At 65.7% G+C, this 50,995-nt stretch carries 55 protein-coding genes and 2 tRNA genes (1 of these 57 running past the window's edge); 46 read left to right on the top strand and 11 right to left on the bottom strand.

Features of this window, described 5'->3' with window-relative positions; all coding sequences use genetic code 11:
- Both VGQ44_05770 and VGQ44_05775 read left to right on the top strand, forming a co-directional pair.
- Positions 1-706 carry the 3' portion of a cytochrome c gene (locus VGQ44_05770; GenBank protein HEV8446304.1) on the top strand. Its footprint begins 23 nt before the window's first position, so the window shows 706 of its 729 coding nt (coding positions 24-729); the start codon falls outside the window, past its left edge; its stop codon occupies positions 704-706.
- Complete coding sequence (locus VGQ44_05775; protein ID HEV8446305.1) at positions 703-2,034, top strand: hypothetical protein; 1,332 nt, start codon at positions 703-705, stop codon at positions 2,032-2,034. The genes VGQ44_05770 and VGQ44_05775 overlap by 4 nt, the downstream gene beginning before the upstream one ends.
- Positions 2,035-2,183: 149 nt before the next feature.
- Here VGQ44_05775 and trxA read toward each other — a convergent pair whose 3' ends face one another.
- Positions 2,184-2,648: a thioredoxin gene (gene trxA / locus VGQ44_05780; protein HEV8446306.1), complete on the bottom strand. Its 465-nt coding sequence runs from the start codon at positions 2,646-2,648 to the stop codon at positions 2,184-2,186.
- 67 nt (positions 2,649-2,715) lie between these two features.
- Here trxA and VGQ44_05785 point away from each other — a divergent pair.
- Positions 2,716-2,788, top strand: a tRNA-Ala gene (locus tag VGQ44_05785).
- Between the two features lie 74 nt (positions 2,789-2,862).
- Positions 2,863-3,126 carry a hypothetical protein gene (locus tag VGQ44_05790; protein HEV8446307.1) on the top strand — a complete coding sequence of 88 codons (264 nt, stop codon included), beginning with the start codon at positions 2,863-2,865 and terminating at the stop codon, positions 3,124-3,126.
- Positions 3,127-3,211: 85 nt separating this feature from the next.
- Here VGQ44_05790 and VGQ44_05795 read toward each other — a convergent pair whose 3' ends face one another.
- Entirely contained in the window at positions 3,212-3,508 is a 297-nt protein-coding gene (locus tag VGQ44_05795; GenBank protein ID HEV8446308.1) for a hypothetical protein, read from the bottom strand.
- 13 nt (positions 3,509-3,521) lie between these two features.
- Here VGQ44_05795 and VGQ44_05800 point away from each other — a divergent pair, with 13 nt between their 5' ends.
- Both VGQ44_05800 and VGQ44_05805 read left to right on the top strand, forming a co-directional pair.
- Positions 3,522-3,707, top strand: a complete 186-nt coding sequence (locus tag VGQ44_05800) for a hypothetical protein (protein HEV8446309.1) — start codon at positions 3,522-3,524, stop codon at positions 3,705-3,707.
- Positions 3,708-4,065: 358 nt separating this feature from the next.
- Positions 4,066-4,572, top strand: coding sequence for a hypothetical protein (locus tag VGQ44_05805; protein ID HEV8446310.1), 507 nt, complete (start codon positions 4,066-4,068; stop codon positions 4,570-4,572).
- A gap of 13 nt (positions 4,573-4,585) precedes the next feature.
- On the opposite strand, the gene VGQ44_05810 is transcribed toward VGQ44_05805, so the two are convergent.
- Positions 4,586-5,074, bottom strand: a complete 489-nt coding sequence (locus tag VGQ44_05810; protein ID HEV8446311.1) for an FKBP-type peptidyl-prolyl cis-trans isomerase — start codon at positions 5,072-5,074, stop codon at positions 4,586-4,588.
- 74 nt (positions 5,075-5,148) lie between these two features.
- Here VGQ44_05810 and VGQ44_05815 point away from each other — a divergent pair, with 74 nt between their 5' ends.
- The 15 genes from VGQ44_05815 to VGQ44_05885 all read left to right on the top strand — a co-directional run bounded on the left by VGQ44_05815 (position 5,149) and on the right by VGQ44_05885 (position 23,735).
- Entirely contained in the window at positions 5,149-5,634 is a 486-nt protein-coding gene (locus VGQ44_05815; GenBank protein HEV8446312.1) for a redoxin domain-containing protein, read from the top strand.
- A gap of 330 nt (positions 5,635-5,964) precedes the next feature.
- Complete coding sequence (locus VGQ44_05820; protein ID HEV8446313.1) at positions 5,965-7,398, top strand: ATP-binding protein; 1,434 nt, start codon at positions 5,965-5,967, stop codon at positions 7,396-7,398.
- On the top strand, positions 7,395-8,816 hold the full coding sequence (locus VGQ44_05825) for a sigma-54 dependent transcriptional regulator (protein HEV8446314.1): 1,422 nt from the start codon (positions 7,395-7,397) through the stop codon (positions 8,814-8,816). The genes VGQ44_05820 and VGQ44_05825 overlap by 4 nt, the downstream gene beginning before the upstream one ends.
- Positions 8,817-9,015: 199 nt before the next feature.
- Positions 9,016-9,804 (top strand): response regulator transcription factor, encoded by a 789-nt coding sequence (locus tag VGQ44_05830; GenBank protein HEV8446315.1) that lies wholly within the window; start codon positions 9,016-9,018, stop codon positions 9,802-9,804.
- Between the two features lie 3 nt (positions 9,805-9,807).
- On the top strand, positions 9,808-11,334 hold the full coding sequence (locus tag VGQ44_05835; protein HEV8446316.1) for a HAMP domain-containing sensor histidine kinase: 1,527 nt from the start codon (positions 9,808-9,810) through the stop codon (positions 11,332-11,334).
- A 150-nt stretch (positions 11,335-11,484) separates the two neighbouring features.
- Positions 11,485-12,198 carry an energy transducer TonB gene (locus VGQ44_05840; protein HEV8446317.1) on the top strand — a complete coding sequence of 238 codons (714 nt, stop codon included), beginning with the start codon at positions 11,485-11,487 and terminating at the stop codon, positions 12,196-12,198.
- 37 nt (positions 12,199-12,235) lie between these two features.
- Positions 12,236-12,970 carry a MotA/TolQ/ExbB proton channel family protein gene (locus VGQ44_05845; protein ID HEV8446318.1) on the top strand — a complete coding sequence of 245 codons (735 nt, stop codon included), beginning with the start codon at positions 12,236-12,238 and terminating at the stop codon, positions 12,968-12,970.
- A gap of 27 nt (positions 12,971-12,997) precedes the next feature.
- Positions 12,998-13,510 carry a biopolymer transporter ExbD gene (locus VGQ44_05850; protein HEV8446319.1) on the top strand — a complete coding sequence of 171 codons (513 nt, stop codon included), beginning with the start codon at positions 12,998-13,000 and terminating at the stop codon, positions 13,508-13,510.
- Complete coding sequence (locus tag VGQ44_05855; GenBank protein HEV8446320.1) at positions 13,510-13,980, top strand: biopolymer transporter ExbD; 471 nt, start codon at positions 13,510-13,512, stop codon at positions 13,978-13,980. The genes VGQ44_05850 and VGQ44_05855 overlap by 1 nt, the downstream gene beginning before the upstream one ends.
- A 179-nt stretch (positions 13,981-14,159) precedes the next feature.
- Entirely contained in the window at positions 14,160-15,011 is an 852-nt protein-coding gene (locus VGQ44_05860) for a hypothetical protein (protein ID HEV8446321.1), read from the top strand.
- Positions 15,012-15,248: 237 nt separating this feature from the next.
- Positions 15,249-17,654 (top strand): sodium-translocating pyrophosphatase, encoded by a 2,406-nt coding sequence (locus tag VGQ44_05865; GenBank protein HEV8446322.1) that lies wholly within the window; start codon positions 15,249-15,251, stop codon positions 17,652-17,654.
- A 10-nt stretch (positions 17,655-17,664) separates the two neighbouring features.
- Complete coding sequence (locus VGQ44_05870) at positions 17,665-19,179, top strand: amino acid permease (protein HEV8446323.1); 1,515 nt, start codon at positions 17,665-17,667, stop codon at positions 19,177-19,179.
- 299 nt (positions 19,180-19,478) lie between these two features.
- A complete protein-coding gene (locus VGQ44_05875; GenBank protein ID HEV8446324.1) occupies positions 19,479-20,852 on the top strand; it encodes a dicarboxylate/amino acid:cation symporter in 1,374 nt (457 codons plus the stop codon).
- 106 nt (positions 20,853-20,958) lie between these two features.
- The gene (locus tag VGQ44_05880) at positions 20,959-21,450 is read left to right on the top strand and encodes a (2Fe-2S)-binding protein (protein HEV8446325.1); all 492 of its coding nucleotides are present in this window, start codon (positions 20,959-20,961) and stop codon (positions 21,448-21,450) included.
- Between the two features lie 17 nt (positions 21,451-21,467).
- Positions 21,468-23,735 (top strand): molybdopterin cofactor-binding domain-containing protein, encoded by a 2,268-nt coding sequence (locus tag VGQ44_05885; protein ID HEV8446326.1) that lies wholly within the window; start codon positions 21,468-21,470, stop codon positions 23,733-23,735.
- A gap of 223 nt (positions 23,736-23,958) precedes the next feature.
- On the opposite strand, the gene pheA is transcribed toward VGQ44_05885, so the two are convergent.
- The 7 genes from pheA to VGQ44_05920 all read right to left on the bottom strand — a co-directional run bounded on the left by pheA (position 23,959) and on the right by VGQ44_05920 (position 32,964).
- Complete coding sequence (gene pheA, locus VGQ44_05890) at positions 23,959-24,783, bottom strand: prephenate dehydratase (protein HEV8446327.1); 825 nt, start codon at positions 24,781-24,783, stop codon at positions 23,959-23,961.
- 8 nt (positions 24,784-24,791) lie between these two features.
- Positions 24,792-25,724: a BadF/BadG/BcrA/BcrD ATPase family protein gene (locus tag VGQ44_05895; protein ID HEV8446328.1), complete on the bottom strand. Its 933-nt coding sequence runs from the start codon at positions 25,722-25,724 to the stop codon at positions 24,792-24,794.
- Positions 25,721-27,262, bottom strand: coding sequence for a sodium:solute symporter (locus VGQ44_05900; GenBank protein HEV8446329.1), 1,542 nt, complete (start codon positions 27,260-27,262; stop codon positions 25,721-25,723). The genes VGQ44_05895 and VGQ44_05900 overlap by 4 nt, the downstream gene beginning before the upstream one ends.
- A 7-nt stretch (positions 27,263-27,269) precedes the next feature.
- The gene (gene nagB / locus VGQ44_05905) at positions 27,270-29,147 is read right to left on the bottom strand and encodes a glucosamine-6-phosphate deaminase (protein ID HEV8446330.1); all 1,878 of its coding nucleotides are present in this window, start codon (positions 29,145-29,147) and stop codon (positions 27,270-27,272) included.
- Between the two features lie 46 nt (positions 29,148-29,193).
- On the bottom strand, positions 29,194-29,550 hold the full coding sequence (locus tag VGQ44_05910) for an iron-sulfur cluster assembly accessory protein (protein HEV8446331.1): 357 nt from the start codon (positions 29,548-29,550) through the stop codon (positions 29,194-29,196).
- Positions 29,551-29,885: 335 nt separating this feature from the next.
- Positions 29,886-31,745 carry a sodium:solute symporter family protein gene (locus VGQ44_05915; protein ID HEV8446332.1) on the bottom strand — a complete coding sequence of 620 codons (1,860 nt, stop codon included), beginning with the start codon at positions 31,743-31,745 and terminating at the stop codon, positions 29,886-29,888.
- A 7-nt stretch (positions 31,746-31,752) separates the two neighbouring features.
- Positions 31,753-32,964: a serine hydrolase domain-containing protein gene (locus tag VGQ44_05920; protein HEV8446333.1), complete on the bottom strand. Its 1,212-nt coding sequence runs from the start codon at positions 32,962-32,964 to the stop codon at positions 31,753-31,755.
- Here VGQ44_05920 and VGQ44_05925 point away from each other — a divergent pair.
- The 18 genes from VGQ44_05925 to VGQ44_06010 all read left to right on the top strand — a co-directional run bounded on the left by VGQ44_05925 (position 32,959) and on the right by VGQ44_06010 (position 46,242).
- Positions 32,959-34,251: a DUF1343 domain-containing protein gene (locus VGQ44_05925; protein HEV8446334.1), complete on the top strand. Its 1,293-nt coding sequence runs from the start codon at positions 32,959-32,961 to the stop codon at positions 34,249-34,251. The genes VGQ44_05920 and VGQ44_05925 overlap by 6 nt on opposite strands.
- A 52-nt stretch (positions 34,252-34,303) precedes the next feature.
- A complete protein-coding gene (locus VGQ44_05930; GenBank protein ID HEV8446335.1) occupies positions 34,304-34,651 on the top strand; it encodes a hypothetical protein in 348 nt (115 codons plus the stop codon).
- A gap of 77 nt (positions 34,652-34,728) precedes the next feature.
- Positions 34,729-35,424: a CDP-alcohol phosphatidyltransferase family protein gene (locus VGQ44_05935; protein HEV8446336.1), complete on the top strand. Its 696-nt coding sequence runs from the start codon at positions 34,729-34,731 to the stop codon at positions 35,422-35,424.
- Between the two features lie 20 nt (positions 35,425-35,444).
- Entirely contained in the window at positions 35,445-36,758 is a 1,314-nt protein-coding gene (locus tag VGQ44_05940; GenBank protein HEV8446337.1) for an inositol-3-phosphate synthase, read from the top strand.
- Positions 36,759-36,775: 17 nt separating this feature from the next.
- Positions 36,776-37,237: a hypothetical protein gene (locus VGQ44_05945; protein ID HEV8446338.1), complete on the top strand. Its 462-nt coding sequence runs from the start codon at positions 36,776-36,778 to the stop codon at positions 37,235-37,237.
- Positions 37,237-37,530 (top strand): hypothetical protein, encoded by a 294-nt coding sequence (locus tag VGQ44_05950; protein HEV8446339.1) that lies wholly within the window; start codon positions 37,237-37,239, stop codon positions 37,528-37,530. Before VGQ44_05945 ends, VGQ44_05950 begins: the two co-directional genes overlap by 1 nt.
- Positions 37,531-37,673: 143 nt before the next feature.
- Positions 37,674-37,868 carry a hypothetical protein gene (locus VGQ44_05955; GenBank protein ID HEV8446340.1) on the top strand — a complete coding sequence of 65 codons (195 nt, stop codon included), beginning with the start codon at positions 37,674-37,676 and terminating at the stop codon, positions 37,866-37,868.
- A gap of 4 nt (positions 37,869-37,872) precedes the next feature.
- Positions 37,873-39,201 carry a dihydrolipoamide acetyltransferase family protein gene (locus VGQ44_05960; protein ID HEV8446341.1) on the top strand — a complete coding sequence of 443 codons (1,329 nt, stop codon included), beginning with the start codon at positions 37,873-37,875 and terminating at the stop codon, positions 39,199-39,201.
- Positions 39,202-39,203: 2 nt separating this feature from the next.
- A complete protein-coding gene (locus VGQ44_05965) occupies positions 39,204-39,464 on the top strand; it encodes a hypothetical protein (protein ID HEV8446342.1) in 261 nt (86 codons plus the stop codon).
- A complete protein-coding gene (locus VGQ44_05970) occupies positions 39,464-39,730 on the top strand; it encodes a hypothetical protein (protein HEV8446343.1) in 267 nt (88 codons plus the stop codon). The genes VGQ44_05965 and VGQ44_05970 overlap by 1 nt, the downstream gene beginning before the upstream one ends.
- Positions 39,727-40,590: a PHP domain-containing protein gene (locus VGQ44_05975; GenBank protein ID HEV8446344.1), complete on the top strand. Its 864-nt coding sequence runs from the start codon at positions 39,727-39,729 to the stop codon at positions 40,588-40,590. Before VGQ44_05970 ends, VGQ44_05975 begins: the two co-directional genes overlap by 4 nt.
- A gap of 40 nt (positions 40,591-40,630) precedes the next feature.
- A complete protein-coding gene (locus VGQ44_05980; protein HEV8446345.1) occupies positions 40,631-41,362 on the top strand; it encodes an SDR family oxidoreductase in 732 nt (243 codons plus the stop codon).
- A 98-nt stretch (positions 41,363-41,460) separates the two neighbouring features.
- Positions 41,461-42,450 carry a thioredoxin-disulfide reductase gene (gene trxB / locus VGQ44_05985; protein HEV8446346.1) on the top strand — a complete coding sequence of 330 codons (990 nt, stop codon included), beginning with the start codon at positions 41,461-41,463 and terminating at the stop codon, positions 42,448-42,450.
- Complete coding sequence (locus VGQ44_05990; GenBank protein ID HEV8446347.1) at positions 42,447-43,088, top strand: MBL fold metallo-hydrolase; 642 nt, start codon at positions 42,447-42,449, stop codon at positions 43,086-43,088. The genes trxB and VGQ44_05990 overlap by 4 nt, the downstream gene beginning before the upstream one ends.
- Positions 43,089-43,091: 3 nt before the next feature.
- Positions 43,092-43,697, top strand: coding sequence for a DUF4149 domain-containing protein (locus VGQ44_05995; protein ID HEV8446348.1), 606 nt, complete (start codon positions 43,092-43,094; stop codon positions 43,695-43,697).
- Entirely contained in the window at positions 43,690-45,114 is a 1,425-nt protein-coding gene (locus tag VGQ44_06000; GenBank protein HEV8446349.1) for an aspartate ammonia-lyase, read from the top strand. Before VGQ44_05995 ends, VGQ44_06000 begins: the two co-directional genes overlap by 8 nt.
- Positions 45,115-45,180: 66 nt before the next feature.
- Positions 45,181-45,672, top strand: a complete 492-nt coding sequence (locus VGQ44_06005) for an Rrf2 family transcriptional regulator (GenBank protein ID HEV8446350.1) — start codon at positions 45,181-45,183, stop codon at positions 45,670-45,672.
- 3 nt (positions 45,673-45,675) lie between these two features.
- On the top strand, positions 45,676-46,242 hold the full coding sequence (locus VGQ44_06010) for a hypothetical protein (protein ID HEV8446351.1): 567 nt from the start codon (positions 45,676-45,678) through the stop codon (positions 46,240-46,242).
- Between the two features lie 11 nt (positions 46,243-46,253).
- Here VGQ44_06010 and VGQ44_06015 read toward each other — a convergent pair.
- Positions 46,254-46,337, bottom strand: a tRNA-Leu gene (locus tag VGQ44_06015).
- A 132-nt stretch (positions 46,338-46,469) separates the two neighbouring features.
- Between VGQ44_06015 and smpB the strand changes: the two genes are divergently transcribed.
- From smpB to rpsK, 7 genes are all read left to right on the top strand, one after another.
- The gene (smpB, locus tag VGQ44_06020) at positions 46,470-46,991 is read left to right on the top strand and encodes an SsrA-binding protein SmpB (GenBank protein ID HEV8446352.1); all 522 of its coding nucleotides are present in this window, start codon (positions 46,470-46,472) and stop codon (positions 46,989-46,991) included.
- On the top strand, positions 46,988-48,274 hold the full coding sequence (locus VGQ44_06025) for an N-acetylmuramoyl-L-alanine amidase (protein ID HEV8446353.1): 1,287 nt from the start codon (positions 46,988-46,990) through the stop codon (positions 48,272-48,274). Before smpB ends, VGQ44_06025 begins: the two co-directional genes overlap by 4 nt.
- Entirely contained in the window at positions 48,271-49,221 is a 951-nt protein-coding gene (locus tag VGQ44_06030) for a dihydroorotate dehydrogenase (GenBank protein ID HEV8446354.1), read from the top strand. Before VGQ44_06025 ends, VGQ44_06030 begins: the two co-directional genes overlap by 4 nt.
- A 23-nt stretch (positions 49,222-49,244) precedes the next feature.
- Entirely contained in the window at positions 49,245-49,946 is a 702-nt protein-coding gene (pyrF, locus tag VGQ44_06035; GenBank protein ID HEV8446355.1) for an orotidine-5'-phosphate decarboxylase, read from the top strand.
- Between the two features lie 166 nt (positions 49,947-50,112).
- Positions 50,113-50,229, top strand: a complete 117-nt coding sequence (rpmJ, locus tag VGQ44_06040) for a 50S ribosomal protein L36 (GenBank protein HEV8446356.1) — start codon at positions 50,113-50,115, stop codon at positions 50,227-50,229.
- 2 nt (positions 50,230-50,231) lie between these two features.
- The gene (gene rpsM / locus VGQ44_06045; protein ID HEV8446357.1) at positions 50,232-50,609 is read left to right on the top strand and encodes a 30S ribosomal protein S13; all 378 of its coding nucleotides are present in this window, start codon (positions 50,232-50,234) and stop codon (positions 50,607-50,609) included.
- Between the two features lie 42 nt (positions 50,610-50,651).
- The coding region (rpsK, locus tag VGQ44_06050) for a 30S ribosomal protein S11 (GenBank protein ID HEV8446358.1) at positions 50,652-50,995 on the top strand (344 nt) is incomplete at its 3' end.

The raw sequence follows: 50,995 nt of genomic DNA on the forward strand, positions 1-50,995 counted from the left end.
TCGGCGCGCCGGCACGGTGGTTCTCGCGGTCGCCCTCACGGGTTGCTCGTGGTTCACCGATTTCCGACAGCAGCCCAAGATCGACCCGTGGGAGTCGTCGAACGACTCGATCCCTCCGCGCGGCAATCCGCAGTACTCGGTGTCCATCTATGGAAGCTCGGCGCCGGGCTTCCAGTACGCCCGCGAGAATCTGCCGGCGGACATCACGGCGATGGCGGGGATTCCAAATCCGACGCGGCCCGACTCGGCGTCGGTGAATCGCGGACGCATCCAGTTCCAGATCAACTGCGCGCCGTGCCACGGTCCGCTCGGCATGGGCAACGGACCGGCGACGAAGTACGGCATGCCGCCGATTCCAATCGGCGCGGGAACCGCCGCGGCCGACAAGTACACCGACGGCTACATCTTCGGCATGATCCGCAACGGTCGCGGTATGATGCCGACGTACAACCGCATCGAAGAGATGGACCGCTGGGACATCGTCAACTATCTGCGCTCGATTCAGAACAAGTTGCCAGGGTTCGCCCCGGACACGATGCACGGACGCCCCGGCGAGACCGGACCTCTCGTGCCCGGCGCTTCGCGGATGGGACCGACGCGTCCCGTTCCGTTCTGGAAGGCGACGAACGCGGCGAGGCCCGTGACCGACACCGCGCGCGCCGCGGCGCCGGCGGATTCGACGAAGAAGCCGGAGGGTTCGCGATGAGCGCCATTCATCCGCCGCGCGAGTGGTCCGGCTCCGAGGTCCTCGCGGCGACGAATCGCGAGCTGCCGTCGTGGATCAATACGGCGGTCAAAGTGCTCTTCGGCGTCGGGCTCATCGTGTTCATCGTGGGCCTGTTCATGGCGCCCGATCGCGTGTGGCGCGCCTGGCACACGAACTGGCTGTTCTTCGCCGGTTTGACGAGCGGTGGGATGACGATCGTCGCCGTCCAGCGGATCACGACGGCTCGCTGGTCGCGCCACGTGATTCGATTCATGGAGGCGTACGTGGCCTTCATGCCCGTCGCGTTCCTCTTTCTGCTGATCACGTTCATCGGCGGGAAGAACTACGTCTTCCCCTGGACGCACGAGGCGTATCCGGGACCGGAAAAGGCGCTCTACTTCAATCCGGGTTTCCTCATTTCGCGCGACCTCGTGATCTTCGCGATCATGACGCTGCTCGGCCTTTGGTACGTCTACACGTCGGTGCGCCTCGACGTGGGGCGCGTGCCGGAGTGGGGCGCGAAGTGGGCGGCCAACCTGCGCGCGCGCATGCGCAACGGGTTCGGCAACGAGCGGCGCGAGATCCACTCGACCCACTCGCTGCAGGGCAAGCTCGCCGTCTTCTCGGTGCTCGCGTTCGCGCTCGGCTGGTCCGTGCTGTCGTGGGATCTGTCGATGGGTCTCTCGCTCCACTTCCAGAGCACCCTCTACAGCTGGTGGTTCTTCATGGGCGCGTGGCTGTGCGCGCTCACGATGTTCGCGCTGCTCGTGATGGCGTGGGACAAGCGCCTGGGCACCGCCGATGGACTCATCCAGGAGGTCCACTACCACGACATCGGTAAGCTCTGTTTCGCGTTCACCGCGTTCTGGGGCTACCTGACGTTCGGCCAGTACCTGGTGATTTGGTACGGCAACATGGGAGAGGAGACTTTCTTCCCACACTTGCGGCTCATTCAGCCGTGGAAGTGGGTGACGGTGTCGTCGGTGCTGCTCGTCTTTTTCGCGCCGTTCTTCGGGTTGCTCTCGCGCGCGGCGAAGGTCTACAAGCCCACGCTCGCGCTGTTCGCGGTGTGCAGTCTCGTCGGCATGTGGCTGATGCGATACATCGAGGTGTACCCATCGGGCTACGGCGTCGTCCCCACGGTTCCGTTCAGCATCTGGGAGATCGGCGTGCTGGCGCTCTACCTCGGCGCGTGGGGCTGGTGCTACACGACGTTCGTGAGCGGCTTCCCGCGCATTCGCGTCACGCTCTCGACGTCGCCGTATCGCGACGAAGTCCAGGTCCCGGTCGACCCCGAAACGATGGAGCCGCTGCCGGCGCACGAGTGACAGAGCGGGTTTGAGTCCTCGATAGGAACGGCAGCCTCGAGCGGCAGCTTGGAGCGTCAGCAATGAGCAACAACGGCGCGATTCGCCTCGCGCCGTTTTGCTTTAGCTCGAGGCTCTCGTTCGGGGCTCGTCCTCGAGGCTCGGGTTAGTCACGCCCGATCGACGAGTTCTTCCAATCCGCGCTTTTGCATCGCGCCGGTGTGCCGCGCCGCTTCTTTGCCGCCGCGAAAGACGATCGACGTCGGGATGCCGCGGATGTTGAACGCCATCGACGTCTGCTGCGCGCGATCGGTGTCGAGCTTCGCGACGAGTACCGACCCTTGTCGCTCGCGCGCGATCTCGTCGATGAAGGGCGCCATCATTTTGCACGGGCCGCACCAGTCGGCGTAGAAGTCGACCAGCACCGGCACCTCGCTCTCGGCGATCGTGCGCGCGAACGTGTCGTCGTTGAGCGCGATCGGCCGGTCGAGGAGAATCGGCTTGCCGCACTTGCCACACTTCGGTCGGTCCGGCGCGCGCGCCGCGTCGACGCGGTTCCACGTCTCGCAGAACTGGCAACGGACGGTCATGTGCCGCGCCGTCTCGGTCTGCGCGTTATGAGCGGTATCAGTCACTGGAGCGTTTCCTCGGTCGTCTAGATTTGCTGCTAGATTCAAATCTACGAATCATATGCAAGGCCGAGGGGCGTTAGCTCAGCTGGGAGAGCGCCTGGTTTGCAACCAGGAGGTCACCGGTTCGATCCCGGTACGCTCCATGTAGTTACGAGATCGGCTGTAACGTCAATGCGACGTGGAATGGCCGAAACTCCTCTAAAAAAGTGCCGGAGCCATGAGCGACACGCGCGAACTCCGCCCCCTCTCGTGGAGCCAGGCTTCGCACACACCGACCGCGCCGCGGGCACTCGGCGGGCCGCTTAGGGTCACGCACGAGGCGTTTGTTGGGACGACGGACTACCTCTGCCCGTCGTGCAAAGTGGTGCTCGTCGAACAGAGCAACGCGCGCGGCGTCGCGACCATCAAGCGGCTGGACTGCTACAAGTGCGGCCAGCCAGCGACCGGTTCCGGGGCCGATGTTCTGGCTGAGACGGATTGAAGCCGAATTTCCGCCTGCCAGCTTCACGTCGTGGACGTCAAGCTCCCTAGACGTTCACCGCCTTCATGTCGCGCAGTTGGTTGGCTCACTCATGACGGGCTCGCGTCGTCGCATCCGCCTCGGCATCGTCGTCCTCCTCGATGCGACCGGCCTGCCGCGTTCGCATTCCGCGCAAGCCGAACAGGCCGAGCAAGCCGACCAGCCCCACCCAGTTCCAGTTGTAGCTGTACGCGCCCGAGTATTCGCTTTGCGCGTATGTGCCGCCCGCCGTTCCCACGCGGCTGCTGTCGCTCGTGCGACGAGCGCTGTCACCGACGTCAGTGAAACCGCGGCCAGTGTCCGGTATGAACCGAATCGGAGGCGTCCGCTGAGCCGCCGACACCGATTCTCCGGGCGTGTCCGAGGCAGTGATCGGAGCAACGCCAGCGTTAGGCGACACCGATTGGGGTGAGTTCATCGGCACGGGATTGCTCGGCGCAGGAATTTGCGGCGGCGGCGAAACGGTCGGCCCTGGTGACGGCATCGTTCTCGGCGTCGGATTGAGCGGCGTCGGGATACTTGGCGAAGAGTTGCGGGGCTGAGGCTGTGGCGACGTTGCCGGTGCGCTGAACGTCGTCGGTTGCGCCCCAGGCGGTCGCGGACCCATTGGCCCGATGGTCGCGCCGGGGAGCGGCGGCGCGCCGGGGCCTCCGGGCTGACCCGACGAGCCGCGCTGCGCCCGAGCAGTAGCCGACAAGAAAACCATCAACACCGAGAACGCGGCGGCCGCGTTCGCCATTTTCATCTTCTTCATGAGCATGCTCGTCGCGATTCCATCGCGGGCTGCGCGCGCACGGAGTCTCACGCGGGCAGCCAGTGTGCCATCTGATTCGGCGCGAGTCTATTTCGCGCGGGCTCGACCGCTCGTCATTCGTGATGACCAACTTCGGGAAACCGGCAATGCCCGCTCAGACTCAACTCACTCGACGAAGCGCCCTCACGATCGGCGTCGTGTGCCTGGCGTGCGGGATCGGCCCCGTCCTCGGCTCGGTGGGCGTCGGCCCCTTTCACCGCTCCGACGGTGTTCCCGTTTGGATGGGAGTCGCCGCGGGTTCGACCTTCCTGCTTGCCGCCGTGCTGCTGTTCGCCGACGCCGCCGCCGGCGGTACGAACCCCGACGGCTCGCTGCCGGCGAGCGCGTCGCCGATCGCTCGATTCATTCAATCCGCGGCCGGGCTGGGCATCGTCGTCACGATGGCCGCGATGGCGACGTGGATTGCGTTCGGCAGGGGAGAGCGGCACTTCACCACGACGATTGCGCTGCCGTTCACCGCCTATCGTTCGGCGAATACTGAGCTGCCCGGCCGAATCGCCTTCGGAATCGCGGCGTTCATGATCTGGGTCGTCGCGATCGCCGCCACCGTAGCCGCGCTCAAGAAGCACCTGGCTCGGCTTCGCGCGACTTGACGCGAAGGCTCGTTCAATAAATCGACGTCAGCGTCATGTCGAACACGAGCACCGTGTTCGGGGGAATATCGTTGCCAGCACCGCGCGCGCCGTAGCCGAGGTTCGGCGGTACGACGAGTCGCCGTTTTCCCCCGACGCGCATCCCGAGCACTCCTTCTTCCCACGCGGCGATCGTCTGCGCCTTACCGAGCGTCATCGTGATCTCGCCGTCGTCGAACTGCTTGCCGTCGGCGCGCCATCCGGTGTAGCGCAAAACCGCCGTCCGTCCGCGCGAGGCGAACGTGCCGGTGCCCATCGTGAGATCCTGTACGTAGAGCCCGGACGCGCGCTTGACCATCTGGTCGAGGTGCACGTTGAGCGCGGGCGCGAACGTCGTGCGCTCCACATCGCCCGCGATCGGCTGGGGCACCGTCGTCGCAGAGGCCGCGGGACTCGATCCGCCGCCGCACGCCGCGAGGGTTCCGGCGAGCAACAGCGAACAAAGCGTCGGCGCACGACGCATGGGGTTCGACCCGGGGCTCATAGATTTCGCTCGATCCAAAGGCGTCACATCAACGCTCCCACATTCTTCGATCCATGACTGCTGTCGAATCTCGCGCCGTTCCCGCCGTCGGCCAAGAAGCGCCCGACTTCACGCTGACCTCCACGACCGGGGACAAGGTCACACTCTCGGCGCTTCGCGGCACGCCAGTTCTCATCGCGTTCTTCCCCCTCGCGTTCACCAGCACGTGCACGGCCGAGTTCTGTGAAATGCGCGACGATCACGACCAGTTCGCGCTCCGCGGCGTGACCGTTCTTCCGATCAGCGTCGACTCGACGCCGACGCTCAAGGAATACCGCCACAAGCACGGCTTTCAGGTCCACATGTTGAGCGACTTCCGCCGCGACGTGTCGCGTCTCTATGGAGTGCTGCTCGAGGAGAAGTACTTCTCGAACCGCGCCTACTTTCTGCTCGACGCGAGCGGGACCATTCGCTGGGAGCACGTCGAGCACAACCCGAGCGACCGCCGGATGGACGCGGAGCTACTGGAGCACATCGACAAGCTAACTGCTGTCAAATAGTGTGTTAGGCTCGATCGTTTGAGACGCGGTCGAGCCTCTTTTTCGAGGGTCGCCGCGGGGTAGTGAATCAAGTTTTCGACGTGCGTTGCGCGTCGGATGGGTGCGCGTCTAACCAGTGCGATCGGTCATCTTGTCCCTGCATCCCGAGACCGCTGCGACGCTGTGTCCCCATCGTCATCCTCTCCGACTCCGAGTTCGTCGGCTCCCAGTGCGCGTTCGCGCGCCAAGCGCCGACTCTCAGTTCCTGTTCCCCGCACACTTACCGCCCTCGCCGAAATCGCGACCGCCATCGCGACCGGCGATAGCGTCGGCGCGGTAGTCCCGGGGGTCTTGTCGTCCGTCGCGACGCAACTCGACGGCACCCACGCGACGCTTTGGCTGCGAGGACTCGATGGGCTTCGCCGCGCGTGGTCGGTCGCGCAGGATCCGACGACCGCCGAGGCCGTCGCGGAACAGCTCGAGCGCGGGGGCGAGCACGCCGACGACGGCTTCGTCTCAGCGCGCCTCATCGCCGGACGGCAGGAGCTCGGAGCGCTCACGGTGCGGCCCGGGCGCGAGCTCTCGGGCGAAGACGCGATCTTCGTTTCGGCGATAGCGGACCTTCTCGCACCGGCCCTTCGCGACGCGGAGTACGCGCACCGACTGGAGTCGGAGGTCGCGGCCCGCACGCGCGAGATCGAGGACCAACGCCGGTTCACCGAGAAGATCATCGATTCGCTGCCGGTCGGCATCTACGTGATCGACCGCTCGTACCGCATCCAGGCGTGGAACCGGAAGCGCGAGATCGGGCTGCAGGGCGTGTCGCGCGAAGAGGCGATCGGCCGCACGATCTTCGAGATCCTGCACCGCCAGCCGGCCGAGGTGCTGCGGGGCGAATTCGAGCGTGTGTTCGAGTCGGGGGAGATGCAGCAGTTTCCGATCGAGTCGAGCGCGTTCGGCGAGCCGCGCGCGTACCGGATCACCAAGATCCCGATGCACCTCGACAACAGGGACGTCTCGCACGTCATCACGATCGGCGAAGACATCACCGACTGGCGCCGCGCGGAGCAGCGTTTCGCGCAGGCGGAAAAGCTCGCCGCGATCGGAACGCTCGCCGCGGGCGTCATGCACGAGATCAACAATCCGTTGGCGACGATCGGCGCATGCGCCGAAACGCTCTCGCTGGCGATGGATGAAGGAACGGTGGTCGTGCAGCGGGGGGGAGCGGAGACCAAGGAGTCGCTGTCGCTGATCCAACAAGAAGTCCGTCGCTGCAAAGGCATCATCGACGGGCTGCTCGACTTCAGCCGGCCCAAGCCGACGACCAAGGCGATCGTCGACGTGAACGCGGTGATCGAGAAGACGCTGCGTCTCGTGAAGCACCACCCGCGCTTCCGCCGAGTGGCGCTGGGCGTCGAGGCCGACTCGACGATTCGCCCCGTGCACGCCAACGAGGAGCAGCTCGTCCAGGTGTTCCTGGCGCTGCTGCTCAACGCGCTCGACGCCATGGAAGACAAGGGCGTGATCTCGCTGCGCACGCGGTCCGACGCCGGAGGCGCGACGACGGTCGCCGAGGTGATCGACCGCGGCGAGGGCATCCGCAGCGCGGATCGGTCCAAGATCTTCGAGCCGTTTTTTACGACGAAGGGCCCGAGCCGCGGAATGGGACTCGGTCTTTCGATCTGCTACGCGATCGTCACGGAGCACGGCGGCCGCATCGAGGTCGACAGCACGGTGGGTGAAGGCAGCGTGTTCCGTATTCTCTTGCCGGCGAGCGACAAATGACGAGCAGCACGACTCCCGAGCGCCCGAGTCTCGAACGGGGGGGCGCGTCGGCCGAAGCGCAGCCGAGCCGCGGCATTCGCGTACTCGTCGCCGAGGACGAGGAGAATCTCGCGCAGATTCTGTGCACCTTTCTGCGCAGCCGCGGGCATCAAGTCGTGTGCGTCGGCGACGGCAAGGCGGCGCTCCAGGCGCTCCGCGACGAGGCGTACGACGTCGCGATCGTCGACATCGTGATGCCCGAAGTGGACGGACTCGAAGTGCTGCGCCAACTGCGTTCCGAGCCGGAGCCGCCCGAGGTCATCGTGATCACCGGGAATGGCACCGTCGAGACGGCGATCACCGCGATGAAACTCGGCGCGTACGACTATCTCGCGAAGCCGTATCGCATGGCGGAGATCGACGTGCTCGTGCGCCGCGCGTGGGAGAAGCACCAGCTCGCGCGTGAAAACCGCTATCTCCAGGCTCGCCTGTCGCGCGTGGACTCGACGCCCGAAGTCGTGACGCAGTACGCGCCGATGCACGCCGTGCTGGCGCTGCTCGAGCGGATCGCGACCACGGACTCACCGGTGCTCATCACCGGCGAGTCGGGGACGGGCAAACGTCTTCTCGCGCGCGCGATCCACCGTTTGTCGGGACGCACCGGACCGATCGTCGAAGCGGACAGCTCGCTCCTCGCCGAGGGCGTGCTCGACATCGAGTTGTTCGGCCACGAGCGCGGCGCGTTCAGCGGCGCGGTGACGAGGAAGGCGGGGCTCATCGAGCTCGCGGCCGGCGGCACGCTGTTCATCGGCGACATCGGAATGCTCAGCACCAAGCTCCAGTCGAAGCTCGCGCGCACGTTGGAGCACGGGAGCTTCTTCCGTGTGGGCGGCACGCAGAAGGTCGAAGTGAGCGCGCGGCTGGTGACGTCGAGCAACCACGACCTCGCGCAAGCGGTCGAAGACGGCCGGTTCCGCGACGATCTCCTGTGCCGCGTCAACGCGGTCACTGTCGCGCTCCCGCCGCTGCGCGAGCGAACGGTGGACATCCCGCTACTCGCGCAGCACTTCCTCACGCAGCTCGCCGGATCGTCCGCGCCGACGTTGACGCCCGACGCGATCGCGCTGATGCAGGCGTACCCGTGGCCCGGGAACGTGCGGGAGCTGCGCAACGCGATGGAACGGGTCGCTCTGCTCTCGAGCGACGATCACACCGAGATTCGCGCGCAGGACCTTCCGCTCTCGTCCCCCAATTCCGCGCCTCGCGCCTCGGTCGGCTCTCAGGTGACCCTGGCCGAGCTCGAGCGACATCACATCGAGGCGGTCCTGTCGCAGTCGAACTGGCACCAGGGCCGGGCGGCGAAGACGCTCGGCATCTCGTCCAAGACGCTGTACAGGAAGATCCGCGAGTACGGCCTGGCTCGTCCCAAGAAAGGCTAAAGGCGCGGCGCGCACTAAACGCGTGAACCGCGCGGGACGGAGACTGTAGGCGACAGGCGTTAGCGCCAGCGACAGTCCCAAAGCGCAGTTACCTGACGCTGACGCTGTCGCTGACGACTAGAGAGTTCGAGTCCTCAGAGATCGCCTTTAAGTGAGGTGCAGTTCGCCTTCGAGCCGGTCCCTGCTGTAGTTTTTCCCGATGCGAATCCTCGTCATCGAGGACGATCCGACCGTCGGGCAGTACGTGAAGCGGGGGCTCGAGGAGCAGCGCTGGTCCGTCGATCTCGTCACTGACGGCGAGGAAGGGGAGCGGCGCGCCGGCTCGGAAGCCTACGACCTCGTCGTCCTCGACATGCGCCTGCCGGGAAAATCCGGCCTCGATCTGCTGCACACGCTCCGCGCGCGAGGGTTCGAGCGTCCGGTGCTCGTGCTCACCGCGCAGGACGCGGTGGACGCCAAGGTCACCGCGCTGAGAGCGGGCGCCGACGACTACGTCACCAAGCCGTTCGCGTTCGAGGAGCTGCTGGCGCGCGTCGAAGCCCTGGCGCGCCGGCCGCGCGCGCTCGCGTCACCGACGCTCGTCGTCGCCGATCTCGTGCTCGACCAGGCGACGCGCGAGGTGCGCCGCGCCGGCGAGCTGATCGAGCTGACGCCCAAGGAGTTCACGGTTCTCGAATACCTGATGCGACACTCCGGTCGCGTCATGAGCCGAACGCTGATCACTGAGTACGCCTGGGGATACCATTTTGATCCGGGCACGAACATCGTCGACGTGGTCATCAACCACCTTCGAAAGAAGGTCGATGCCAAGCACGGCAATCGCCTGATCACCACCGTGCGCGGCGTCGGCTATATGATCAAAGACGAGAAATCGGACGGGCGTCGTGAAGAGAAGCGAGAGGAGCGGCGCGAGGCGACCGGCCGAGGGTCGCACACCCGCACACCCGCCGCCGGTCGCGGGCCAGTGGGGGATCCGAAGGAGCGCTGAGCCATGATGTCGACACGGGCAAGGCTCACCGTTTCGTACGCCATGCTGCTGCTGGCGACGATGATCACCTTCGTCGTCGCGCTGTTCGTCGGCCAATCGAAGAGCGCCACGCAGGCCACCGTCGCGACGAACGCGTTTCACGTCGCGGACAGCGTCGTGCTGACGCTCCAGACCGGCCAACGGCTGCATCCGAAGCTCACGTACATCGACAGCGCGGACAAGAATTCGCCGCAGACGAAGGGCACCAAGGAGCTCGGCGATCTGCTCGACCCGCTGCCGGGCTACTTCATGGTGCTCGACCCCGCCGGCAAGCAGCTGTACACGTCGACGCTCATGCGGCTCTTGTCGAGCGACGACCAGACCCAGTTCCTCAGGGCCGCACTGCGGCTGACGGACGAGAGCACGTATCTGCTGGTGAGCGTGCGCGGCGACTCGCTTCGCCTGTTGGCGGTGGAGAGAGGCGCGACCGCGGCGGGGCCCAACTTCTCGCGCGTCATCGCGGCGATGCCGCTCACTGGCAACGACGTTCCCACACAGCTGCTCGTCGGCACGATGCTCATGCTCGCGCCGATCATCTTCCTCGTGTCGATGGGGGTCGCGTACCTCGTCGTCGGTAGATCGTTCAGGCCGGTGGACGACCTGATCAACGAGGTCGAGGCCATCACCGACGGACGCAGTCTTCACCGCCGGCTTCCCGCGGACACGAGCAACGACGAGCTGGCGCGCCTGAGTCTCACGGTGAACGCCATGTTGTCGCGCCTCGAGACGTCGTTCGGCGCGCTGCGCCGGTTCACGGCCGACGCGAGCCACGAGCTGAAGACGCCGCTCACCGTTCTTCGCGCGGACGTCGAGCGTGCGATGCACCCGGCGACCAGCCGCGGCGACCGGATGGTCGCGCTCGAGGAGGCGCTTCAGGAAACGGCGCGGATGTCGGACTTGGTGAACAGCCTCCTCACGCTGGCGCGCGCCGACGAGGGACGATTCGACATCCATCGCACGCCGATCGAGATGGAGCCGCTGCTCAAAGAGATCTACGAGACGGCGGTCATCCTCGGCGAGGACGCGGGGCTTTCGCTGAAGCTCACGGCGCTCGAGAACGGCGTGGTGATGGGCGACCGAACGCGCCTGCGCCAATTGCTGCTCAACGTCGTCACGAACGCGATCAAGTACACGCCGCGCGGCGGGCACGTGGAGCTCTCGGCGACGCGCCGCGGCGAAGATGAGATCGCCATTGCGGTTCGCGACACCGGAATCGGCATCGCGGCGAACGAGTTGCCGCACGTTTTCGACCGCTTCTGGCGCGCCGACCGCGCACGGTCGCGTCACTCGGAGCGCGGCGGATTCGGTCTGGGGCTCGCGATCGCGCAGTGGATCGTGCAGGCGCACGAGGGGACGATCACGGTGCAGTCGCGCCTCGGGCGCGGCTCGATTTTCACGATCGTTTTGCCGATCGTCGCGCAGCCGCCCGCCAACGCCCCCGAGGCTGCGGCGAGAGAGCCCGAGCCGGCGGTGGAACCTGCCGAGGGATGAATCGGTGGTTCACGCCGAGACCGACACGAAATTTGCTACATGCCTTCACCAACTTTTAATGTTGGCAGCATTCCCCCGTAACGGAGGGGGCGTAGGTTAAGCCACCGAACGTCCCGCGGGTTACCTCGTACCCAATCAGGCCAACGAGACATGTTCGATAATCTCATCGAGTCGCAGGCAGCGAAGCAAAAGCGCGCCGGCGGGTTCCTGTGGAGCTTCGTCATCCACTCGGTTCTCATTTCGGCCGCCGTCTACGCGACGTACAGCGTGGGCAACGCTCTCGAAAAGCCGAAGGCGGAGAAGGTCGAGTTCGTCACTGTGAAAAAGGACGAGCCGCCGCCGCCCAAGGAAGAAGTGAAGCCGCCGCCGGAGGTCATCATGAAGGCGCCTCCGCCGAAGGGCTTCCAGGTGCTGACGGCCCCGATCAAGATCCCCGACGTCCTGCCGCAGATCGACATGAAAAAGGCAGTGACCGACGAGTCGGACTTTTCGGGCAAGGGCGTCGCCGGTGGCTTCGCCAAGGGCGTCGTCGGGGGAACACCGACCCCGGTGAACGACAACCAGACGTACTTCGAGTTCCAGGTCGAGAAGCAGGTCACGCCGTATCCGAACAACCAGGCGCCGCGCTATCCCGACATGCTTCGCTCGGCGAACGTCGAGGGCGAAGTGCTGGCGCAGTTCGTGGTCGACACGACCGGCCGGGCCGACATGAGCCAGTTCCACATCCTCAAGTCGACGCACGACATGTTCACGCAGGCGGTGAAGACCGCCCTCCCGAACATGAAGTTCTACCCCGCGGAAGTCGGCGGAAAGAAGGTCCGGCAGCTCGTGCAGATGCCGTTCCAGTTCAACTTGACCAAGTAGATCCTCACCACTTCACTGAGTCGGAGACTCGAAGATTATGGATTTCTCATTGCTCGGCCTATGGCACCAGATGGGCAACTTCGCCAAGGGCATCGTGGTCGTCATGGCGGTGATGTCCATCTACTCGCTGACGGTCATGGTCTCGAAGTGGTGGAATCTCAGAAAGGCCCAGAAGGAAACGATCAAGTTCGCGCCCGAGTTCTCGCAGTTCCTCGAGGAAGACAACCTCACCGAAGCGATCCGCCTCGCGGAGAGCTACAAGAAGTCGCACGTCGCCATCGTCCTCGGCGGCGCGCTGGGTGAAGTGAAGCCCCTCATCGCCGACGGGTCGGTCACCGTCGCCGACATCAACTCGGCGGAGCGCGCGGTCGAGCGCAACATGCTTCTCGAGATCACGAACCTGAAGCGCGGCCTCGCGGTGCTCGCCACCGTCGGTGCGACGGCGCCGTTCGTCGGGCTGCTCGGCACCACCATGGGCGTCGTGAACTCGTTCACGGGCATGGCCGCCTCCGGATCCGGCGGTCTCGCGGCGATCGGCGGTGGTATCGCCGAAGCGCTTATTACGACAGCGTTTGGTCTGTTGGTCGCGATCCCCGCCGTGTGGGCCTACAACTACTTCACGACGAAGATCGACAACCTCACGGCCGAGATGACGTACGTGTCGAAGGAAATGATCGACTACCTCATCAAGGGCGTGTCGGGCGAGTTCGGCCGGTCGCGCTTCACGCGTGAGTTCAACGCCGCGTCGAGCGGCGGCCCGATCTCGCAGTAAGCCCAACCCACCGCGGAGGCGACTCGAATGGCAATGTCAACGGGTGGGGGCGGCGCCGGCGTACAGTCCACGCCGAACGTGACGCCGATGGTGGACGTCATGCTCGTGCTGCTGATCATCTTCATGGTGGTCACGCCGGCACTGTTGGCGGGCTTCAACGCCGACCCTCCCCAGGCCCAGAACATCAGGGATCATCCGGAAGACGACCAGACCGATCAGGTGCTGGGCATCGACAAGGATGGGAACTACTACCTGAACAAGAAACCGATCCACAAGGAAGACGTCGCCGCGGCGTTGAAGCACATCTACGTCGATACGCCGCGCGACGATAAGATCATGTACCTCAAGGCGGACAAGAACCTGGACTATTCCAAGGTGCTCGACGCGCTCGACATCGCCATGCACAACGGCGTGACCGTTACGGGTCTGATCAGTGATCAGAAGCCGGGCACGGTCTCGACGGTCGCCGGTGACACCAAGAATCCGACGCCGGCGCCTGGTGCCCCCGGTGCCGCGGCTCCGCCGGGAGGAGCCAAGTAATGTCGATGACTCCAGGTGGTGGTGGCGGCGGCTCGACCGGCGGTTCCCTGTCCAACGAGCCGAACGTCACGCCGATGATCGACGTGCTCCTCGTGCTGTTGATCATCTTCATGGCCGTGTTGCCGTCCATGAGAAAGGCGATCGACATTCAACTGCCCGATCCGAATCCGACGGTGCAGCCGGCGAACCAGAAGTCCGACCAGATCGTGCTCGAGGTGAGCCCGGGTGGGAAGTACGCGATCAACACGAAGCAGGTGTCGCGTGCGGAGCTTCCGGCTGAGTTGAAGGGGATCTACGATCCGCGTCCGGAAAAGATCATTTTCGTCAAAGGTGTTCCCGGCGTGAAATACGCCGACATCATCGACGCGATGGACGTTGCACGCGGCGCCGGTGTGAAGGTCATCGGTATTCCGCCGAAGGACACGCCAGGTAGCGCGCCCGGCGCGGCGGCTCCGGCGGCGAAGAAGTAGCAGACCCAAGGGACCAAAGTCGCGGGCGGGGCCATCCGGCTCCGCCCGCGTCTCTTTTCAGGGGTGGCACGAACCCTTCGAGGGTCATTAGTCGTATAACTGTTCGACGGACGCCACGCCCCGGCGGAGAAGCTGTGCCGATCGCTACTCGAAAGAAGCCTGTTGTTCAGGCGACCAAGATGACTCCCGACCGCGAGCGCCGCCGGTTACCGGCGACGCGGCTCCCGGTCGCGCGCGATGACCGGCGCGGATGGAGCGTGTTGTCCGCGGCGATTCACGGGCTCATCATCTTCTTGCTCGTCGGTGATTTCGCGTTGCATACCGCCGACGTGAAAGAGATGCCGCAGGGAGCAGGCGGCCCCGGCCCCGCGGGTGGCGGCGGTGGCGGGCATCGCGGGACCGGCGACCGCGCGCGAGTCACGTACATACGCATGATCGCGGGGACGCAGCAGCAGCCCGTCGTGAAGACGGCTATCGTGCCTCCAGTCAAGCCGCCGGTCGTGCCGCCGCCGCCTCAACCGAAGCCGGAACCGAAACCGGTCGTGCAGCAGGTCGCGATGAAGGTGCCGGAGATCACACAGCCGACGCAGCCTGAGCTGAAGATCGAAGGTCCCAAGGCACCCGATTCGACGGCGGCGCAAACCGGCACAGGCGGTGGAACGGGCAGGGACGGCTCAGCAGGGAACGGCCCTGGTTCCGGCGGCGGCAATGGTTCCGGAATCGGCACCGGGCGAGGATCGGGCAACGGCCCTGGCACGGGCGGTGGCACGCAGGCGAATTATCCGCCCTCGCCGACGGAGCTGTTCATTCCGCCGCTCCCCATGCCCGACAGAGTTCGGGGCTTTCACCTGATCGCCGAATACGACGTCGATTCCACCGGCAAAGTGCTGGACTTCAAGTTCACGCCGACGCGCGACGGTGGGTACAACAAACGGCTCGACGAGGTGCTCCGCGCGTTCAAGTTCCGTCCTGGCACGAAGCCCGACGGCACGCCGATCCGGATGAAGGCGCAGATCGTGTACGATTTCTAAAGGGCGGTGACCGGCCACCGGTCACCGGGAAACACCGGACACCGGGAAAGACCGAACACCGGAAGCACCGCCCGCTTCGTCCTAGCTAAGCTGGACGCCCCGGTCTATCATTAATCGGATCTAGCTGAAGTGCAGGGCCCATGATGAGTTACATGGGCTTTTTTTCTGCCCCCCGGCGCAGCCGCGAGGGTCTTCGGTCGTGAAGGCTTTCGGACTCCCACTCGACATTCCCAACTAATGAACCTGACGGTCAACGCGCTATTGCAGCAGGCCGCCCCCGCCCCCACCCAAGCCCCCGCTGGTGGCGAAGCGAACCTCATCATTCCGGACCTGAACTCGGTGACGTTCCTTGGCATGCGCGGAGGATCCCTGCTACTGGGCGGCCTCGTCGTTTGCGTGCTCGGAATGTTGTTCGGCCTGGCGATTTACACGCGGCTCAAGAACATGGCCGTGCACAAGTCGATGCGGGCCGTCTCCGAGTTGATCTACGAGACGTGCAAGACGTACCTGATCACGCAGGGCAAGTTCATCCTGATCCTCGAGTTCTTCATCGGGATCGTCATCGCGCTGTACTTCGGCGTGCTCCAGCATTTCTCGGTCGACAAAGTCGCCGTCATCCTGGTGTTCAGCCTCATCGGCATCGCCGGGAGCTACGGCGTCGCTTGGTTCGGCATCCGGGTGAACACGTTCGCGAATTCCCGCACGTCGTTCGCGGCGCTGCGCGGCAAGCCGTATCCCTGCTACGCGATTCCGCTGTCGGCCGGCATGAGCATCGGCATGCTGCTCATTTCCGTCGAATTGGTGATGATGCTCATCATCCTGCTGTTTATTCCAGGTGAGTACGCAGGACCCTGCTTCATTGGTTTCGCGATCGGTGAATCGCTCGGCGCGGCGGCGCTTCGAATCGCCGGCGGCATCTTCACGAAGATCGCCGACATCGGCGCCGACCTGATGAAGATCGTGTTCAACGTGAAGGAGGACGACGCGCGCAACCCGGGCGTGATCGCCGACTGCACGGGCGACAACGCGGGCGACTCGGTCGGCCCGAGCGCCGATGGCTTCGAGACGTACGGCGTGACGGGCGTCGCGCTGATCACGTTCATCGTGCTGGCAGTGAAGGAGCCGCGGGTGCAGGTCCAGCTGCTCGTCTGGATCTTCGTCATGCGCATCATGATGATCGTGGCGAGCGGCGCGTCGTACCTCATCAACGCCGCGATCGCGCGGGCCCGGTACGCCAACGCCGACCGCATGAACTTCGAAGCGCCCCTCACGTTCCTCGTCTGGCTGACGTCGATCGTCTCGGTGGTGCTGACCTTCATTGTCTCCAAGCTGATCATTCCGGATCTCGGCGACGGCACGTTGTGGTGGAAGTTGTCGGCGATCATCACCTGCGGCACGCTCGCCGGCGCGATCATCCCCGAGTTCGTGAAGGTCTTTACCTCGGTCGATTCCCGTCATACGAAGGAAGTCGTGACGTCGTCGCGCGAGGGCGGCCCGTCGCTCAACATCTTGTCGGGCCTCGTCGCCGGCAATTTCAGCGCGTACTGGCTCGGCATGACGATCATGATCTTGATGACGATCGCGTACTTGATCGGCGCGGCGGCGCTCGGGCCGCTCATGGTCGCCCCGGCCGTGTTCGCCTTCGGTCTCGTGGCGTTCGGCTTCCTCGGCATGGGGCCGGTGACCATCGCGGTCGACTCGTATGGCCCGGTCACGGACAACGCACAGTCGGTGTTCGAGCTGTCGCAGATCGAGCAACTCCCGGGCGCGGCGGCCGAGGTCCAGAAGGACTATGGGTTCGCGGTGAACTTCGAGCGCGCGAAGCACTTCCTCGAGGAGAACGACGGCGCCGGCAACACGTTCAAGGCGACGGCCAAGCCGGTGCTCATCGGCACGGCGGTCGTCGGCGCGACGACGATGATCTTCTCGATCATCGTGGGGCTCACGAACGGGCTCACCGCCAACATCGACAAGCTGTCGCTGCTGCACCCGCCGTTCCTGCTCGGGTTGATCACGGGCGGCGCGATCATCTACTGGTTTACCGGCGCGTCGATCCAGGCCGTGACGACGGGCGCGTACCGCGCGGTCGAGTTCATCAAGGCGAACATGAACCTCGAGAGCACCGCGGCGGCCTCCGTCGAAGACTCGAAGAAGGTCGTCGAGATCTGCACGAAGTACGCGCAGGCCGGCATGTTCAACATCTTCCTGACCGTGTTCTTCGCGACGCTCGCCTTCGCGTTCTACGAGCCGTTCTTCTTCATCGGGTACCTCGTGTCGATCGCGCTGTTCGGGCTGTACCAGGCGATCTTCATGGCGAACGCCGGCGGCGCGTGGGACAACGCGAAGAAGATCGTCGAGGTGGAGCTCAAGCAGAAAGGCACGCCGCTCCACGCCGCGACGGTCGTCGGCGACACGGTGGGCGATCCGTTCAAGGACACGTCGTCGGTCGCGCTCAACCCGATCATCAAGTTCACGACGTTGTTCGGTCTGCTCGCCGTCGAGCTGGCGGTGTCCCTCACCGCGCAACGCGGGCCGGCGCTGAGCCACCTGCTCGCGGCGGTGTTCTTCGTGGTCTCGGCGGCGTTCGTGTACCGCTCGTTCTACGGGATGCGCATCGAAAGCGGCGCTCCGGTCGCGCGCTAGCGGAGACGACATGCCGACTCTCTTCTCGCGGAAGCCGATATCTGAGCTGATCAGCGAGGGAGACAACCCCAACGCGCTCAAGCGCGCGTTGGGGGCCGGCGATCTGATCATGTTGGCCATCGGCGCCGTCATCGGCGCCGGCATCTTTGGTTCGATCGGGTCCGCCGCGGCGGGCCAGATCGGGCCGAACGGCGAAATCATCCGCGTCGGCGCGGGACCCGCCCTCGTTCTGTCGTTCCTCCTCCTCGGCGCATGCTGCGCGCTGGCGGGGCTCTGTTACGCCGAGTTGGCGGCGATGATCCCGCAGGCCGGAAGCGCGTACGCGTACTCGTACGCCACGCTCGGCGAACTGGTGGCATGGATCATCGGGTGGGATCTGATCCTGGAGTACGCGGTCGGCAATGTCGCGGTGGCCATCTCCTGGGGTGACTACTTCAAGTCGCTCGTCGGCGACTGGATTCACATACCGGATTGGCTGACGACGGGCTACCGCACCGCGCTGCTGAGCTCCGATCCGAAAGTGCACGGGCTGCTGCAGTCCGCACCGCACATCGGAAGCATTCCCGTCCTCATCAACGTGCCGGCGTTCGCGATCGTCATGTTGATCACGTGGCTCCTTTTGCTCGGCGTGCGTGAAAGCGCACGCGCGAACAACATCATGGTGGCCGTGAAGCTGATCGTGCTGGCGCTGTTCATCGTGATGGGGCTCGGCCACATCAACCAGGCGAACTACCATCCCTTCGCACCGAACGGATTCCGCGGGATCCATCAGGGCGCCGCGATCGTGTTCTTCGCGTACATCGGTTTCGACGCGATCTCCACGGCGGCCGAGGAGACGAAGAATCCGCAGCGGAACCTGCCGATCGGCATCCTGGGCGGTCTCGCCATCTGTACGGTCATCTACATCATCATCGGCGCCGTGCTCACCGGCATGGTGCCCTCGAAGGACCTCGGAGCCGCCGCCGACCCGCTGGCGTACGCGCTCAAGGCGACCGGGATGACGAGCATCGCCAAGATCGTCTCGCTCGGCGCCATCTTCTCGATGGCCGCGGTGCTGCTCGTCTTCCAATACGGCCAGCCGCGCATTTTCTTCGCGATGGCACGCGACGGCTTGCTCCCTAAGTGGGCGGCGAGCGTGAGCGGCAAATCGCACGTGCCGTACATGACGACGATCGTGACGGGCGTCTTTGTCGCCCTGTGGTCGCTGATCGGCGACGCCGGCGAGACCTACGACCTCACCAACATCGGAACGTTGTTCGCGTTCGCGCTGGTGAGCATCGGCGTCATCGTTCTACGATACACCGATCCGGACCGACACCGGCCCTTCCGCGTGCCGTTCGTGCACTTCGTTGGCCTGGTTGGCGCGGGACTTTGCGTATTCGTGATGCGAGGATTGCCCGGCCTGGCGTGGGTGCGATTCGGCTGGTGGCTCGTGATCGGGCTCGTGTTGTATTTCGCGTACGGGTACGCGCACTCCACGCTGCGACGGGGGACGGGACCGGTTGTGCCGGCGAGGCGCGCGTAGCCGTTCGTTAGCGGGCCACCGGGGCCGGTCGGGCAGCCCAGGTTCTTTCGATTGGCGGGCCACTGGGTCGGGCGAAAAAATGGGAACGCAGATGAGGCAGATTGAAAAGCAATCCCGCAAATGAACACCTAAGAGCGCGGGTTGGTTTGTAATCGAAACCTCGGGGAAACGGTTTTTGTCTGCGGGATCGATTTCACAGTCTGCGGCATCTGCGTTGAATTTTGGTCGTCACCAGTAGTGCCCGCAGAATACGAGAAACCAACTTTGGTGAGCAGTAGCAGCTCGAAGCACAGGGGGGCATGATGCACGAGTACACCGCACCATCGGCCACGTCGGCGCGCAAGAACGGCGCGCCGAAGTCGTTCTTGCGACGGATCTCGCTGTCGCAGTGGATCATCGTCTCGATGGTCGTCGGGATCCTGGTCGGTTGGTTGTTTCCGGACTCCGCCCGCGACGTTCATCACGGGTGGGCCGCGTCCGACCTGAACGTCCTGTCGTCCGTCTTCCTGCGGATGATCAAGTCGCTGATCGTCCCGCTGCTGTTCGCGACGCTCGTCGTCGGGATCGCCGGGCACGGCGACGATATGAAGCGCGTCGGGCGGCTGGCACTGCGCTCGATCGTCTACTTCGAGATCATCACGACGATGGCGTTGGCGGTCGGCCTCATCGCCGTGAACGTCATCAAGCCGGGGCGGGGCGTGGATCTCGGCGCCGCGTCGGCCAAGGAAGGCGCCGAGTTCGCGGCGACGCACACCACGCTCACGGGAGTCATCGAGCACACGGTGCCGCAAAGCTTCTTCGAGGCCGCGGCGCAGAACCAGGTGCTCCAGATCGTCTTCTTCGCGATCATTTTCGCCGTGGCATTGTCTCGCGTTCCGAACCAGAGCAGCAAGTCGTTCATGCTCGCGGCGTGCGAGAGCCTGTCCGACGTGATGTTCCAGTTCGTCAACATCGTGATGGTGTACGCGCCGATCGGTATCGGGGCGGCGATCGCCGTCACGGTCTCGAAGAGCGGCTTGGGCGTTCTGCGGAACCTCGGGATCCTGGTTGGGACACTGTACGGATCGCTCGTCGTCTTCGCGCTGTTCGTCCTGCTGCCGGTGGCGCTGATCTTCCGCGTCCCGCTGGGTCGGTTCGTGCGAGCCGTTCGCGAGCCGTGGCTGATCGCCTTCACGACGGCGTCGTCGGAGGCGGCTTTCCCGCTCGCCATGGAACGCATGGAGCAGCTGGGAGTGCCCCGGCGCATCGTCGCGTTCGTGCTGCCGACGGGCTACTCGTTCAACCTGGACGGCAGCACGCTCTATCTGTCGCTCGCATCGGTGTTCGCGGCGCAGGCGGCGGGGATCGACATGCCGATCTCCCAGCAGCTCGTCATGATGCTCACGCTGATGCTGACCAGCAAAGGTGTGGCGGCGGTGCCGCGGGCGGCACTCGTCATATTGTCGGGAGCGCTTTCGCAATTCGGCTTGCCCCTTCAGGCCGTCGCGGTCATCCTTGGAGTCGACGCGTTGATGGACATGGCGCGCACGTCACTCAACGTGATCGGCAATTGCTTGGCGACGGTCGTGATGGCACGTTGGGAAGGTGATTTCGACCGGCCGAGAGCGTCGACGCCGGTTGTAGATGCGTTGGCGGGCGAGGCGTTGCGGGTTCCGCCTGTGACAACGGTGTAGTTCGGTCACCGGTCACCGGTCACAGGTCCCCCGGGGTTGTTCGGGTGACGGAGACCAGAGACCGGTGACCGCAGAATGCATACAACACAGCGAGGAGCCTGACTCCATGGCCATCTCCTTCAAGGTCAACGGCAAGCCGACGTCGGTCGACGTTCCGGACGACATGCCCCTCTTGTGGGTGTTGCGTGACGTCCTCGATCTCAAGGGCACGAAGTTCGGCTGCGGCGTCGCGCAGTGCGGCGCGTGCACCGTGCAGGTGAACGGCACGCCGATCCGATCCTGTCAGCGACGCGCGTCCACGGTGTCCGGCACCGAGGTCACGACGATCGAAGGCCTCTCGCCCGACGGCACGCATCCGCTCCAGCGCGCGTGGGAGGAGCTCGACGTGCCGCAGTGCGGATACTGCCAGGCCGGCCAGCTGATGTCGGCGGCGGCGCTGCTCACGAGCAAGCCCAATCCGACAGACGCGGACATCGACGCGGCGATGAACGGCAACATCTGCCGGTGCGCGACGTATCTCCGCATTCGGCAGGCGATCCACCGCGCAGCGCAGATGCCGTCGACGGTCGGCGGCTCGCGCTCGAGCGGCAACCCGTGAGCCGGGAGGAGACGCCAATGACCACGACGATGAACCAGACAGTCGACCGGCGGTCGTTCCTGCGCGTCACCGCGCTCGCCGGCGGCGGAATTCTGCTCGGTACGTACATCAAGCTCGGCGAAACGGCCGAGGCCTTCGCGCTCACGCCATCCGCGGCGGAGACGGCGCTCGGCAATTTCATTCGCATCACGCCCGACGGCATCGTCACGATCATCGCCAAGAACCCGGAGATCGGGCAGGGCGTGAAGACGATGCTCCCGATGATCATCGCCGACGAGCTGGACGTGGCCTGGAAAGACGTGCGCATCGAACAGGCGCCGCTCGACACGACCAAGTTCCAGGGCCAGAGCGCGGGCGGCAGCACGGCGACGCCGAACAACTGGACGCCGATGCGACAGGTCGGCGCGGCGGCTCGTGCGATGCTCGTGACCGCCGCGGCGCAGATGTGGAACGTGCCCGAGTCGCAGCTGTCGACCGAGGCCGGCGTCGTGGTCCAGCACGGAACCACGAACAGGGCGAAATACGGCGATCTCGTCGCCAAGGCGGCGACGGTCCCCGCGCCCGACCTCGCCGCGGTCAAGCTGAAAGACCCGAAAGACTTCACGATCATCGGAACGAAGGTCACGGGCGTCGACGTGCACAACATCGTGACCGGAAAGCCGATGTTCGGCATCGACGTCACGATGCCCGGCATGCTCTACGCGAGCTACGTGAAGTGCCCGGTGTTCGCGGGAAAGGCGATCAGCGCGAATCTCGACGAGATGAAGGCGCAGCCGGGCGTCAAGCACGCGTTCATCGTCAATCAGGGCGAGCAGGGCGGCCTCATGGGACTTCTCTCGGGCGTCGCGCTCGTCGGCGACAACTGGTGGCTCCTCCAACAGGCGCGCAAAAAGCTCGTCGTGCAGTGGGACGAGGGTGCGACGGCGACGCAGAGCAGCGAAAGCTTCGCGTCGCAGGCGCAGGCGTTGTCGAAGCAGCCGCCGCAGCAGAATTTGCGGAAGGACGGCGATTTCGACGCCGCGATGAAGAGCGCGGCGAAGACGGCCGAGGGAGCTTACTTCTATCCGTTCATCTCGCATGCGCCGCTCGAGCCGCAGAATACGACGGCACTGTTCAAGGACGGAAAGCTCGAGATCTGGTCGCCGACGCAGCAGCCGCAGGCGGGCCGCGGCCTCGTGGCGCAGTCCCTCGGCATCAAGCAGGAAGACATCACGATCAACATCACGCGCTCGGGCGGCGGATTCGGGCGCCGGCTCGCCAACGACTACATGGTCGAGGCGGCGGCGATCGCGAAACAGCTCCCGAACGCGCCCGTGAAGCTGCTGTGGACGCGCGAAGACGACATCCAGCACGACCCGTATCGTCCGGCCGGATTCCACTTCTTCAGTGGCGGCGTGGATGCGAACGGCGCCCTCACCGCGTGGCGCGATCACTTCGTGTCGTTCGGCGAGAATGGGCGCACGGCGTCGAGCGCGAACCTCGGAGCGACGGAATTCCCGGCCCGCTTCATCCCGAACTTCGTGATCGATCAGTCGTTGATGCCTCTCGGGGTGCCGACGGGCGCGTTGCGGGCACCGGGCAGCAACGGCATCGCGTTCGCGGTTCAGTCGTTCATCGACGAGCTGGCTCACGCGGCGGGCAAGGACCCGCTGCAGTTCCGCCTCGATCTCCTCGCGAACGAGCAGCCGGCGCCGCCACCGCCTCCACCAGCCGCTGGTGCTCCCGGCGGCGGCCGCGGCGGATTCCAGGCTCCATCCTTCGACGGCAAACGGATGCGCGGAGTCGTCGAGGGGGTGCGCGAACGCTCCGGTTGGGCCAATCGCGCCTCGCTGCCGAAGGGAACCGCGATGGGAACGGCATTCCACTTCTCTCATCGCGGCTATTTCGCCGAGGTCGTCCAGGCGACCGTGGCGAAGGACGGGGCGGTCAAGGTCGACAAGGTCTGGGTCGTCGGCGACATCGGCAGCCAGATCATCAACCCGAGCAATGCCGAGAACCAGGCGCAAGGCGCGGTGATGGATGGCATCGCCGAGGCGCTGGGTCAGGAGATCACGATCGACAAGGGGCGCACGGTTCAGACGAACTTCAACAATTTCCCGCTCCTCCGCATGCGGCAGGCGCCGCCGGTCGACGTATGGTTCAAGGTCACCGAGTTCCCGCCCACGGGCCTCGGTGAACCCGCGTTGCCCCCGGTCGTGCCTGCGCTATGCAACGCGATATTCGAGATCACGGGGAAGCGCGTGAGAGCGCTGCCGTTGTCGAAGATCGATCTCAAGTGGGGATGAGGTTCGTTCGGAGTTTGTGCGCGATTGGTCGGTATCGCGGAACGTGAAGCGAGCCTAGCCTCGAGCAACAGCTTTGAGCAGGAGCCTTGAGCCATGCACAAACGGCGCGATGAGAATCGCGCCGTTCTTCTTGGCTCCAGGCTCTTGTTGTAGGCTGATGCTCAGGGCTTGGCTCGGGCCTGGATCCGAGATGCCAGACGGGAGGGGCGAGCCCTGAACGTCGCTACCCTCGAAAGCGCGGATAACTCCCGAGATTCTTGAGCATCGGGCATTTCTTTTCCAGTACAGTCAACGCACGCGCGACGTTCCCGTCAGTCCGGTGCCCCTCGAGATCAGCGATGAATACGTAGTCCCACGCCCGCTGCTTGCTCGGCCGCGACTCGATCCGGCTCAGGTTGATCCTGTTTTCGTCGAACACCTCGAGCACGCGGAGCAGGGCGCCGCGCTCGTCGTGGACGGCGAACGCGATCGTCGTCTTGTCGTCGCCGGTCCGCGCCGCGTCGTGGGGAGCGAGCAGCGCGAATCGTGTCGCGTTGTGCTCGGCGTCTTGAATCGCTTCGTGGAGGACCGGAACGCCGTGTAGCGCGGCCGCAAAGCGGCTGCCGATCGCGGCGCCGCGGTGGTCTCCGGCCGCGTGACGCACAGCCGCGGCGGTCGAGGGCGAGTCGACGAGGCGGGCTTGGGGCACGTTCGCGGCGAGCCAACGTCGGCACTGCGCGAGTGCCTGCGGATGAGAGTAGACGCGCTCGATCTCCGCGATCGTCGCCGCGTGCGACGCGAGGCAGTGGACGATGTCGAGCACCATCTCGCCCGCGATCCGTACGTCGCCCGCGAGAAGACAGTCGAGGGCCTGCGTGACCGAACCCTCCGTCGAATTCTCGATCGGCACGACCCCGTTGGGCGCGTCCTTCCGGCGGACCGCGTCGAAGACGGCGTCGATCGTCGAGCACGCGTCGTAACGGGCATTGGGACCACACAACACCCGCGCGGCTTCGTGCGTGAAGGTCCCGGCGGGCCCGAGGAAAGCGACGTGTGCTTCGACCGCCAACGCGAGACCTAGACGACGGCGGCGCCGGCCACCCGGAGCGCGGCGCGCACCGCGCCGCGCGCGGGGATGACCGGCTCGGTCTTGAGCTGCGCGCCGGGAACCGCGGATTTCAATCGATGCTCGAGGCGTTTTCGGAGCGTCGAGCCGCGGTTGAGCATTCCGCCGGTGAGCGCCATCGGGAGGGCGGCGCGTTCGTCGGTGAAGAGCTTGCGCGCCAGAGCGCGCGCGTGCAGCACGAGCTCCTCGACGGCGAGCGTGAGCACGGCATTCGCGCGGAGATCGCCCGAGTCGGCGACCGAGGCGACGACCGGGGCGAGCGACGCGAAATCCGCGGGGGTCGCGTTCGCGGCCCAACCGATCAGATCAATCGTCTCGTCGACTTGTGCCGCCGTGAGAATCGCGCCGGTGAGCGCGGTTTCGGGCTCGCGGCCGTCGGAGGCGGCGGCGACGACGGTCAACGCTCGCCGCCCGATCCATGCGCCGCTCCCTTCGTCGCCGAAGGTGGGCCCCCACCCACCACAACGCGCGGTGGCTCCGGTCGGTCCGCGGCCGAATGCGACCGAACCGGTGCCGCTGAGTATGAGCACGCCCGGCCCGTCGCCGAAGGCGTCGTCGAGCGCGATGCTGAAGTCGGACTGCATCACGATCTCCGAGGCCAAATCCCGCCCGGCCAGCGCGTGCCACAGCTGTTGCCGCTCGGTGTCGCGGCCGATGCCGGCGACGCCGATGGCCAGTGCGCGCGGCGTCGCCCCGGTGAGACCGCACGCGGTGAGCGCGTCGGCGACGACCGACGCGATCACGTCGGCGGAGGCATCGGCTCCGCCGGGGCGCACCGCGCTCGCCGGACCCACGGTCTCGCCGAGCGTGCGGCCCGTGGGGTCGGCCACGATGGCGTGCGTCTTCGAGCCGCCGCCGTCGATGCCAACGACGATGTACGTCATGCCGACTGAGTGGGCACGGGCGTGGGGACGGGGGCGGGGGCCGGGGCCGGGTGAAAAAGCGAGGCGATCATTCCGGTAGCGAGCGTGATGAGCGTTCCGATCAGGACGTACCACGGATACGCGATCGTCGACAACGGCTGGAGGAACCCAGACCACGACGGCACCGCCGCCATGATTTGCTTGGCGAACACGACGAGGCTCATGAGCGCGATGCCGACGGTCATCGCGAGAATCGCGTCGGACTGCCGCGCACGTCGCCAGAAGATAGCGAGGAAGAAGCCGCCGAGCAGGCCTCCGTAGGTGAAAGACGCGATCGACAGCGCGACGACGACGACCGGCGTCTTCGTGTTGGTCGGGAAGAGCAGCGCCCCTCCCGTGAGCACGATGCCCCAGGCCAGGGCCAGCCACCGCGCGACGCGCAGCGTGCGCGGATCGTCGGCCGCTCGGCCGGTGATGGGCAGGTAAATGTCGTGCGTCGAGGCGGCGGCGAGCGAATTGATCGCGCCGGAGTGAGTGCTCATCGTCGCTGCCAACACGGCCGCCAGCAACAGGCCAATGAGCCCGTGCGGCATCTTGTCGACGATGAACGTCGGAAAGATCGCGTCGGGCGTGGGAAAGGTGCGGTTGCCGTACAAGGCCCAGAGTCCGACGCCGAGGATGAGAAAGATCGCGAATTGCACGATGACCGCGACGCCGCTGCCGATGACCGCCACCTGTGACGCGCGCAGTGATTTCGCCGAAAGGAGCCGCTGGACGATGAGTTGGTCGGCGCCGTGTGAAGCCATCGACAGGAACGCGCCGCCCAGCAAGCCGGCGAATACCGTATGTGGCTGGTCGAAGCCCGTATAGAAGCTGATGGTCTTGAGTTTTCCCGCGGCCGCGGCGCTGGGGAGGATCGCCGACCATCCGCCGGACACGAGATGGCCGATCAGGACGATTGCCGAGATGCCGCCGATGATGTAGACGGATGCCTGCACGATCTCGGTCCATACGACGGCGCGCATGCCGCCCCGGATCGTGTACAGGATCGTGAGCGTGCCGAGGACGAGCACGGCCACCGGCATCACCGCGCTCCTGGGCAGCAGCGGTCCAATGATCAGCGCGATCGGCACCGCGGTGGCGAAGACGCGCACGGAATCGGCCATGCCTCGCGTCACCATGAACACGATCGACGCGAACCGCCGCGTCGCGAGACCGAACCGCTGCTCGAGCAGCGCGTACGCCGTGACGAGGTTTCCGTTGTAGTAACGCGGCAGCAGCGTGTACGCGACGACGATTCGACCGAGGAGATAACCGACCGCGATCTCGAGGAATCCCAGATTCGTCGTGTACGCGAGACCCGGAATACTGATGAACGTGAGTGCGCTGGTCTCGCTGGCGACGATCGAGAACATCACCGCCCACCAGGGGATCTCTCGGTCGGCGACGAAGTAATCCTTGGCGTCTTTCTGCCGGCGCCCGACCCAGATGCCGAGCAGCGTCACGCCGAGGAGATACGCGGCGATGACGATGAAGTCGAGCGCGTTCAGTCCGCGCACGTGCTACTCAGCGCTTCTCTCCGTCGACGACATATGCCTCCATGGCGAAGTACTCGGCCAATCCCAGACGATCCAGCTCCGCAGCCGTTCCCTTGTTGCGCGCTTCGACGCGCTGCCAGAACTCCCGCTCATCATAGCCCCCCGGGAAGGGAGCGGAGTCCTTCTGGGACTGATGCTTGAAGATCGCCTGGATCTTGAGGCGGAGCTCCTCCTGGGACAGCGGAACCAGGAACGTCGCCTCATGAACCGGCCACTCTTGCCACGCGCCGCGATAGAGCCAAACCTCGGGTTTCGGGAAGGAGAGCTCCTCGAGCGCGCCGTCGATCGCTTCCTTGCACATGCGGTGCGTGCCGTGCGGGTCGGAGAGATCGCCGGCGACGAAGATCATCTCGGGGCGCATCTCGTCGAGCAGAGCGCGCACGATCTCGACGTCCGCCGGACCGATCGGATCCTTGCGGACTTTGCCCGTTTGGTAGAACGGCAGGTTCAGGAAACGCGCCGCGCTCCGCGGCAGCCCGACCGTCTCGAGCCCGCTCACCGCTTCGGTCTCGCGAATGATCCGCTTGAGCGCCTGCACGTCCGCCGAGTCGATGTCGCCGGGCGATTTCCGCTCCAGCGACGCGTGGACGTCGGCGACGAGCGCGTCCACTTTGCCGTGATCGATGCGCCCCTCGGCGGCGAGGCGCAGGAGAAAGTCCGCATAGCGGCGCACGTCGTGGTCGAACACGGCGATGTTGCCGCTGGTCATGTACGCGACGACGATGTCGTTGTCGTTCTCGACCAGCTTGCGAAGAATTCCGCCCATCGAGATGACGTCGTCGTCGGGGTGCGGCGAGAAGCACACGATCCGATGGCCGAGCGGCAGCTTCGACTTCCCGCGAATCTTGGCGCCGAGGACGTTGAAGACCTTGCCGTTCACCTCGCCCGGCGAGCCGAACTTGGCGACGAGCGACGACATGCGCGCATCGGCGTAGTCGCGCTGCGTGAGTTTGAGGATCGCCTTGTTCGTGCGCTCCGACAGCCAGATCACGGCGCGGACCATCAGGTCCTTGGTCCACTGCACTTCGTCGAGCAGCCAGGGCGTCTTGATGCGCGTCAGCTCCGCGGCGGCGGCGCGATCGACGTAGAAAGTCGTGTTGGGGTGGCGTTGGAGGAACGTCGCGGCGACCTCGAGATCGACGCCCCCTTCCACGGCCCGCTCGACGATCCCCGCCTTGTGCTCGCCCGTCGCGATGATGGCGATCTCGCGGGCGTCGAGGATCGTCGCCACGCCCATCGTGACTGCTTCGCGCGGCACGTAGTCCTCGCCGAAGAAATCGGCGGCGGCGTCTTTCCGCGTAATCGCGTCGAGTGTCACGAGCCTCGTGCGGCTGTCGGCGCCGGAGCCCGGTTCGTTGAAGCCGATGTGGCCGGTCTTGCCGATGCCGAGGATCTGAAAGTCGATGCCGCCCGCTGCTGCGATCGCCGCCTCGTATGCGCGGGCGGCCTCGGCGACTTTGTCTCGCGTCACGTCGCCCGGCGGGATGTGGACGTTGGCCGGATCGATGTCGACCTGCGAGAACAGATTCTCCCACATGAAGCGGTGGTAGGAGTGGATACTGTCCTTCGCCATCGGGTAGTACTCGTCGAGATTGAACGTCTCGACGCACGCAAAGCTCAATCCTTCTTCGCGGTGCATGCGAATGAGCTCGCGGTATATGCCGATCGGCGTCGACCCCGTGGCGAGCCCGAGAACGAGGCGGGTGCCGGCCGCGTTGTGCTGGCGAATCAGCTCGGCGATTCGGATCGCGACGAGCTCGGCGATGTCGTCGTGGTCGCCGGCGATGACCGTCTGGATGCGCTCGCGCGGCGGATGTGACGCCAGAAACGACGAAGGGGAGGCCACGCGACCGGGTTCGTCGCGGGCCTCCCCCCGTTCGTCCGAGTTCACGCTAGGCTGAGAACGAACTTCCGCAGCCGCAGCCGCCGGTCGCGTTCGGGTTCTTGAACGTGAATCCTGATCCCTGCATCGACGAGACATAGTCGATAATCACACCGTTCATGTACTGGGCCGAAAAGGGGTCGACGAACACGTTCCACTCGCCCTGAGACAGGACGAAGTCGTCTTCCGCGGCCTCGTCCTCGATGAGGAGGCCGTATTTGAAGCCGCTGCAGCCGCCGGGCTGAACGCTCACGCGGAGGCCGCCCTTGGCCGGGTCGACATTTTCCTGCGCCATGAACTTTCTGACCTCGGTGGCGGCAACCGGTGTGACGGTCACCAACACTTCGGGCTGATTCATCGTGCTCATCTGAAGCCTCCGAAGGGAGCGGCCAAGTGGTGCCGGCCGCGACACATACACCTCGAATTATAGGGGTACCTCAGGCCGGGTGCAAACCCGGAAGTCCGTCTGGCTGGGCCTGGAGCCGGCGTCGTGGGCTACGATTGGCGTTTCAGAAAAAATTCAACGCAGACGACGCAGACTTTGAAAAGCGATCCCGCAGTTAACTGCAAGCAACTTGGCGTGACCGCCTTTTGTTTTTTGTGTGCGGGATCGCAGTTCCGCGTCTGCGTCGTCTGCGTTGAATTGCTTTTTCGATACCGAATGGAAGTGGGAGCACCGCTTGGGCTTGAATTCCGGCTCCGTCAGTCCGCCGCCATTGAGAGAGCCTCTTTCGCAGCCATGGCCGGTGGCGGGGCCTCGTTGCGGAACGATCGCGCGATCCAAGTGAATGCGATGAGGGCGAGGATCAGCAGTCCCACGCCGGTCCCCACCTCGCCGAAGACGATCTTCCCGATCCCGAACAACGACGAGTACACCGCGACGATTCCGGCGACCCAGTTCGTCCACGCCAACGCGCCGCCGGGAATCGACTCGCGCCCGTAGCCGAGCGCGCTCGACACCTTCGCCCAGCCCGGACCGCCGGGGCGGACGCGCTCGTAGAACGACGCCAGCACGGCGTCGGATTCCGGCGCCGTCATGAACGTGACGACGACCCAGATCACCGTGCTCGCGGCGACGGTGATGAGCATGATCGCGGAGTCGTTGCGCGGATCGTCGAGTGGGTACCAGCGCCCCGGTATCGTCGCGAAGCAGATGAGCGAGATCGCGAACGACGCGAGCATCGAGCTGATCTCGGACCATGCGTTGATCCGCCACCAATACCAGCGAAGGATCAGAACGAGTCCGGTCCCCGCACCGATCGCCAGCAGGAACTTCCACGCGCCCTCGACCGACGACAACTGCCACGTCACGAGCGTCGAGAGCAGGAAGAGCACGACGGTCGCCATCCGCGACATCGACACGTAATGCTTCTCGCTCGCGCCGGGCTTGAGGAAACGGCGATAGACGTCGTTCACGAGATACGACGCGCCCCAGTTGAGCTGCGTCGCGACCGTGGACATGTACGCCGCCGCGAACCCGGCCATCATGAAGCCGCGCCACGGCGTGGGAAGCAGATCCACGAACGCCTGCACGTACGCCGCTTCGTGGTCGTGATTCGGACCGATGCCGTTGGGGTAGAGGATCACCGTCGCCAGACCCGTGACGATCCAGGGCCACGGACGAAGCGCGTAGTGCGCGACGTTGAACGAGAGCGTCGCCAAGACGCCGTCCCGCTCCGAACGTGCCGAGAAAATTCGCTGCGCGACGTACCCGCCGCCGCCGGGTTCGGCGCCCGGATACCATGCGGCCCACCACTGCACGCCGAGAAATACGGCCAACGTTAGAATCGGCATCCAGGCGTACGCCGTGATTCCATTCCCGCCGAACGAGATCGGGAGCACGGAGAGCGCGGCCTTCTCGCTCCCGAAATGCTCGGCCAGCTTCGCCTTCATGGTCGTCATGCCGCCCACCGCGTTCACCGCGAACACGGCCAGCACGATCACCGCGGTCATCTTGATGACGAACTGCACGAGGTCGGTCCACAGCACGGCCCACATTCCGGCCGCCACCGAATACGCCATCGTGATCACGAAGCAGATGCCGACCGCGATCACTTCGCCCGACACTGTCGCGCCGCCGATCTGCACCGGGTGAAGCCCGAGTGAGATCGTGAGAATCTTGATCATCGCGCGCGTTACCCAGCCGAGGATGATCAGGTTGATCGGAATCGCGAGATACAGCGCTCGGAAGACGCGCAGCGTCGCCGCCGGCTTTCCGCTGTAGCGCACTTCGGCGAATTCGACGTCGGTCATGACGTGCGCACGGCGCCAGAGTCGCGCGAAGAAGAACACGGTGAGCATGCCGCTCATCAGCATGTTCCACCACAGCCAGTTGCCCGCGACGCCGTGCGAAGACACGAGTCCGGTCACGACCAGCGGCGTGTCGGCCGCGAACGTCGTCGCGACCATCGACGCGCCGGCGAGCCACCACGGCACCGCGCGCCCCGAGATGAAGTACTCGCTCAGGCTCTCGCCGCCTTTTTTCGTGAAGGCGAAGCCGATGCCGGCCGATAGGAGGAAGTACGCGGCGACGATGGCCCAATCGATCGGACTGATGTGCATCGGCTCCTCAGTGCGGGGAAGAGCGGAACCGGTCGAACTCGGCGACGACCGAATCCGCGAGCTGCCGGCGAACTTCGCTGATCTTGTTGTTGTTCCGCGTCGGGTCGACGCGGTTGGTCAACAGAACGACGAACAGGTCGCGCGACGGGTCAATCGCGATCGAGGTTCCCGTAAAGCCGGTATGGCCGAATGCCCGCGTCGACATCAGGTGTCCGGCCCACGCTGACGAGGGACTGGCGAACTTCATCCCCGGCAGGTCGGGCTTCTGCCAGCCGATGCCCCGGTTGGAAAACGTGGAATCGGTGAACGCCGTGAACCGCGCGATCGTCGACGCCTGTACCACGCGTACGCCGTCGAGCGTGCCGCCGTTCAGGTACATGCGCGCGAACCGCGCAAGGTCGTGGCCGGAGCTAAATATTCCCGCGTGTGCCGAGACGCCGCCGAGGTAGTAGGCGCGCTCGTCGTGCACCTTGCCGCGAACGAGGCCGCCGCGCTTCGGATCGAACTCGGTTGGCGCGATGCGCGGCAGCAGCGACGCCGGCGGGCGGTACATCGTTTCGTCCATCTTGAGCGGCGCGAAGACATGGTCGTGCACGTAGGCGTCGAGCGTCTCGCCGGTGATGCGTTCGACGAGCTTTCCGAGCATGTACGCGCCGATGTCGCTGTAAACCATGCGAACGCCGGGCACAGTATCGAGCGGCGTCGAGAACATGAGTTTGGCGAGACTGTCGGGGTCGTGTGTGATCTCGTCGTACGCCTTGAAGGCCGGCAGCCCTGATGTGTGTGTGAGCAGATTGCGCACGCTCACGCGATTCTTGTTCGGTCCGGTCCAGTCGGGGATGTAGCGCTGGAGCGGCGCGTCGAGGTCGACGCGATGCTGCTCGACGAGCTGCATGATCGCCGTCGTCAGCCCGACGACCTTCGTCAGTGACGCCAAATCCCACAGCGTGTGTTCGTCGGGCCTCGGCGTGGGTGCCCAATCGAGCTGGCCCACGCCATATTCGGCGAGGACTCCGTCGTGCGTTCCGACGACGGCGAACGCGCCGGGGAAGGCGCTGTCGGCTCGCGCGCGGTTGAGGACCTCCTCGATCCGCCGTTGCAGTCCGGCCCGCAACGCCGACGCGTTGGCGGCCGATGGAGCGGGGGAGGCGGATTGAGTGTTTCCCGAATGACACGCGGCAATAGTGACGAGTGACGCGAGGATAGCTACGCGATGCATGCTGAGCGTTGGTTGTTGATGGGTGCGCTGGTTCTTGCCTCGTCGTGTACGCATGCGGCGCCGACGATCGCTCCTCCCCCCGCGCCCTCCGGCGCGGTGCGACCGGGGATCAGCGTCTTGATCTCGGACAGCATCGGCCTCGTACGCGGGAAGCGCGTCGCCTTGCTCACCAACCAGACGGGGGTGGATGAGCACGGCGTCTCGGACATCGAGGTTCTGCGCGATTCGCGGGCCCGTGAGGCCGGAGTTCGGCTGGTCCGTCTCTTTTCGCCTGAGCACGGCATTCGGGGGACCGAAGACCGGACGCACGTCGAGAGTGGGATCGACGAGCGGAGTGGGCTCCCGGTGCATTCGCTTTACACCGAGACGGCGATCGCGCCGCCGGATAGCCTGCTCACCGATCTCGACGCGCTCGTGTTCGACCTCCAAGACGTGGGTACGCGAACGTGGACCTACGTCGGCTCGATGATCTACGCGATGCGTGCGTCGGCGCGCCGCCACCTGCCGATCATCGTGCTCGACCGGCCGAACCCAATTACCGGCGACCACGTCGACGGACCGATGCTCGACTCCGCCTTGGCGAACGCGAACGAACAAAGTCCGCGGCGTCCGGCGAAGCCGTACGCATTATATCCGTTCCCATTGCGGCATGGAATGACGATGGGAGAGATGGCGCGCTTCTACAACGAGGTGCTGGGAATAGGCGCCCCGCTTCGTGTCGTTCCGGTATCCGGCTGGAAGCGTTCCGCGTGGTTCGACGAGACGGGTCTGCCGTGGGTCCGCCCGTCGCCGAATCTCCCCAACCTCGCGAGCGTGCTGATCTACCCGGCGCTCGTCGCGTTCGAGGGATCGAACGTCTCCGTGGGACGCGGAACGGCCGACGCGTTTCAGCGCTTCGGCGCGCCGTGGATGAACGCCGTGGAGGTTGCGTCGCTCCTGAACGGTCGCAATGAGCCCGGCGTTCGCTTCGTCGTCGACTCGTTCACCCCCGTAAATCCCGGCGACGCCAAGTACGGGGGCCGCCTCATTCCCGGTGTGCGCATCGCGGTCACCGACCGAAACGCCGTTCGCCCGGGACATGTCTGCGCCGCGATCCTGTGGGCCCTGCTACGCACGAACCGCGATTCGCTGCGCGTTCGCGACACGACCTTCGACGAGCGTTTCGGCAGTCCGTCGATGCGGCGAGCGTTGTTTGCCGGCGAAGACCCGGATCGCGTCGTGGACGGGGGACAGCGCGCCGTCAGCGACTTCGAGGCCGCGGCGCATCGTTTCTTGTTGTATCGATGACCACGGGCCGTCTGCAGTCAACCCGCAACCACTGTCGAGCGAGGCTCTTCCGATGACCGGTAAGCGCTGCCTGACCATCCTCCTCGGTTTCTTCGTTCTCGCGTCCGCTCCAGCCTGTGCTCCCCGTGCCGCGACAGTCGGGTCGACGCCGGCCCAACCGGCCCAGATTTCGATCCAGGTGAACAACACCTTGGGTCAGGCGGTGAACGTGTATGTGAACGTGAATGGCACCGAGACGCTTCTTCGACAGGTCGCGGCGAACAGCAACGTGACGGTCCCGGTTCCCGGTTACCCGCCGGGCACGACCGCCACGCTCAAAGCCGTCACGTTCGACGGAGCGCGCACCTACTCGCGCACAAACGTGACGCTGAGCGGGACGTATTCCTTTCAAGTCCCCTAACGACGACCGCCTGACCGGCAGCCGTCCGGGGATCATTTGGTTGCTACAAGTGTCTGGAAAGGCTACTTTTACGCCCAATGCAGATTCTTCCGGACTGGCTCAGGAACGGATATCTCAGAGTCGTTGATCCGGTTGCCGACTGGCTTGTCCGTCGCGGTGTTCATCCCAACACGATCACCGCGGTTGGCACCGTCTGCACCGTCGCCGGGGGCGTCATCTACGGCTTCGGGCACATTCGGACGGGGGGATTCGTTCTCGGTGTCACCGCGCTGTTCGACGTTCTCGACGGCACGGTCGCCCGCCGATCCAACAAGAGCTCGACGTTCGGCGCATTTCTCGATTCGACCCTCGACCGCGTGGCGGACGGCGCCGTGCTTGGCGGTCTCGCCGTGTTCTACGCGCTCAGCCCGCGGTACCACTCGGTCTGGATGGTCATCGTCTGTCTGGCGGGACTGAACGGGGCATTTTTGACCTCGTACATCCGAGCCCGCGCCGAGGCGCTCGGGTTGGACGCGAAAGTCGGCTTGGTGCAGCGGCCGGAGCGCTCGGTGTTGTTGGCCGTACCCCAGGCGTTTTTCGGCCTCGCGCTCAACGGCTGGGTGCTGGACGTCATCCTGATTTTCCTCACCGTGACGGCGTGGATCACCGTTGTGCAGCGGATGAAGTTCGTGCACGACCAGACGAACGACCGCGCCGACGCTCCGCCGTTACCGCTCACCACTGAAAAGTCCTTCTGGCTGCGTCGCCGGGGTCGTACCGGCACGCGCCATTAGCGCGACAGGAGATAGACTTCGTGGCTTCGCCCACCATCCGTCCGGCCACCGGCACGCTCGGCATCCTGACCCCTGGGCTCGGTGCCGTCGCAACGACATTCATGGCCGGCGTCGAAAGCATTCGGCGCTGTCACGCCAAGCCGATCGGCTCGCTCACGCAGATGGCGACGATCCGGCTCGGCAAGCGCACCGACAACCGCTCGCCGCTCATCAAGGATTTCGTCCCGCTCGCGCCGTTGGAGAACATCGTCTTCGGCGCGTGGGATCCGATCCCCGATGACGCCTACACGGCGGCGAAAAAGGCCGGCGTGCTCGAGGACCGCGACATCGAGCCGGTCGCCGAATTCCTGAAGGCCATCAACCCGATGCCGGCGGTCTTCGACAACAAGTACGTCACGCGAATCCACGGCGACAACGTCAAGAAGGGCAAATCGAAACGGGACCTCGCCGAGCAGCTTCGCCAGGACATGCGCGACTTCAAGGCGAAGCACAAATGCGACCGCCTGGTGATCGTCTGGTGTGCATCGACCGAGATCTTCATCAAGCCCGGTCCGCAGCACGCCACGATCCAGCAGTTCGAGCGGGCGATGGAGCAGAACGACGACGCGATCTCGCCGGCGATGCTCTACGCGTGGGCCGCGATCATGGAGGGGATTCCGTACTGCAACGGCGCCCCGAACCTCGCCGTCGACACACAGGCACTTCAGCAGCTCGCCAACGATAAGGGTGTTCCGATCTCGGGCAAGGATTTCAAGACCGGCCAGACGTGGATGAAGACGGTGATCGCGCCGGGTCTCAAGGCGCGTATGCTTGGACTCGCCGGCTGGTACTCGACCAACATCCTTGGCAACCGCGACGGCGAGGTGCTCGACGATCCGGCCTCCTTCAAGACGAAGGAGGAGTCGAAGCTGAGCGTGCTGCACACCATCCTGCAGCCGGAGAGCTACCCCGAGCTGTACAAGGACTTCTCGCACGTGGTGCGCATCAACTATTACCCGCCGCGCGGCGACAACAAGGAAGGCTGGGACAACATCGACATCGTCGGGTGGATGGGGTACCCGATGCAGATCAAGGTGAACTTCCTCTGTCGAGATTCCATCCTGGCCGCCCCGATCGTGCTCGACCTCGCGCTGTTCTCGGACTTCGCGCACCGGGCGGGCATGAAGGGCATTCAGGAATGGTTAAGCTTCTATTACAAGTCGCCGATGGCCGCTCCCGGTCTCCAGCCGGAACACGATCTTTTCATCCAGCAGACGAAGCTCAAGAACACGCTTCGGCACCTGATGGGTGAGGAGCAGATCACGCACCTCGGGCTGGAGTACTACCAGTCGTAAAACGAGGAGAGCCGGCGATGCGACGTTGGCAACGGTTGGGGCGACTCGGCGCGCTGGTCGCGGCCGTCGTCGCGGTGGCGTCATGCGGCGGAGACAACGGGCCTCCGCCGCTGCACCAGTTCACGCTGAGCTACGATTTCACCATCAAGCCCGACCAGGCGCCGCCGCACGCGCGCGACGACGTCCACTACACGGTCCAAGTCTTCGACCGGAAGACGCGGCAGCCCATCGAGGGCGGTGAAGGCCAGCTGTTCGCCGGAAAGCCGATCGAGGAGCAGGCGCCCAACGGACCGCAATCGAAAACGTACGACGGAATGGCCTACGGCCCCGAAGTCGGGACGTATCATGCAAAGCTGAATTTTGTCATCCCGGGCACCTGGGCGGTGGCGATCCGATTCCGGCGCGATTCGCTCCATCCGCTCGAGCGTACGGACTGGATGCAGGACGTGATCAGCGAACGACCCTCGAACATTCCCTGATGCGACACTTTTATCGCAGCCACATGGAAGTGACGGACGTGCTCGCCGCCGCCGATGAGTTCTTTCCAAAGATCGGGCTGGCGCAGCATACGACCGCTCCCAAGACGCGAACCTACACCGGACCGCTCGGCGCGCTTCGCCTCACCGTGCGGGCCGAGGGCGGGCACTACACGTTCGTGCAGGTCGAGAGCGACCAGATGGGGGAGAGTCGTCTCGATCGAAACGTCAAGAAATTCTTTGTTGCACTGCACCGGGCCGACGACCCGTCGCACCGGCTGACGTCCAGCTACTGACGCGCGGCCAACCGCCGCACCCGCCCCGACCTCCCGCTCCGATGGCGCCTCCAGACGAGTCACCGCCGCGAGCGCCCACGCCGCGTTCCGCATATTTTGGTATCGGATGTATTACGGCCATCGGCGGTTTCGCCGGGGGCGGCATGGTGGCCGTCCTGGTGGCGAAAATCGTCGGCGCGCTGGCGCGGTGTAAGCCCGACGCCGAAACGGGCGCGCCGTGCGGGTGGACGTCGTACTGGTTGATCGGGGCTTTCACCGGCCTCGTGTTGCTTCCGACGGTCACGATCTGGTTGTTCTCGCGCGGGCGGCGTCGCGCGCAAAACTCGGAGCGAGGATGATTCGGTGGCACGTATAGACGTCGTGATGCCCCAGATGGGGGAATCGATCGCCGAGGGCACACTGTCGAAGTGGCTCAAGAAGGTCGGCGACTCGGTCAAGCGCGACGAACCGATGTTCGAGATCTCGACGGACAAGGTCGACGCCGAGATTCCGGCGCCGGCGAGCGGTGTCATCGCCGAGATCCTCGTGAAGGAAGGGCAGACGGTTCCGGTCGACACGCTGGTCGCGCGTCTCGAGACCGACGTGACCGCGGCCGTCCCGGCGCCCGCTGCTCCCGCGCCGGCGCCCGCCGCTCCGGCCAAGGCCGTGGCCCCGGTTGCCGCATCCGCTGCACCTTCGACCGAGAAACCGTCCGAGCCACCACCTGCCGCGCCGCCGCCCGCCGCTCCTCACGGCAACGGCGCATCGCTCGAGGAACGTCTCCGCACCAAGTCCTCGCCCCTCGTCCGCCGCATGGCGGCGGAGCACGGCGTCGAGATCTCCGGACTCCACGGCAGCGGTGTCGCCGGGCGCGTCACGAAGAAAGACCTGCTCGAGTTTCTCGAATCCGGCGCCAAGGCTCCGCCGAAGGTCGGCGGCGTAGCGCCGGTGCATGCTGGATCGCTGCCGCTCCCCGAGCCGTGGCCGGGCGACGTCGTCGAGCCCATGACCAAGATGCGCGCGCTGATCAGCGAGCACATGGTGGCGTCGCGGCACACGTCCGCGCACGTGAGCACGTTCTTCGAGGTCGACTTCACGCGGATCGCGCGGATTCGGGCGAAGAATCGCGCCGAGTTCGAAAAGGCGACGGGCGAGAAGCTCACCTACATGCCGTTCATCCTGAAGGCGGTCGTCGACGGGCTCAAGGCGATCCCGGTCGTGAACGCTTCCGTGCGCGGCAACGAGGTCATCTACCGGAAGCCGATCAACCTGGGCATCGCCGTCGCGCTCGAGTGGGGCTTGATCGTGCCCGTCATCAAGGGCGCCGACAACCTCTCGTTGACGGGCCTGACTCGTACGCTCAACGACCTCGCCAACCGCGCACGCACCAAGCGGCTCGACCCGCGCGAAGTGCAGGACGGGACGTTCACGATCACGAACCCGGGCGTGTTCGGCTCGCTCACAGGCACGCCGATCATCAACCAGCCGCAGGTCGCGATCCTCTGTGTGGGCGCGATCGAAAAACGGCCCAAGGTCGTCACCGGTCCGGAAGGCGAAGACATGCTCGCCATCCGGACCTGTTCGTATCTCTCTCTCTCGTTCGACCACCGCGTCGTCGACGGCGCGGACGCCGACAAATTCATGAGCTTCGTAAAGCGAAGTCTCGAAACCTTCCCCGAGACGGTGCTCTGACCGTGCCGCGCGCACTCACCATTCAACGCACGCTCGTCACGCCGCCGGATCGCGAGCGATTCCACGAAAAGCTGCGCCGTAAGCACGATCACTACGCGAAACAGAACTGCCGCTTTTGGGCGTTCGAGGAAGCCGGGCTTCCCGGCGCCTTCCTCGAGTTCGTCGAGGCGGGGGACGCCGACACGTTGGCGCGCGCGCACGCGTCGGCGCCCGAACCGATCCTCGACCCGCAGCGGGTCTACATGGAAGTGGAGTTGAGCTGATGCCATCGCGCGTGCTCACGGTCGGCGGCAAGAACTGGCTCGTGTTTCCCTCGGGCCGGGTGACGCAGTACGACCGCGACGAGTTCGGGCTGATCTTCATCAACGGAACGGGCAGCGACCGCGAGGTCCGCGTCAGCCGCTACTCGCCCGTCGGGACTCGATCACGCGAGCGCTCGCTCGTCGAGATGAGCGACGCGGATCTCGCGCGGCTGTTCGAGTGCTCGCAGCCGAGCGACACGTCGCCGGAAGCCGACTACTCGGCGTGACGTCGCCCTCTGCGCGCATGGGAGGGAGCGACGCCGCCACCTTCGTCGATCTGCACGTCCATTCGACCGCGTCCGATGGAACGCGCGCGCCGGAAGACGTGGTTCGCGAAGCGAAGCGCGTCGGTCTGTCGGCGATCGCGTTGACCGACCACGACACGCTCGACGGAATCGCGCCGGCGGCCGCGGCCGGAGCCGCCCTTGGCGTTCGCGTCGTTCCGGGAATCGAGTTGAGCGCCGTCGAAGGCGACGCCGAGACTCACATTCTCGGGCTGCACCTGTCGGACACGCGGCATCTGGACGCGCAACTGATCGCATTGCGCCAGATGCGGCGCGGGCGCGCGGAACGGATCGTGCTTCGCCTGAACGAGCTCGGAGTGCGAATCGAGATGGCGGCGGTCCTGGAGCAAGCGGCAGGCGGTGCGATCGGCCGCCCGCACGTCGCTCGAGCGATGATCGCCGAGGGCTGGGCCGTCGATTTTCGCGACGCGTTCGACCGCTACCTGGGAAGCGGACGTCCGGCGTACATCCCGAAGGAGAGGCTGAGCGCGGCCGACGCGATCGCGGCCATCCACGGCGCCGGCGGGCTCGCGGTTCTCGCGCACCCCGCGCAATCCGGCACGCGCGATCGTATCGAGGCGTTCGCACACGAGGGCATCGACGGCGTCGAAGTACGACACCCGAGCCATTCACCCGAAGACATCGCCCGCCTCACCGCGTTGGTGGATTTCTTCGGGCTCGTCCCGAGCGGCGGCTCCGATTGGCATGGCGCCGCGGAGGGCGCGCGAACGCTCGGCATGATGCGGGTCCCGGAGGCGTGGCTCGAGCGGCAGGACGCCCGCATTCGCGACCGCGCGGCGTAGCTGGTCCGAAGTCGTAGAGGCTGAACAGGCGAGCGACGACATGGAGCTGAACGGAAAGAGGGCCCTCGTAACCGGAGCGGGCCATCGCGTGGGCCGAGCGATCGCGCTCGGCCTTGGAGCGCGGAAGATGCGCGTCGCCGTGCATTACAACTCGACCGCCGACGGCGCGAAGGAAACGCTGCGCGAGATCGAGAAGCTCGGCGGATCGGGCGATACGTTCGGCGCGGACCTCACTCGTCCCGATGAAATCACCGGTCTCGTCGACACGGTCGTGAATCGGTTCGGCGCGCTCGACGTGCTCGTGAACTCGGCGGCCATCATGGAGCGCACTCCGCTCGGCGAGACCGACGCGTCCGAGTGGGACAAGATCATGGCGCTGAATCTCCGGGCGCCGTTCCTCCTGTCGCAGGCCGCTGCTCCGCATTTGCGTCGCGCCCAGGGAGTGATCGTCAACATCGCCGACCTCGCCGCGTTCGAAACGTGGCCGGGTTATCTCGTTCACGGGTTGTCGAAATCGGGCGTCGTGTACCTGACGCGTGCGCTCGCCCGTGTTCTCGCGCCGGAGATTCGCGTCGGAGCAGTCGCGCCGGGAACGGTGCTCCTGCCGGACGGCTGGAGCGAGGCCGACGCCGAGCGTCTTCGGGGCACGACGCCGCTCCAGCGAAACGGCAGCCCGGAGGATGTCTCGGACGCCGTTCTGTTCATCCTCGGCGCGGACTACTTCACCGGAGACACCATCATCGTCGACGGCGGGCGACACATTCGTAAGTGAGCGATGCGAAAGGCGGTTCCCGCATCGGCTACATTTGATCATCATGATGCGGCAAAGCCCGGCGAGAGGGCCGGCGAGCCGCGACGAGAGGATCTGTCGTGGGGACTACCTACAATTACGACGTCGTAATCATCGGAGCGGGCCCCGCGGGAATGTGCGCCGGACTGTACGCCGGACGCGCGATGCTTCACGCCGTCATCCTCGAGAAGGGCTTTCCGGGAGGCGAGCTGCTGAACACCGAGCTCATCGAGGACTATCCCGGCTTCGAGCACATTCTCGGACAGGACCTCGCCCAGAAGTTCGCCGATCACGCCGCGAAGTTCGGCGCGGAGATTCGTACGGGGGTGTACGTCGATCGCGTGGAGCGATTGGATGACGGGACATTCTCGACGCGGACGGATTCGGGCGACGTCTACTGCTCGCCGGCGGTCATCATCACCGCGGGCGGCACGCCGATCAAGCTCGGAATTCCCGGCGAGATCGAGTACGCGGGGAAGGGAGTTTCCTACTGCGCGATCTGCGACGGCGCATTCTTCCGGAAGCAGACGATCGCCGTCGTCGGTGGCGGTGACGCCGCGACCGAAGAGGCGGACTTCCTCACCCGCTACGCCGACAAGGTCTATCTGATCCACCGCCGCGACGAGCTGCGCGCATCGAAGATTCTGCAAGAGCGCTTGTTCGCGAACCCGAAGGTCGAGGTCATTTGGAATGCCGTCGTCGACGAGGTGCAGGCCGACGGACAGGGGCTCGTCAGCAATCTGCGTCTGCGCGAGGTCACTACCGAAGAGACGCGCGACCTCGCGGTGACGGGCATGTTCGTATTCATCGGGTTCCGGCCGAACACCGGCATCGTCGCGGAGCACGTCGAGCACGACGACATGGGCTACTTCAAGACGGACGCGAACATGGAGACGAGCGTCCGCGGACTCTTCGCGGCGGGCGACGTTCGCTCGCAGCTCACGCGACAGGTGACCACCGCGGTCGGCGACGCGACGACGGCGGCGATCGCGGTCGAGAAATACCTCAAGGCGCGCGCGGACGGAAATCCGAGCGAGCCGATCGTGGGCATGGGAGGCTACACGGCGTGAAGATCCTGGCGGCGACGGTGGGTGAATTTCAGGAAAACACCTATCTCGTCGTCGACGAGGCGACGGGCCGCGCGATCGTCGTCGACCCGGGCGCGGAGCCCGAGCGCATCGTGAAATGGATCCGCGCTTCAGGCGCGGCGCTCGATGCCGTGTGGTTGACGCACGCGCATCTCGATCACGTCGGCGCCGTCGCCGCGGTGAAGCGCGAGTGGCGGGTGCCGGTCTACATGCATCCTGCCGACGCCCCGACGCTCGCCCGCGCGCCGCAGGCGGCCGCCGGGTACGACATCCAGTTCGAGGCGCCGCCGGCGCCCGATCGCGAGCTCGCCGAGGGAGACTCGCTCTCGGTGGGCGATCTCACGTTTTCGGTGATGCACGTGCCGGGGCACGCGCCGGGGCATGTCGTCTTTCACGGCAACGGCGTCGTATTGGGCGGTGACCTGCTCTTCGCCGGCTCGATCGGGCGAACGGATCTGCCGCTCGCCGATCCGCGCGCCATGGAGGAATCGCTCGTGCGCATCGGCGAGTTGGACGAAAACCTCGTCGTGTATCCCGGCCATGGCCCGGCGACGACCATCGGACGCGAGCGCGCGTCGAACCCGTTCCTGCTCGGCGTCGCGCATTCACGGAGTCGCTAGACCGTGGCCGCGCCGCAGAGTCCGGTGTCGCTCGTATTCGAGCTGGTGGCGTTGAGCCTCTGGCTCGGCGCGGCCGTATTGTTCGCCGCCGTCGTGGCGCCCGCGTTGTTCGCGGTGCTGCCCAGTCGCGCGAGCGCGGGCGAGGTCGTCGGGCGCGTTTTGCCGGTCGTGCTCTGGGCGGGCATCGTCGTCTCGCTCATCGTGGGTTTCATCGAGGCCGTCGCCCAGCAGGTGATACTCACCAAGAATTGGAGTCTCCGCTCGCAGCCGCCGGACCTGAACGACGTGGTCCATTTCAGCGGCTACCGCGTGGCGGGCCAGCGCGCCGGCGCGGGTTTTCTCATCGCGCTGGCGTGCGGGTACGCGCTGGTGCTCGGGCAGCGAATCGACAAGCTGCTGGCGAGCGCCGGCGGATCGATCGAAGTCCTGTCCCCGAGCGATCCGCGCCGGATCGACTTCGGCCGCATGCATGCCTGGAGTGTCGCGGCGTTGGGTGTCGCGATGCTCTCCGCCGCGGGGCTGGCCATTTCCGTCGTGCGACGCCTTCTCGGGACCCGCGCGGCACGGCGAACCTTTCAACAGAGTTTAGAACCCTCTCATCATGCCTGATACACGTCGCGAAAAAGACCCCCTCGGGCCGCTCGACGTTCCCGCCGACGCGATGTACGGCGTGCAGACCCTCCGCGCCAAGCAGAACTTTCCGATCAGCGGCCTCCTGCCGCTCGAACCGTTCGTCGTCGCGCAGGTCTGGATCAAGAAAGCCGCGGCGCTGACGCATAAGGAGACCGGCCGGCTCGACGCGCGTCTCGCCGACGCGATCGTCGCGGCGGCCGACGAAGTGCTGAGCGGCCAGCACCGCGAGCATTTCATCGTCGACCCGTATCAGGCGGGCGCCGGAACGTCGCACAACATGAACGCGAACGAGGTGCTCGCGAACCGCGCCAACGAGATCCTCGGCGGCAAACGCGGCGAGTACGCGCCGGTGCATCCGAACGACCACGTGAACATGGCGCAGTCGACGAACGACACGATCCCGACGGCGATTCGCCTCGCGTGTCTGTCGCAGCTCGACGCCCTCACGCGCGCGTTCGAAGCGCTGCGCCGCGCGCTGGCGAACAAAGGCCAGGAGTTCGACGACATCGTCAAGGCCGGCCGCACGCACCTTCAGGACGCGATGCCGATTCGTCTTGGCCAGGAGTTCACCGCGTACGCGGGCTCGATCGCCCGCGGCATGCGCCGCGTGACCGAAGCCGCGGACTATCTGCGCGACCTCGGCATCGGCGGCAGCGCCGTGGGAACGGGCGTCACCGTCGAAGAGGAATACCCGCCGTTGATGGTGCGGAATCTCAAAGAGATCTCCGGACTCGATCTGCGCGAAGGCGAGGATCGCATCCAGCTGATGCAGAGCATGGGCGACGTGGCCGGGTTCAGCGCGTCGTTGCGCGTGCTCGCGATCGACCTCAGCAAGATCGCCAGCGATCTGCGCCTCATGGTCATGGGTCCGCGCACCGGCATCGACGAAATCACGCTGCCTGCCGTGCAGCCGGGATCGTCCATCATGCCGGGCAAGATCAATCCGTCGATTCCCGAGATGGTGAACCAGGTGTGCTTCCAGGTAATGGGGCTCGACACCACGGTCGCCATCGCGTCCGAGCATGGGCAGCTCGAGTTGAACGTCATGATGCCCGTCATCGGATTCAACGTGCTGCTCGCGATGCGCATTCTCACCAACGCGACCAACGCGCTCACCGAGCGATGCATCAACGGCATCCAGGCGAACCGCGAGATGTGCGCGTACTGGGTGGAGCGTTCGGCGGCTCTCGCTACGGCGCTCGCTCCACAGATCGGTTACGCCCGCGCGGCGGAGATCAGCAAACAGTCGGTCAAGGAAGGGATCCTGATTCGCGATCTCGTGAAGCGCGACGGCATCCTCCCGCCGGACGAGACCGACGAAGTGCTCGACCTGCGCAAAATGACCGAGATCGGCGTTCCGGGCGGCAAGTACGGCGCTTCGGCCGGCGGCTGATCCGGGTCGTCACCGGCTCGTGCGCGGGCTGACCGTGGCCCGCGCCCGAGCTTAGATTGCGAATCGATGCGCATCACAACGCTCGCCGAGTACGGCGTCATCTGCGCGCTGCACCTCGCGCGTCGCGCGTCCGAGGGCCCGATCACCGGCCGTGAGATCGCCGACCTCGAGCGCCTGCCGTCCGACTATGTCGAGCAGATTCTGCTCCGGCTCCGGCGGGCGAATCTCGTGCGAAGCACGCGCGGCGCGCGCGGAGGCTACGCGCTCGCCCGCCCGGCAGACCGCATCTCGATCCGCGACGTCATCGAAGCGTCGGAGACGATGACGTTCGACCTGCACTGCGTGTCGCACCCGGTGGGCGAGGAACGCTGCTCGTCGTCGCACAACTGCAGCATCCGCCCGGTCTGGATGCTGCTTCAGCGCAAGATCGACGACGTGCTCGGCGGCGTGTGCCTCGCCGATCTGCTGGCGGAAGAGAGTGAGGTACGATCGCGCGTCGGCTTGGCGCCGTTGGCCGAGGAACCCGACGCCAGAGCGCTGCCCGTCCTCCAGTCCTGAGCGATGCCTTTCTTTGCGCGGTGGCGGGCCGACCGTGACGCGCAGCGAAAAGCCGCACGATACGTCGCCACGCTCTTCGTCGAGCCGGCGATTCGCGACATCGAGTGGCTGACCCAGAACGCGACGCGCGGCGACGTCGATCACGCCACGTGGGAGCTGCGATACGCGAGGCGCGCCCTGGGTCTGATCGCGGCGCAGCGCGACGCGCTCGACGACCGCACCGCGTCGATCGTCGCGCGGGAGATCTCGGAGGCATTCGCGCGGGACCGTGGAATCGCCGCGGACAAGACGGATACCGCGGAGCGACAGTTCAACGCGCGCTTGAGCGCCTACCGGGACGGCTTGGCGTCGAGAGCCGGCGCGCCGACGTGGACGCGGATGGGACAGACGCTGTTCGCGTTCGCCGGTGGGAGCTTCAAACTGCGCGACGACAACATCGTTCGCGCGGGCGAGCTTCTGCTCGGATATCTCACCGAGGCGAACGAGGCGCTGCGCGCGACGTTCGGCGCGGTCGCGTTGCCGGAGAACGTCGCCCCCAGCGAGCTGGTCGGGCGGTCCGCGCCGCGATAAACCTGTTCGAGTGCCGAAGGGGGGACTCGAACCCCCACGAGCTTGCGCCCACTGGCTCCTGAAGCCAGCGCGTCTACCAATTCCACCACTTCGGCAGAGCAACCAAAGCTAGCCGTGCGCAGTGGATGCGTCAACGTATCCTGTGTTGCTGCGCGAAGATGGCTCGTCTAAGTTGCGACAACGCGCGAGGCTCCGAGCCGCAGCGCACACGCCGCGTCATCCCGCACATGCCCCCCCCAGCTCGTCCCTTAAAGTCCGGCTCAGGCTCCGCCAAGTCCGCGCGCACCGACGCGGCGAAGGACGAGATCCAGTCGATCGCGCGCAACAAGCGGGCGCGCTACGACTACCACATTCTCGAGACGTTCGAGGCGGGTCTGGTGCTCGTCGGGACCGAGGTAAAATCCCTCCGCGACGGGCGGGCGAACATCAGCGACGCTTACGGAATCGTGCGCGACGGTGAGCCATTTCTGCTCAACCTCCACATCTCGCCCTACGAACGGGGGGGTTACTCGAATCACGAGCCGGAACGGACCCGCAAACTGTTGCTCCACAGGAAGGAAATCCGTCGTCTGATAGGAGCCGTCGAGCGTCAAGGACTGACCCTGGTCCCGCTCGAGCTGTACTTCAAGAACGGGGTGGCGAAAGTGGCCCTCGCACTCGCCAAAGGAAAGAAAGTCCACGACAAGCGCGATACCGAACGCACGCGCGACGCCGAGCGGGAAATGGCCCGCGTGGCTCGCTCGCGATGATCGGAATCGTGGTTGCGGCGTTCCAGCTGTCTCACGGAACGCCGCCGTCGGCGCTCGTCGTGCACGACGCCCGCCGTTCGATCCGCGTCGCGCTCACCGCGACACCCGCCGGCCCGATGCTGCGCCCCGAGGCACTGGCGCCCGTGCTGCGCGTGAACGTCCGTCACGATTCGTCGTCGTGGTACACGCTCGAGGCATGGGGGACGCGTGTACAGCTCCAGGCGGGTTCGCGTCTCGTGCGCGTCGGCAACGATGTCCGGCAGCTCTCGGCCGCGCCGATGGTGGCCAGCGGTCGCTTGATGGTGCCGCTTCAGCTCGTGGCGGCCGTCTTCCCCGAGTTCGTCCCGAACACGCGGTGGGACGCTGACGCGGGGCAGCTGGTCGTCTTCTCGACCGACATCGCCGCGCCGACGGTGCTGGCGCAGCGCGCTGCTCCGCCGGCGAAGTCGAGCGAGGCCGCCCCCACTCCTCTCACGACGTCGGTCCAGTACGACGACGGTGTGCGACGGCCGGCGGCAGCCTCGAAGCACGGGCGTCTGACGGTGATCGTCGATGCCGGACACGGCGGCGTCGACAACGGGATGACCGGCCCGATTGGCGGCGGCCCCAAGATCTGCGAGAAAGACATCACGCTCGCCGTCGCCAAAAAGCTGGGAGCTCGTCTGCAGGCGCGCGGTCTCGAGGTCGTGTACACGCGCACGACGGACACGCTGATCGCCCTCGACGACCGCGGGCGGATCGCCAACAGGAACGGGGGCGATCTCTTCATTTCGATTCACGTCAACGCGGCCAACCTCGGGTGGAAGGACCCTGAGGCCGCGCGCGGCGTCGAGACGTATTTCCTCTCCGAGGCGCGCACCGAAGACGCGCGCCGCGTCGAGCGGATGGAGAACGCCGCGGTTCGCTTCGAGCAGACGGGTCCCGAGCTCGACACGGGAAACCCGCTTAGTTTCATTCTCAGTGACATGCAGCAGAACGAACACCTGCGTGAATCCAGTCAGCTCGCCGACATCATTCAGCGCCGACTGTCATCGATGTCGCCCGGCCCCAGCCGCGGCGTCAAACAAGCGGGGTTTCGCGTGCTCGTGACGGCGTTCATGCCGGCGGTCCTCGTCGAAATCGGGTTCGGCACCAACGGGCGAGAAGCGCGTTACCTGTCCGATCCCGCGAAGCAGGACGCCATCGCCGCCGCCATCGCGAGCGGCGCGCAGCAGTACCTCGACGCCTACGAACGGCGAGTCGAGGGAGGGAAGTCGGGCACCGGCGGGAGCCAGAACCGGTGACCTCGCGCCCGGCGCTCCAGAGCGTCGTGAGCGGTCTGACATTTCAAAATCCTGTCGTTCTCGCCTCCGGCACCGCCGGTTATGGCACCGAGCTCGATCGGGTCATCGACCTCGACTCGCTGGGCGGATTCGTCACCAAGGCGGTCTCCGTCGAGGCGAGGGCCGGAGCGCCCGCGCCTCGCGTGGCCGAGTTCGAGGGCGGGATGATCAACGCTGTCGGACTGGCGAACCCCGGTCTCGAGGCGGTGCGCCGCGATCACTTGCCGTGGCTGGCCTCGCACCTGCCGGATACGAGGAAGATCGCGAATGTCGTCGGCTTCGCCGTGGACGACTATCCGGCCGTAGTCGCCGGGTTGGAGGCGGGTCTCACCGCCGGCAACGCGCCGGCGATCGACGCGTACGAGTTGAACGTCAGCTGTCCGAACGTGAAAGCCGGCGGCATGGAGTTCGGGGCCGATCCGTCGGCGCTGCGCTCGGTCGTGGAGCGCGCGCGCCGCGAGACGCGGCGCCCCGTATTCGTGAAGCTCTCGCCGACGCTCGAACGAATCGGCGAGGCGGCGAAGATCGCGGTCGATGCCGGCGCCGATGCGATCAGCGTCGTGAACACGATTCCGGGATTGCTCATCGACGTCGAGCGGCGGCGCCCGGCGCTCGGCTTCGGGACCGGGGGCGTGAGCGGCCCGGCCATTCTGCCGGTCGGCGTCCTCGCGACGTGGCGGGTGCGCAGGGCGGTCCAAGTTCCAATCCTCGGCGTCGGCGGTGTCGCGGCCGGCTCCGACGCGCTTCAGTACATCATGGCGGGGGCGTCGCTCGTGGGAATCGGCACCGCGGCGCTGAGAGATCCACGCGCGCCGATGCGCGTCGTGAAAGAGATGTCGGCCTGGTGCGACGCGCACAGCGTTGCTCGCATCGCGGATCTGGTGGGCACGCTCGAGGGATTGGCGTGACGAACACACTGCACGAGAGACTCGTGACCACGACTCCGATCATCGCCTTGGACGTACCCACGGCACCCGCGGCCCTCTCGCTGGTAACGGAGCTCGGAGATGCCTGCCGCTTCTACAAGGTTGGCAACGAGCTTTTCACCGCTGCGGGGCCGTCGGTCGTCGCGGCGATTCGCGAGCAGGGCTCGGAGGTCTTTCTCGACCTCAAGTTCCACGACATCCCGAACACGGTCGCCGGGGGCGTACGCAATGCGGCCAAACTGGGCGCGTCACTCGTGACGGTCCACGCGTCCGGAGGCTCGGCCATGCTTCGCGCCGCCGCGGACGCCGCTCGCGACGCCGGCGGCAACTGTCGGGTGCTCGCGGTGACCGTGTTGACGTCGCTGAGCGCGGAGGCCGTCGCGGGGGCCTGGGGGCGCTCACCCAACCTCGACGTACGAAGCGAGGTCCTGCGTCTCGCCGACCTCGCTGCCGAGGCGGGTGCTCACGGCGTTGTGTGCGGCGGTGGCGAGGCCCGAGCGCTTTCCGAGCGATTCGGCGATCGCCTGTCGATTCTCGTCCCGGGCGTGCGCGCCGCGGGCGGGGCAACGCAGGATCAGGCGCGCGTGGTCACGCCGCACGAGGCGTCCGAAGCAGGGGCGCGGTACATCGTCGTCGGCCGCATGGTCACGGCGGCTCTCGATCGACGTCAGGCGATGCAGGCGGTCAACCGCGAGCTCGGCTTTTAGCGGCGGCGAAAGCCGGAGCCTGATCGACCCGGAGCGGGGCAGCCACCGGCCCTGTCCGGCATCGCGCTCTTCCCCTTGATCGAAGTTACAGTCCTGTTTACTGTTAAGGTCTGTCTAGAAACGTCTTTCTCGACGCACGACGCGTGCGTCGTTTTTTGGAGCGTCCGTGAAAGTTCGCACGAGCGTAAAGCCGATCTGTGAGCATTGCAAAGTCGTGAAGCGAAACGGCGTGACTCGCATCATCTGCAAGCGCAACCCCAAGCATAAGCAGCGTCAGGGCTAATCATGGCTCGTATTTCTGGCGTCGATCTCCCTCGCGACAAAAAGGTCGAGATCGGTCTCACGTACATCTACGGCATCGGCCGAAAGAACGCCGCCGAGATCATCAAGAAGAGCGGCGTCGACGCGTCGCTCCGCGTGCGCGATCTCACCGACGCGGACGTGAACAAGATCCGCGGCGCGATCGAGCGCGAGTACAAGGTCGAGGGCGCGCTCCGCACCGAAGTCGCGATGAACATCAAGCGGTTGATGGACATTGGCTCGTACCGCGGCATCCGGCACCGCAAGGGACTGCCGGTCCGCGGACAGCGAACGCACACCAACGCGCGCACGAAGAAGGGTCCGCGCCGCGCGATTGCCGGCAAGAAGAAGGTCACCAAGTAATTCTCGCGATCACCGCGACCACGTAGAGAGAACTCATTTCGTATGGCGACTGGGAAGAAGGCAAAGCGGGTGGTGGAAGCTGAGGGGATCGCGCACGTCAGCGCGACCTTCAACAACACGACCATCACGATCACCGACTCGCACGGGAACACCGTGTCGTGGGGGTCGTCGGGCAAGGCGGGCTTCAAGGGGTCCAAGAAGAGCACGCCCTTCGCCGCGACGGTCGCGGCCGAGCAGTGCGCGCGAGAAGCGCTGACTGCCGGCGTGAAGCGAGTCCACGTTCGCGTGCAGGGACCGGGCTCTGGTCGCGAGTCGGCGATTCAGGCGTTGGCGACCGCCGGCCTCCAGGTGAAGTCGATCAAGGACGTGACGCCGATCCCGCACAA

It is taken from the genome of Gemmatimonadaceae bacterium (genome assembly GCA_036003045.1).
Lineage (GTDB): Bacteria > Gemmatimonadota > Gemmatimonadetes > Gemmatimonadales > Gemmatimonadaceae > JAQBQB01.

Coding starts and splice junctions, on each gene's coding strand:
- VGQ44_05775 (HEV8446305.1), top strand. CDS start 703: ATGAGCGCCATTCATCCGCCGCGCGAGTGGTCCGGCTCCGAGGTCCTC.
- VGQ44_05790 (HEV8446307.1), top strand. CDS start 2,863: ATGAGCGACACGCGCGAACTCCGCCCCCTCTCGTGGAGCCAGGCTTCG.
- VGQ44_05805 (HEV8446310.1), top strand. CDS start 4,066: ATGCCCGCTCAGACTCAACTCACTCGACGAAGCGCCCTCACGATCGGC.
- VGQ44_05810 (HEV8446311.1), bottom strand. CDS start 5,074: ATGCGTCGTGCGCCGACGCTTTGTTCGCTGTTGCTCGCCGGAACCCTC.
- VGQ44_05815 (HEV8446312.1), top strand. CDS start 5,149: ATGACTGCTGTCGAATCTCGCGCCGTTCCCGCCGTCGGCCAAGAAGCG.
- VGQ44_05825 (HEV8446314.1), top strand. CDS start 7,395: ATGACGAGCAGCACGACTCCCGAGCGCCCGAGTCTCGAACGGGGGGGC.
- VGQ44_05830 (HEV8446315.1), top strand. CDS start 9,016: ATGCGAATCCTCGTCATCGAGGACGATCCGACCGTCGGGCAGTACGTG.
- VGQ44_05835 (HEV8446316.1), top strand. CDS start 9,808: ATGATGTCGACACGGGCAAGGCTCACCGTTTCGTACGCCATGCTGCTG.
- VGQ44_05840 (HEV8446317.1), top strand. CDS start 11,485: ATGTTCGATAATCTCATCGAGTCGCAGGCAGCGAAGCAAAAGCGCGCC.
- VGQ44_05845 (HEV8446318.1), top strand. CDS start 12,236: ATGGATTTCTCATTGCTCGGCCTATGGCACCAGATGGGCAACTTCGCC.
- VGQ44_05850 (HEV8446319.1), top strand. CDS start 12,998: ATGGCAATGTCAACGGGTGGGGGCGGCGCCGGCGTACAGTCCACGCCG.
- VGQ44_05855 (HEV8446320.1), top strand. CDS start 13,510: ATGTCGATGACTCCAGGTGGTGGTGGCGGCGGCTCGACCGGCGGTTCC.
- VGQ44_05860 (HEV8446321.1), top strand. CDS start 14,160: ATGACTCCCGACCGCGAGCGCCGCCGGTTACCGGCGACGCGGCTCCCG.
- VGQ44_05865 (HEV8446322.1), top strand. CDS start 15,249: ATGAACCTGACGGTCAACGCGCTATTGCAGCAGGCCGCCCCCGCCCCC.
- VGQ44_05870 (HEV8446323.1), top strand. CDS start 17,665: ATGCCGACTCTCTTCTCGCGGAAGCCGATATCTGAGCTGATCAGCGAG.
- VGQ44_05875 (HEV8446324.1), top strand. CDS start 19,479: ATGATGCACGAGTACACCGCACCATCGGCCACGTCGGCGCGCAAGAAC.
- VGQ44_05880 (HEV8446325.1), top strand. CDS start 20,959: ATGGCCATCTCCTTCAAGGTCAACGGCAAGCCGACGTCGGTCGACGTT.
- VGQ44_05885 (HEV8446326.1), top strand. CDS start 21,468: ATGACCACGACGATGAACCAGACAGTCGACCGGCGGTCGTTCCTGCGC.
- VGQ44_05895 (HEV8446328.1), bottom strand. CDS start 25,724: ATGACGTACATCGTCGTTGGCATCGACGGCGGCGGCTCGAAGACGCAC.
- VGQ44_05910 (HEV8446331.1), bottom strand. CDS start 29,550: ATGAGCACGATGAATCAGCCCGAAGTGTTGGTGACCGTCACACCGGTT.
- VGQ44_05915 (HEV8446332.1), bottom strand. CDS start 31,745: ATGCACATCAGTCCGATCGATTGGGCCATCGTCGCCGCGTACTTCCTC.
- VGQ44_05925 (HEV8446334.1), top strand. CDS start 32,959: ATGCATGCTGAGCGTTGGTTGTTGATGGGTGCGCTGGTTCTTGCCTCG.
- VGQ44_05920 (HEV8446333.1), bottom strand. CDS start 32,964: ATGCATCGCGTAGCTATCCTCGCGTCACTCGTCACTATTGCCGCGTGT.
- VGQ44_05930 (HEV8446335.1), top strand. CDS start 34,304: ATGACCGGTAAGCGCTGCCTGACCATCCTCCTCGGTTTCTTCGTTCTC.
- VGQ44_05935 (HEV8446336.1), top strand. CDS start 34,729: ATGCAGATTCTTCCGGACTGGCTCAGGAACGGATATCTCAGAGTCGTT.
- VGQ44_05945 (HEV8446338.1), top strand. CDS start 36,776: ATGCGACGTTGGCAACGGTTGGGGCGACTCGGCGCGCTGGTCGCGGCC.
- VGQ44_05950 (HEV8446339.1), top strand. CDS start 37,237: ATGCGACACTTTTATCGCAGCCACATGGAAGTGACGGACGTGCTCGCC.
- VGQ44_05955 (HEV8446340.1), top strand. CDS start 37,674: ATGGTGGCCGTCCTGGTGGCGAAAATCGTCGGCGCGCTGGCGCGGTGT.
- VGQ44_05970 (HEV8446343.1), top strand. CDS start 39,464: ATGCCATCGCGCGTGCTCACGGTCGGCGGCAAGAACTGGCTCGTGTTT.
- VGQ44_05980 (HEV8446345.1), top strand. CDS start 40,631: ATGGAGCTGAACGGAAAGAGGGCCCTCGTAACCGGAGCGGGCCATCGC.
- VGQ44_06000 (HEV8446349.1), top strand. CDS start 43,690: ATGCCTGATACACGTCGCGAAAAAGACCCCCTCGGGCCGCTCGACGTT.
- VGQ44_06005 (HEV8446350.1), top strand. CDS start 45,181: ATGCGCATCACAACGCTCGCCGAGTACGGCGTCATCTGCGCGCTGCAC.
- VGQ44_06010 (HEV8446351.1), top strand. CDS start 45,676: ATGCCTTTCTTTGCGCGGTGGCGGGCCGACCGTGACGCGCAGCGAAAA.
- smpB (HEV8446352.1), top strand. CDS start 46,470: ATGCCCCCCCCAGCTCGTCCCTTAAAGTCCGGCTCAGGCTCCGCCAAG.
- VGQ44_06025 (HEV8446353.1), top strand. CDS start 46,988: ATGATCGGAATCGTGGTTGCGGCGTTCCAGCTGTCTCACGGAACGCCG.
- rpsM (HEV8446357.1), top strand. CDS start 50,232: ATGGCTCGTATTTCTGGCGTCGATCTCCCTCGCGACAAAAAGGTCGAG.